The sequence below is a fragment of the Pseudomonas sp. NPDC087615 genome, assembly GCF_044743445.1.
GTDB lineage: Bacteria > Pseudomonadota > Gammaproteobacteria > Pseudomonadales > Pseudomonadaceae > Aquipseudomonas > Aquipseudomonas baetica_A.
Genome location: NZ_JBIUWM010000045.1, coordinates 1 through 49,430, shown reverse-complemented (window position 1 = coordinate 49,430; position 49,430 = coordinate 1). Strand labels below are relative to the sequence as shown.

The 49,430-nt window shown below is 59.6% G+C and carries 48 protein-coding genes and 1 pseudogene; 31 read left to right on the top strand and 18 right to left on the bottom strand.

Going from position 1 to position 49,430, the window contains the following annotated elements; all coding sequences use genetic code 11:
- Positions 1-889 (top strand): annotated as a pseudogene (locus tag ACIOU6_RS20710) (hypothetical protein); the annotation flags it as partial.
- Positions 890-1,184: 295 nt separating this feature from the next.
- Here ACIOU6_RS20710 and ACIOU6_RS20705 read toward each other — a convergent pair.
- Positions 1,185-1,490, bottom strand: coding sequence for a DUF2288 domain-containing protein (locus tag ACIOU6_RS20705; RefSeq protein WP_221731423.1), 306 nt, complete (start codon positions 1,488-1,490; stop codon positions 1,185-1,187).
- 352 nt (positions 1,491-1,842) lie between these two features.
- Here ACIOU6_RS20705 and ACIOU6_RS20700 point away from each other — a divergent pair, with 352 nt between their 5' ends.
- The 5 genes from ACIOU6_RS20700 (at position 1,843) to ACIOU6_RS20680 (ending at position 6,843) form a co-directional block, all read left to right on the top strand.
- Positions 1,843-2,970 carry a branched-chain amino acid ABC transporter substrate-binding protein gene (locus tag ACIOU6_RS20700; RefSeq protein WP_221731424.1) on the top strand — a complete coding sequence of 376 codons (1,128 nt, stop codon included), beginning with the start codon at positions 1,843-1,845 and terminating at the stop codon, positions 2,968-2,970.
- A 230-nt stretch (positions 2,971-3,200) separates the two neighbouring features.
- Positions 3,201-4,124: a high-affinity branched-chain amino acid ABC transporter permease LivH gene (livH, locus tag ACIOU6_RS20695; RefSeq protein WP_221731425.1), complete on the top strand. Its 924-nt coding sequence runs from the start codon at positions 3,201-3,203 to the stop codon at positions 4,122-4,124.
- The gene (locus tag ACIOU6_RS20690) at positions 4,121-5,377 is read left to right on the top strand and encodes a high-affinity branched-chain amino acid ABC transporter permease LivM (protein WP_221731426.1); all 1,257 of its coding nucleotides are present in this window, start codon (positions 4,121-4,123) and stop codon (positions 5,375-5,377) included. The genes livH and ACIOU6_RS20690 overlap by 4 nt, the downstream gene beginning before the upstream one ends.
- Positions 5,374-6,141 (top strand): high-affinity branched-chain amino acid ABC transporter ATP-binding protein LivG, encoded by a 768-nt coding sequence (gene livG, locus ACIOU6_RS20685; protein ID WP_221731427.1) that lies wholly within the window; start codon positions 5,374-5,376, stop codon positions 6,139-6,141. The genes ACIOU6_RS20690 and livG overlap by 4 nt, the downstream gene beginning before the upstream one ends.
- Positions 6,142-6,843: an ABC transporter ATP-binding protein gene (locus ACIOU6_RS20680; RefSeq protein WP_008082262.1), complete on the top strand. Its 702-nt coding sequence runs from the start codon at positions 6,142-6,144 to the stop codon at positions 6,841-6,843. It abuts the gene before it with no gap.
- 179 nt (positions 6,844-7,022) lie between these two features.
- Here ACIOU6_RS20680 and ACIOU6_RS20675 read toward each other — a convergent pair whose 3' ends face one another.
- A complete protein-coding gene (locus ACIOU6_RS20675) occupies positions 7,023-8,261 on the bottom strand; it encodes a DUF2599 domain-containing protein (RefSeq protein WP_401138758.1) in 1,239 nt (412 codons plus the stop codon).
- A 34-nt stretch (positions 8,262-8,295) separates the two neighbouring features.
- Positions 8,296-9,999: a DUF2599 domain-containing protein gene (locus ACIOU6_RS20670; RefSeq protein ID WP_221731429.1), complete on the bottom strand. Its 1,704-nt coding sequence runs from the start codon at positions 9,997-9,999 to the stop codon at positions 8,296-8,298.
- Positions 10,000-10,224: 225 nt separating this feature from the next.
- Here ACIOU6_RS20670 and ACIOU6_RS20665 point away from each other — a divergent pair, with 225 nt between their 5' ends.
- From ACIOU6_RS20665 to ACIOU6_RS20650, 4 genes are read left to right on the top strand one after another with little or no spacing between them, the layout of a single operon-like run.
- Entirely contained in the window at positions 10,225-10,527 is a 303-nt protein-coding gene (locus ACIOU6_RS20665; RefSeq protein ID WP_401138757.1) for a DUF2282 domain-containing protein, read from the top strand.
- A gap of 25 nt (positions 10,528-10,552) precedes the next feature.
- The gene (locus tag ACIOU6_RS20660; RefSeq protein WP_401138756.1) at positions 10,553-11,440 is read left to right on the top strand and encodes a DUF692 domain-containing protein; all 888 of its coding nucleotides are present in this window, start codon (positions 10,553-10,555) and stop codon (positions 11,438-11,440) included.
- Positions 11,437-12,198: a DUF2063 domain-containing protein gene (locus ACIOU6_RS20655; protein WP_401138755.1), complete on the top strand. Its 762-nt coding sequence runs from the start codon at positions 11,437-11,439 to the stop codon at positions 12,196-12,198. The genes ACIOU6_RS20660 and ACIOU6_RS20655 overlap by 4 nt, the downstream gene beginning before the upstream one ends.
- Entirely contained in the window at positions 12,195-12,668 is a 474-nt protein-coding gene (locus ACIOU6_RS20650; RefSeq protein ID WP_221731433.1) for a DoxX family protein, read from the top strand. Before ACIOU6_RS20655 ends, ACIOU6_RS20650 begins: the two co-directional genes overlap by 4 nt.
- Here the strand turns inward: ACIOU6_RS20650 and ACIOU6_RS20645 are convergent.
- Positions 12,659-13,573: a LysR family transcriptional regulator gene (locus tag ACIOU6_RS20645; RefSeq protein WP_401138754.1), complete on the bottom strand. Its 915-nt coding sequence runs from the start codon at positions 13,571-13,573 to the stop codon at positions 12,659-12,661. The genes ACIOU6_RS20650 and ACIOU6_RS20645 overlap by 10 nt on opposite strands.
- Before the next feature lie 104 nt (positions 13,574-13,677).
- Here ACIOU6_RS20645 and ACIOU6_RS20640 point away from each other — a divergent pair, with 104 nt between their 5' ends.
- The 3 genes from ACIOU6_RS20640 (at position 13,678) to ACIOU6_RS20630 (ending at position 16,701) form a co-directional block, all read left to right on the top strand.
- Positions 13,678-14,277, top strand: coding sequence for a short chain dehydrogenase (locus ACIOU6_RS20640; protein ID WP_221731434.1), 600 nt, complete (start codon positions 13,678-13,680; stop codon positions 14,275-14,277).
- A 59-nt stretch (positions 14,278-14,336) separates the two neighbouring features.
- Positions 14,337-14,990, top strand: coding sequence for a COG3650 family protein (locus tag ACIOU6_RS20635; RefSeq protein ID WP_221731435.1), 654 nt, complete (start codon positions 14,337-14,339; stop codon positions 14,988-14,990).
- Between the two features lie 97 nt (positions 14,991-15,087).
- Positions 15,088-16,701, top strand: a complete 1,614-nt coding sequence (locus ACIOU6_RS20630) for an NAD(P)/FAD-dependent oxidoreductase (RefSeq protein ID WP_221731436.1) — start codon at positions 15,088-15,090, stop codon at positions 16,699-16,701.
- Between the two features lie 118 nt (positions 16,702-16,819).
- Here ACIOU6_RS20630 and ACIOU6_RS20625 read toward each other — a convergent pair whose 3' ends face one another.
- Positions 16,820-17,914, bottom strand: a complete 1,095-nt coding sequence (locus ACIOU6_RS20625) for a PLP-dependent cysteine synthase family protein (protein ID WP_221731437.1) — start codon at positions 17,912-17,914, stop codon at positions 16,820-16,822.
- A 251-nt stretch (positions 17,915-18,165) separates the two neighbouring features.
- On the opposite strand from ACIOU6_RS20625, the gene nhaA reads away from it, so the two are divergent.
- The 3 genes from nhaA (at position 18,166) to ACIOU6_RS20610 (ending at position 20,150) form a co-directional block, all read left to right on the top strand.
- Complete coding sequence (nhaA, locus tag ACIOU6_RS20620; RefSeq protein WP_401138753.1) at positions 18,166-19,356, top strand: Na+/H+ antiporter NhaA; 1,191 nt, start codon at positions 18,166-18,168, stop codon at positions 19,354-19,356.
- 156 nt (positions 19,357-19,512) lie between these two features.
- Positions 19,513-19,884 carry a hypothetical protein gene (locus ACIOU6_RS20615; RefSeq protein WP_401138752.1) on the top strand — a complete coding sequence of 124 codons (372 nt, stop codon included), beginning with the start codon at positions 19,513-19,515 and terminating at the stop codon, positions 19,882-19,884.
- Positions 19,885-19,901: 17 nt separating this feature from the next.
- Positions 19,902-20,150, top strand: coding sequence for a pyocin S6 family toxin immunity protein (locus ACIOU6_RS20610; protein WP_401138751.1), 249 nt, complete (start codon positions 19,902-19,904; stop codon positions 20,148-20,150).
- An 87-nt stretch (positions 20,151-20,237) separates the two neighbouring features.
- Here ACIOU6_RS20610 and ACIOU6_RS20605 read toward each other — a convergent pair whose 3' ends face one another.
- The 6 genes from ACIOU6_RS20605 to dinG all read right to left on the bottom strand — a co-directional run bounded on the left by ACIOU6_RS20605 (position 20,238) and on the right by dinG (position 28,866).
- Complete coding sequence (locus ACIOU6_RS20605) at positions 20,238-20,702, bottom strand: glycine zipper 2TM domain-containing protein (protein WP_024776354.1); 465 nt, start codon at positions 20,700-20,702, stop codon at positions 20,238-20,240.
- A gap of 227 nt (positions 20,703-20,929) precedes the next feature.
- Positions 20,930-21,577: a pyridoxamine 5'-phosphate oxidase gene (gene pdxH / locus ACIOU6_RS20600; protein WP_221731439.1), complete on the bottom strand. Its 648-nt coding sequence runs from the start codon at positions 21,575-21,577 to the stop codon at positions 20,930-20,932.
- Positions 21,578-21,601: 24 nt separating this feature from the next.
- Positions 21,602-22,687 (bottom strand): OmpA family protein, encoded by a 1,086-nt coding sequence (locus tag ACIOU6_RS20595; protein ID WP_221731440.1) that lies wholly within the window; start codon positions 22,685-22,687, stop codon positions 21,602-21,604.
- Positions 22,688-22,800: 113 nt separating this feature from the next.
- Positions 22,801-23,946: a serine hydrolase domain-containing protein gene (locus ACIOU6_RS20590; RefSeq protein ID WP_401138750.1), complete on the bottom strand. Its 1,146-nt coding sequence runs from the start codon at positions 23,944-23,946 to the stop codon at positions 22,801-22,803.
- Between the two features lie 202 nt (positions 23,947-24,148).
- A complete protein-coding gene (locus ACIOU6_RS20585; protein ID WP_401138749.1) occupies positions 24,149-26,626 on the bottom strand; it encodes a beta-agarase in 2,478 nt (825 codons plus the stop codon).
- Positions 26,627-26,721: 95 nt separating this feature from the next.
- On the bottom strand, positions 26,722-28,866 hold the full coding sequence (dinG, locus tag ACIOU6_RS20580) for an ATP-dependent DNA helicase DinG (protein ID WP_221731443.1): 2,145 nt from the start codon (positions 28,864-28,866) through the stop codon (positions 26,722-26,724).
- 100 nt (positions 28,867-28,966) lie between these two features.
- Between dinG and ACIOU6_RS20575 the strand changes: the two genes are divergently transcribed.
- Positions 28,967-29,431, top strand: a complete 465-nt coding sequence (locus ACIOU6_RS20575) for a CopD family protein (protein WP_401138748.1) — start codon at positions 28,967-28,969, stop codon at positions 29,429-29,431.
- A gap of 79 nt (positions 29,432-29,510) precedes the next feature.
- On the opposite strand, the gene ACIOU6_RS20570 is transcribed toward ACIOU6_RS20575, so the two are convergent.
- The 4 genes from ACIOU6_RS20570 to ACIOU6_RS20555 form a co-directional block, all read right to left on the bottom strand.
- Positions 29,511-30,269 carry a collagen-like protein gene (locus tag ACIOU6_RS20570; protein WP_221731445.1) on the bottom strand — a complete coding sequence of 253 codons (759 nt, stop codon included), beginning with the start codon at positions 30,267-30,269 and terminating at the stop codon, positions 29,511-29,513.
- Positions 30,262-30,543 (bottom strand): DUF1145 domain-containing protein, encoded by a 282-nt coding sequence (locus ACIOU6_RS20565; protein WP_221731446.1) that lies wholly within the window; start codon positions 30,541-30,543, stop codon positions 30,262-30,264. The genes ACIOU6_RS20570 and ACIOU6_RS20565 overlap by 8 nt, the downstream gene beginning before the upstream one ends.
- A gap of 163 nt (positions 30,544-30,706) precedes the next feature.
- Positions 30,707-31,429 carry an OmpA family protein gene (locus tag ACIOU6_RS20560; protein ID WP_339430629.1) on the bottom strand — a complete coding sequence of 241 codons (723 nt, stop codon included), beginning with the start codon at positions 31,427-31,429 and terminating at the stop codon, positions 30,707-30,709.
- Between the two features lie 89 nt (positions 31,430-31,518).
- A complete protein-coding gene (locus ACIOU6_RS20555; RefSeq protein WP_221731448.1) occupies positions 31,519-32,214 on the bottom strand; it encodes an OmpA family protein in 696 nt (231 codons plus the stop codon).
- A 199-nt stretch (positions 32,215-32,413) separates the two neighbouring features.
- On the opposite strand from ACIOU6_RS20555, the gene ACIOU6_RS20550 reads away from it, so the two are divergent.
- From ACIOU6_RS20550 to ACIOU6_RS20535, 4 genes are read left to right on the top strand one after another with little or no spacing between them, the layout of a single operon-like run.
- On the top strand, positions 32,414-32,911 hold the full coding sequence (locus ACIOU6_RS20550) for a DUF6231 family protein (RefSeq protein WP_401138747.1): 498 nt from the start codon (positions 32,414-32,416) through the stop codon (positions 32,909-32,911).
- A gap of 2 nt (positions 32,912-32,913) precedes the next feature.
- Positions 32,914-33,390, top strand: coding sequence for a YchJ family protein (locus ACIOU6_RS20545; RefSeq protein WP_401138746.1), 477 nt, complete (start codon positions 32,914-32,916; stop codon positions 33,388-33,390).
- Positions 33,391-33,432: 42 nt separating this feature from the next.
- Positions 33,433-33,927 carry an LEA type 2 family protein gene (locus ACIOU6_RS20540; RefSeq protein ID WP_401138745.1) on the top strand — a complete coding sequence of 165 codons (495 nt, stop codon included), beginning with the start codon at positions 33,433-33,435 and terminating at the stop codon, positions 33,925-33,927.
- Entirely contained in the window at positions 33,924-34,127 is a 204-nt protein-coding gene (locus ACIOU6_RS20535) for an SEC-C metal-binding domain-containing protein (protein ID WP_003198420.1), read from the top strand. The genes ACIOU6_RS20540 and ACIOU6_RS20535 overlap by 4 nt, the downstream gene beginning before the upstream one ends.
- A 139-nt stretch (positions 34,128-34,266) precedes the next feature.
- Here ACIOU6_RS20535 and ACIOU6_RS20530 read toward each other — a convergent pair whose 3' ends face one another.
- Positions 34,267-34,824, bottom strand: a complete 558-nt coding sequence (locus ACIOU6_RS20530) for a cysteine hydrolase family protein (RefSeq protein ID WP_401138759.1) — start codon at positions 34,822-34,824, stop codon at positions 34,267-34,269.
- A gap of 211 nt (positions 34,825-35,035) precedes the next feature.
- Between ACIOU6_RS20530 and ACIOU6_RS20525 the strand changes: the two genes are divergently transcribed.
- The 10 genes from ACIOU6_RS20525 (at position 35,036) to pdeM (ending at position 48,138) form a co-directional block, all read left to right on the top strand.
- Positions 35,036-37,483 carry a penicillin acylase family protein gene (locus tag ACIOU6_RS20525; protein ID WP_401138744.1) on the top strand — a complete coding sequence of 816 codons (2,448 nt, stop codon included), beginning with the start codon at positions 35,036-35,038 and terminating at the stop codon, positions 37,481-37,483.
- A 186-nt stretch (positions 37,484-37,669) separates the two neighbouring features.
- Positions 37,670-38,704, top strand: a complete 1,035-nt coding sequence (locus tag ACIOU6_RS20520) for a ligase-associated DNA damage response exonuclease (protein ID WP_221731454.1) — start codon at positions 37,670-37,672, stop codon at positions 38,702-38,704.
- Complete coding sequence (locus tag ACIOU6_RS20515; protein ID WP_401138743.1) at positions 38,701-40,389, top strand: ATP-dependent DNA ligase; 1,689 nt, start codon at positions 38,701-38,703, stop codon at positions 40,387-40,389. Before ACIOU6_RS20520 ends, ACIOU6_RS20515 begins: the two co-directional genes overlap by 4 nt.
- A 229-nt stretch (positions 40,390-40,618) precedes the next feature.
- The gene (locus ACIOU6_RS20510; protein WP_221731456.1) at positions 40,619-41,401 is read left to right on the top strand and encodes a transporter substrate-binding domain-containing protein; all 783 of its coding nucleotides are present in this window, start codon (positions 40,619-40,621) and stop codon (positions 41,399-41,401) included.
- A gap of 57 nt (positions 41,402-41,458) precedes the next feature.
- The gene (locus ACIOU6_RS20505) at positions 41,459-42,187 is read left to right on the top strand and encodes an ABC transporter permease (RefSeq protein WP_221731457.1); all 729 of its coding nucleotides are present in this window, start codon (positions 41,459-41,461) and stop codon (positions 42,185-42,187) included.
- Positions 42,184-42,894 (top strand): ABC transporter permease, encoded by a 711-nt coding sequence (locus ACIOU6_RS20500; protein ID WP_221731458.1) that lies wholly within the window; start codon positions 42,184-42,186, stop codon positions 42,892-42,894. The genes ACIOU6_RS20505 and ACIOU6_RS20500 overlap by 4 nt, the downstream gene beginning before the upstream one ends.
- 12 nt (positions 42,895-42,906) lie before the next feature.
- On the top strand, positions 42,907-44,025 hold the full coding sequence (locus ACIOU6_RS20495) for a succinylglutamate desuccinylase/aspartoacylase family protein (protein WP_221731459.1): 1,119 nt from the start codon (positions 42,907-42,909) through the stop codon (positions 44,023-44,025).
- A gap of 13 nt (positions 44,026-44,038) precedes the next feature.
- Complete coding sequence (locus ACIOU6_RS20490; protein ID WP_221731460.1) at positions 44,039-44,803, top strand: ABC transporter ATP-binding protein; 765 nt, start codon at positions 44,039-44,041, stop codon at positions 44,801-44,803.
- A 192-nt stretch (positions 44,804-44,995) separates the two neighbouring features.
- Entirely contained in the window at positions 44,996-47,482 is a 2,487-nt protein-coding gene (locus tag ACIOU6_RS20485) for a ligase-associated DNA damage response DEXH box helicase (RefSeq protein ID WP_401138742.1), read from the top strand.
- Positions 47,482-48,138 (top strand): ligase-associated DNA damage response endonuclease PdeM, encoded by a 657-nt coding sequence (gene pdeM / locus ACIOU6_RS20480; protein WP_401138741.1) that lies wholly within the window; start codon positions 47,482-47,484, stop codon positions 48,136-48,138. Before ACIOU6_RS20485 ends, pdeM begins: the two co-directional genes overlap by 1 nt.
- A 40-nt stretch (positions 48,139-48,178) precedes the next feature.
- Here the strand turns inward: pdeM and ACIOU6_RS20475 are convergent, their stop codons facing one another.
- Positions 48,179-48,388: a hypothetical protein gene (locus ACIOU6_RS20475; protein WP_221731463.1), complete on the bottom strand. Its 210-nt coding sequence runs from the start codon at positions 48,386-48,388 to the stop codon at positions 48,179-48,181.
- Between the two features lie 106 nt (positions 48,389-48,494).
- Positions 48,495-49,061, bottom strand: a complete 567-nt coding sequence (dcd, locus tag ACIOU6_RS20470; RefSeq protein WP_085724551.1) for a dCTP deaminase — start codon at positions 49,059-49,061, stop codon at positions 48,495-48,497.
- Between the last annotated feature and the right edge of the window lie 369 nt (positions 49,062-49,430).

Sequence of the window (49,430 nt, the reverse complement as noted above, 5' to 3'; positions counted from 1 at the left end):
CGACGCCAACGACCTGTTCATGAGTCTGGCCGGCCCGGTGGCGATTGCCTACGCCGAATCGGTGGTGCCGGAAACGCCGCCGCCGAGCAGCGACAAGTTCAAGGTGTTCGACAAAGAGCCACAGCGCCTGAACATCGATGATCTGTTCTTCCGCTCGATCGACCTGCCGCACTTCAACAAAGTGACCCAGGCCATCGAAGGCATCAGCCTGCTGCCGATCGAATCCAAGCGCTATCGCGCCTCGCTGGAGCAGTACAAGAATTCCGGCTACGACGCTGCCGCGCTGCACGACCTGCACTTCTTCAAGAACTGCTCGTCGGTGGTCTCGATCGTTTCGCTGCCAAAAGACTACAAGCTGTCGTACATGGACCTGAACCGGTTGAAGACCCACCTCAACAGCCTGTTCCCCAACACCACGCTCAAGCGCTACGCACTGGTGATCGGTGCCTCGGCCAACTTGTCGCTGACCACCCTCATCGCCAAGAGCCCGTGCCTGTCGGATGACTTCCTGACGCTGATCGTGGCGTTCATCAAGCGCTGCTTTGCGAAGAACCCGTACCGTTTCGACGAGACGCTGGACAATTCGATCCTCGACTTCATCATCCATGAGGACTTCGACGAAGACCGTATCGATGAACTGCTCAACGAGTTCGAGAACCCGGCAAAGATCCTCGACACCAACTGGTACGCAATCAAACCGATGTACGAGAAGAAGTATCGCGAGTTGATCAACGACAAAGAGAAGTTTGTCTCGATCAATGACATTCGCCTGTCGCGTGATTGTGTGAAGAAGGCGATCAAGTACCTGCGCGAGATCTATCGTCACCGGATTGGCAAGACCAAGGTTATTTCGCTGAATAACCATACCGGCAAGTCGTTCACGGTCTGATCCAGAACCGAGTCGCCCCTTTCGCGAGCAAGCCCGCTCCCACATTTGGAATGCATTCCCCTGTGGGAGCGGGCTTGCTCGCGAAGAGGCCCTCAAGTTCACTGAAGATCTCAACCTTTCCAACATCCAGAAACAATTAAGCAGCCGTTAGGCTGCTTACTAAACTGTTCCCGTTACGTTTACGTCACCGTGAAGCCACCCTCGCTTGTGGCCTTTCTTCACGGCAACGTGCCATCACGCTACTCGGCTACACACTTTTCGTTGAGGGTGTCACGCACTACAAAGGCGCAACCCTTCAGACCTGCGCCCTTTCCTGGACCATAATCCATGGACGAACGACCACTGCCCACATCTGCGGATCGCGTTCAAATAGATCCAGTGCCCGCGTTTCAGACAGCTTGGCGACCTTGTCTTCGGCCAGCCAGGCAGCCACTTTGGCACCATCGTCCGAGGCCACGGCCTCGGCAGCGGCGATCAAATCAAGGCTTGGGTCGACCCACAATAGGGCACCCTTGGCAAAGAACGGCTCCAACTCTTTCCAGGTGATAGATGCGGTTTCACCAAGCAGCTTGGCATAGAGGGTGCTAGGTTCTTGATTCATGGGAACTGTCCGGAAAAGAAATCGACGCGAATAATAACGTCGGTGGTCCGCCAGCAAAACCCGGTTGCAAATAGCTGCACCGAACGAAAAGAGCAGGAACGCCAAGGAATGCTGCTGATTGGGATATATGCCCACGAACGCCCCGCCGCAATTCTGTCTTTTTCATTCAAAAATGCGACACCTCCAGGTTTTGTCCCTCGGCGCCTGCTTCCCAGGCTTACAACCGGCGCTCTACACTGTACCGGTACAGTTGCCGGGGGCATTTCCGGAGGGTATCGCAAAGATATCTGACCCGGTTCTGCTGCTACGGCGCCAGAACTCAAAAAAATTACAACAGTAAGAGTGGAGCACTATGACAAAGGCTACTAAGCAGATTTCCAAACTGTTTGCCGCTATGGTTCTGGCCGGTGTTGCCAGCCATTCGTTCGCAGCTGACACCATCAAAATCGGTATCGCCGGTCCAAAAACCGGTCCAGTAGCCCAATACGGCGACATGCAGTTCAGTGGCGCGAAAATGGCCATCGAACAAATCAACGCCAAGGGCGGCGTCGACGGCAAGAAGCTCGAAGCCGTTGAATACGACGATGCCTGCGATCCGAAACAAGCGGTAGCGGTCGCGAACAAGGTCGTCAACGACGGCGTTAAATTCGTGGTCGGTCACCTGTGCTCCAGCTCCACTCAGCCTGCTTCGGACATCTACGAAGACGAAGGCGTGATCATGATCACCCCGGCTGCCACCAGCCCGGAAATCACCGCCCGTGGTTACAAAATGATCTTCCGCACCATCGGCCTGGACAGCGCCCAAGGCCCTGCCGCCGGTAACTACATCGCCAAGTTCGTCAAGCCGAAAGTCGTCGCTGTTCTGCACGATAAACAGCAATACGGTGAAGGCATTGCCACTGCCGTTAAATCCACGCTTGAGAAAGACGGCGTGAAAGTGGCCGTGTTCGAAGGCATCAACGCCGGCGACAAGGACTTCTCCTCGATCATCGCCAAGCTCAAGCAAGCCAACGTCGACTTCGTTTACTACGGCGGCTATCACCCAGAGCTGGGTCTGATCCTGCGTCAGTCCGCTGAAAAAGGCCTGAAAGCCAAGTTCATGGGCCCAGAAGGCGTGGGTAACGACTCCATTTCGCAGATCGCCAAAGACGCTTCCGAAGGTCTGCTGGTAACCCTGCCGAAATCCTTCGACCAGGATCCGGCCAACATCGCCTTGGCTGATGCCTTCAAGGCGAAGAAAGAAGACCCGAGCGGTCCTTTCGTGTTCCCGTCCTACTCGGCTGTTGAAGTGATTGCCGGCGGTATCGCTGCCGCCAAGAGCGAAGACACTGCCAAAGTGGCTGAAGCCATCCACGCTGGCACCTTCAAAACCCCGACTGGCGAGCTGAGCTTTGACGCCAAGGGCGACCTGAAGGACTTCAAATTTGTGGTTTACGAGTGGCACTTCGGCAAACCAAAAACTGAAGCTTCGCCTCAGTAAGGCCCTGCCTGACTGACTGCCAATAAAGCCCACGGCGTGCCGTGGGCTTTGTTTTACGAATGTATGGGCCGCGCTGGCGTGATCCGCCAGTCTCCCCACCTGAAAATCTCAAAACCGTCATCAGCGGTTCGCTGGCAAAACCCGGATTCGAAGTGGATAAAGATCCACGGGGCCGGGCGGGAAAATGACTCCACCAGTGAAATGCGTATCAGGTTTTTAGGAGCGTTGTAATGCCTGACCTCTATCACTTCTTCCAGCAACTGGTTAATGGTCTGACCATTGGCAGCACGTATGCCCTGATTGCCATCGGCTATACGATGGTCTACGGCATCATTGGAATGATCAACTTCGCCCACGGCGAGGTGTACATGATCGGTTCCTACGTGGCGTTCATCGCCATCGCCGGGCTGGCCATGATGGGAATCGACAACGTACCGCTGTTGATGACCGCCGCTTTCATCGCGAGCATCGTCGTGACAAGTTCCTACGGTTACAGCATCGAACGGATCGCCTACCGCCCCCTGCGCGGCAGCAACCGTCTGATCCCGCTGATTTCCGCCATCGGTATGTCGATCTTCCTGCAGAACACGGTTCTGCTGGCGCAAGACTCCAAGGACAAATCCATCCCCAACCTGATTCCGGGCAACATTACTTTCGGGCCAGGTGGCGCACATGAAGTGCTGATTTCCTACATGCAAATCGTGGTGTTCGTGGTGACCCTCATCGCCATGCTCGGCCTGACGCTGTTCATCTCCCGGTCTCGCCTGGGTCGCGCCTGCCGCGCCTGTGCCGAAGACATCAAGATGGCCAACCTGCTCGGCATCAACACCAACAACATCATCGCCCTGACCTTCGTCATTGGTGCTGCGCTGGCGGCCATCGCGGCCGTGCTGCTGAGCATGCAATACGGCGTGATCAACCCGAACGCCGGTTTCCTCGTTGGCCTCAAAGCCTTCACCGCTGCGGTACTGGGCGGCATCGGCAGCATTCCCGGCGCCATGCTCGGCGGGCTGGTGCTTGGGGTGGCGGAAGCCTTTGGTGCCGATATCTTCGGCGACCAGTACAAGGACGTCGTGGCTTTCGGCTTGTTGGTTCTGGTGCTGTTGTTCCGTCCGACCGGCATTCTGGGCCGTCCGGAGGTTGAGAAAGTATGACTAGGAATCTTAAACAGGCGCTGTTCAGCGCTTTGCTGGTGTGGGCTGTGGCCTACCCGGTACTCGGTCTGAAACTGACCATCGTCGGCATCAACCTTGAAGTGCATAACACCAGCCCGGCCATTCTGGCGACCATCGCCATTTGCTCGGTGCTGATGTTCCTGCGTGTGCTGTTCAACCAGCAGATCAGCAAAGCGTGGAAGTCCTCGCCCGGCATGCCGCTGATCCCGGCCAAGGCCAGCAACTTCCTGACACTGCCGACCACCCAACGCTACATCATCATCGCGCTGATCCTTGGCGCGCTGGTCTGGCCGTTCTTCGGCTCCCGTGGCGCGGTGGACATCGCAACGCTGATCCTGATCTACGTGATGCTCGGCCTTGGCCTGAACATCGTGGTCGGTCTGGCCGGTCTGCTCGACCTGGGTTACGTCGGCTTCTATGCCGTCGGCGCCTACAGCTACGCGCTGCTGTCGCACTACTACGGGCTGAGCTTCTGGATCTGCCTGCCGATTGCCGGCCTGATGGCGGCGACGTTCGGCTTCCTGCTGGGCTTCCCGGTATTGCGTCTGCGCGGTGACTATCTGGCGATCGTGACCCTCGGCTTCGGCGAGATCATCCGTCTGTTCCTGCGTAACCTGACCGACATCACCGGTGGCCCGAACGGCATCAGCAATATCGAGAAGCCAACGTTCTTCGGCCTGACCTTCGAACGCAAGGCAGCAGAAGGCATGCAGACCTTCCACGAGTATTTCGGCCTGCAGTACAACTCGATCAACAAGGTGATTTTCCTGTACCTGGTTGCGTTGCTGCTGGCACTGGCCGCGCTGTTCGTCATCAACCGCTTGCTGCGCATGCCGATCGGTCGTGCATGGGAAGCGCTGCGTGAAGACGAAATCGCCTGCCGCGCGCTGGGTCTGAACCCGACCGTGATCAAGCTTTCGGCGTTTACTCTGGGGGCCGCGTTCGCCGGTTTCGCCGGCAGCTTCTTCGCCGCCCGTCAGGGCTTGGTAACACCGGAATCGTTCACCTTCATCGAGTCGGCGATCATCCTCGCCATCGTGGTGCTGGGTGGCATGGGCTCGCAACTGGGCGTGATTCTCGCGGCCGTGGTGATGATCCTGTTGCCGGAAATGATGCGTGAGTTCAGCGAGTACCGCATGTTGATGTTCGGTGCCCTGATGGTGTTGATGATGATCTGGCGTCCACAAGGTCTGCTGCCGATGCAACGCCCACACATGGAGCTGAGCAAATGAGCCGCGAGATCCTTAAAGTCGAAAATCTGAGCATGCGCTTCGGCGGCTTGCTGGCGGTCAACGGCGTGGCGCTGAGCGTGAAAGAAAAACAGGTGGTTGCACTGATCGGGCCGAACGGCGCGGGCAAAACCACGGTGTTCAACTGCCTGACCGGTTTCTATCAGCCTACCGGCGGCAGCATCCTGCTCGACGGCGAACCGATTCAAGGCCTGCCGGGTCACAAGATCGCTCTCAAAGGCGTGGTACGCACCTTCCAGAACGTGCGGCTGTTCAAAGACATGACGGCGGTCGAGAACCTGTTGATCGCCCAGCACCGTCACCTGAACACCAACTTCCTGTCCGGCCTGTTCAAGACCCCGGCGTTCCGCAAAAGCGAACGCGAGGCGATGGAGTTTGCCGAGTACTGGCTGGAAAAGGTCAACCTTAAAGAGTTCGCCAACCGTACCGCTGGCACCCTGGCTTACGGTCAGCAACGTCGCCTGGAAATCGCCCGTTGCATGATGACCCGTCCACGGATCCTCATGCTCGACGAACCGGCTGCTGGCCTGAACCCGAAGGAAACCGAAGACCTCAAGGCGCTGATCAGCGTGCTGCGTGAAGAGCACAACGTGACCGTGCTGCTGATCGAGCACGACATGAAACTGGTCATGAGCATTTCCGACCATATCGTGGTGATCAACCAGGGCACACCTCTGGCTGACGGCACGCCGGAACAGATCCGCGACAATCCTGAAGTGATCAAAGCCTACCTGGGGGAAGCGTAAATGCTGCAGTTCGAAAACGTTTCCACCTTCTACGGCAAGATCCAGGCCCTGCACAGCGTCAACGTCGAAGTCCGTCAGGGCGAGATCGTGACCCTGATCGGCGCCAACGGTGCAGGAAAGTCCACGCTGCTGATGACGCTGTGCGGCTCGCCGCAAGCCCACAGCGGCAGCATCCGCTACATGGGTGAGGAACTGGTCGGCCAGGACTCGTCGCAGATCATGCGCAAAAGCATCGCTGTGGTACCGGAAGGTCGTCGGGTGTTCGCCCGTCTGACCGTTGAAGAAAACCTGTCCATGGGCGGCTTCTTCACCGACAAGGGCGACTATCAGGAACAGATGGACAAGGTTCTCGGCCTTTTCCCACGACTGAAAGAACGCTTCAATCAGCGCGGCGGCACCATGTCCGGCGGCGAACAGCAAATGCTCGCCATCGGCCGTGCGCTGATGAGCAAGCCCAAACTGCTGCTGCTCGACGAGCCGTCGCTGGGCCTAGCACCGATCATCATCCAGCAGATTTTCGACATCATCGAAATGCTGCGCAAGGACGGTGTGACGGTGTTCCTGGTCGAGCAGAACGCCAACCAGGCGCTGAAAATCGCTGATCGCGCGTACGTTCTGGAGAACGGCCGCGTGGTGATGCAAGGCACCGGTGAAGCGCTGCTGACCGACCCGAAAGTACGCGAGGCGTATCTGGGCGGTTGAGGCTTTTCGTGAAACAGGAAAACGGCCTTCGGGCCGTTTTTTTGTGCACGCTACAAACCTTCAACCCACCGAAAACCCTTTGTGCGGGCTTGCTCGCGAAAGCGGTGGATCAGCCAACACAAGTGTTGAACGTAAAATTGCCTTCGCGAGCAAGCCCGCCCCCACAAAATCAAAAGCCGTTAATAAGGGTTGCAGTGTTGGGCTACGGCAGTGGCCTGATCGACGTAAGGACGTGCCGGTTCAAGGTTCCACTCGGGTTTGTTGCGCACAGGCTTGCCCTCATAGGTCGCCGCGAGGTGGCAAACCATCTGCCGCCGCAGCGACCCGCCGTTGACGCTGTACTGCCGCCATTGCTGATCGTCTTTGTGTTTGTTGTACAACTCGGCAAACATCCGGTCGGTCTGATCATCCTTGATCGCGCGGCCGCACGCGGTCGGCACGACTTGCAGTGACCAGGTGTTCGGTCCCAGTTTCGGGTCGGGACGTTGCACCCAAGCGCTCGACTCGATGTATTTTTCGCAGAACTTCGGCGCTGCTGGCGTTGCAGTCTGGATGCACGAGAAGCTGGCCTTGCCGACCGGGGTTCTCGGGAAATCGATCTTGATGATGTTGCGATCCTTGCCGGTCTTGGCCTTGTAGTCGCGCTGGTTGGCCATGGCATCGTTCAAGCCGCGCTGGTCACTGTAGAAAAACGCCAGAATCGGCAGTTCGTCAGTTTTCGGGTTGCCCAGGCGCAACTCCGTCTGCGTCTGAAACTCACGGCTGTTGATGACTTTGCGTGCGCCCATGAAGTTGCGAAAGGCGTCGACCCTATCCTTGCTGCTCATTGGATTGCGCATGTTGAAACCGCACTGCAACTGGTCCTGCTGTCGATTGTTGTTGTACTGGGTGAAGTGCGCCACCCAGGCATTCGGCGTCGAAATCGGCGGTTTCATGGCCTGGCAGACCGCCTCGGTCGGGGCGGTGTTTTTGTTGTCACCACAGCCGCGGTCGTTGCGAAAATCAGTCCAGGCGTCGTTGGGAAACGCGCAATAGACATGCACCGGCGCTTCGGGGTCGCGTACCAGATCCCTCGGCGTAATGAGGTAGCCGTTCTGCGTGCTCATGCCGGGGTCTTCATAACTGATGCCGTCGGCACGCATATAAGAGGCGGCGAATGTGCCCAGCTCCAGCGCTTTCGGGCTGGGATTCCACACATCCCACTTCTGCCCCTTGGCCGGATCGGCACGGTGCGTGCCGCGCACCAACAATCCCGAACAGTCCGAGGCGGGATCCTGACCGCAGCTGTCGACGGTTTTGTTGTACAAAGTTTCGACCTTTTTCAGGGTCTCGTTGCATGACTCGGCATTGGCCCATGTCGCCTGCACCAGCAGCGGTAACAAGAGCAATGGCGCGATTGTGTTCAAACGTTTTTGCATGGCTTGCATCTCCTTGATTAGCCAACACACACCTTCAACGCGGGACCGGGTTACAACCCGCCGCCCGGGTTTCGCTGTCCGATAACGCGGGCCTGAACGGCTCGAGATTCCATGGCGTCTTGTTGCGGTAATTGACCAGCACGCAGTTCAATTGCTGACGCATGCTGCCGGCGGACGTTTCGTTGTCGCGCCAGTTGCTGTCCGTGCCCTTGAGAGCGAACAACTGGTCGTACAAAGCGCCGATCTGCTCGCTGGGCAGCGCGCGCCCCACCGCCGTCGGCACGATGCTCAGGCTCCATTCATCCTGGCGGGTGCCAGGGTCGTAACGTTTGATCCAGTCGGCAGAAGCGATGTATTGCGCAGCCGTGGGCGCCACCGGATTGCAGCCGGCTTTCGCTGATTGCTGCGGGCTGACATTGGGACGGAACGGTTCAAGGTTCCATTCTGTTTTGGCCGGATAGTTCTGGATCAGGCAGCTCAGTTGTCCACGCATGCTGCCCGCCGATTTTTCGTTGTCGCGCCACTGGCTGTCGGCGCCACGCAACGCGAACAGCTCCTTGTACAAAGCCTCTTGATCACTGGCCTGAATCGCCTTGCCTTGAGCGGTGGGAGTGACCTTGAGCGACCATTCGTTTTTCTTGCTGCCGGGATCGTAACGCTCGATCCACGTCGCTGCGGCGATGTACTTGGGGGCAGGGGCACCCGCCACCACCATTTCGTCGATCGCCTGATCCGCCGCCACGTAGCTGAAGCGCTCCGCTGCCGGCTTAGTGAAGTCCAGCCGCAGGATCGGCACGCTGTAGCCTTGGGCCTGAAGTTTCTTTTGAAAATTGCGCGCACTGTTCAGGCCATTCTCGGGTTTCGGCGGCGCCTGATCACCGCGAGTGGCGAAGTTTTGCGTGCTGTTGACGTTGTAGATGAAGGCATCGATGTACTTCATGTTTTCGCTGCCGTCGCTGGTCGCCGTGGCATTTTTCAACATGAACTCGTTGACCTGGCCACTGAAGGAAAAAGGATCCCTGTTGGTGGTACTGGGCCGGGACTCGTGTACCCGGATCATCGCGTGCCAGTCGCTGGTTTTCTCCGCGTTCCAGGAACACTGGCCGTACTGGATCGGCCCTTTCATCAGCCCGGTGTATTTCTGTGTCCATTGCTCGGCAGTGGTGACGCCCGCTTCTGCACAGGTACCGTAGGCCAACGCGGCATTGCGGTTGTTCATCACGCCTTGCGCGGCACGCGGTGGTTCGCGGCTGTCGAAGAAACCGCAGCCGTACCATTTGCGCTCAGGCCCGGTACCGCCATCGAAGGCGTAGATGCAGGTGAAACCCTGCTCCTTGACCGGCAAGTTCAAAGCCGCAGCATCGGTTGGCGTACGCAGGACCAAACCGGCCGGGTGAATGAGGATTCGCGTGCTCAGATCTTTGCGGATCCATGAGTAGGACGTTGCGCCGATCTTGATCGCGTAAGGGCTGTAGTCCCAAGGGTTGAACGGCCCGTCATTGACCATGCGCAAGGTCACGCCACTGCAGTAATAGAGACCGCGTGCGGCGGCGGTATCGGGTTCCTGGCAGGCGTCCTTGAGGGTGTTGTAGTTGTGGTTGATGCGCCTGAGCGTGTCCAGCGGATCGGAGACTGTCTGGGCTGCAACCGTCGAGAACATCAAGGGCAACGTGCAGGCCAAAGCCAGGGATGAAGTTCTGCGCCATAGCACAGCTGAAAGCGAGCGATCCTTTGTCATGAGATACCGTCCTGGTAAATAGGCCCGCTTCGATGGGCCTCCAAAATGACTATAGAACACATCTCGATACGCGATCCCCGGAAGGGGCTGGCGCTGCGACAGCTTCTACAGGGGTCTTTGAAAAAAATTTGCGGTGGGTTGTAACGCATTGCCATGAGCTTTCTCTAGAGGGGTATGCAAGCGCAAACCGCTTGTAAAAACCCTGAACAAGACTGGAGAAACATCATGACTGCTACCACTCGCACCCTGTCCGCCACTGCCCTGGTTCTGGCCCTCGGTTCTGCCCTGAGCATCGCCGCCGTCTCCACCGCCCACGCTGCCGATGACATGGAAAAATGCTTCGGCGTAGCCATGAAAGGTCATAACGATTGTGCCGCAGGTGCAGGCACCAGTTGCGCCGGCACTTCTAAAATGGACTATCAGGCCAACGCCTGGAAACTCGTTCCTAAAGGCACCTGCGCCACCACCGAAAGCAAAACCTCGCCGACCGGTTTCGGTCAGATGGAAGCTTTCAACGCCAAGTCCTGATACCCGGTCTGCCTGAGTGACGATCATGTTCACATCTCCCGAACCTGCCCTCCCCTGCACTCAGGCAGCCCACACCGGGCTCCCGCCCCGTGCCGGGCTGGGGCTCAAGACCGGGCACTTTCGTGAAGTGCTCGGTTCCTTGCCGGATATCGGTTTCTTCGAAGTCCATGCCGAAAACTACATGGTGGCCGGCGGCCCGTTTCACCATTTTCTCGGTTTGATTCGCCAGCAGTATCCGCTGTCACTGCACGGTGTCGGGCTGTCCATTGGCGCCGAAGGCGCACTGGACGACCAACATCTGCAAAGGCTGGCCGCGCTGATCGAGCGTTATCAACCACAATCGTTTTCCGAACATCTGGCCTGGTCGAGCCACGGCCCGGCGTTCCTCAATGACCTATTGCCGCTGGCGTATGACATGCCGACGCTGAACCGCGTCTGCAACCATATCGATCAGGTGCAGAACACCCTCAAACGCCCCATGTTGCTGGAGAACCCGGCGACCTATCTGGCGTTTCAGCGCTCAACCATCGACGAACCCGACTTCATCGCTGAAGTCATCCGCCGCAGCGGCTGCGGTCTGTTGCTGGACGTCAACAACATCTATGTGTCGTGTGTGAACCATCAGCGTGATCCGCTGACCTATCTCGATGCCCTGCCGCTGCACGTGGTTGGCGAGATTCATCTGGCCGGTTTCGCCGAAGATTGCGACAGCCTCGGCGACCGTTTGCTGATCGATGATCACGGCGCACCGATTGATCAAGCCGTCTGGGGTTTGTACCGGCAAGTGCTGGAGCGTATCGGCCCAGTGGCTACGTTGATCGAACGTGACAATCAGGTGCCGGCGTTCGATGTTTTGCTGGCCGAGGCGCAGCAGGCCGAGAACCTTTTGACGCACGCCGGGAGTCAGCCATGAGCACTCAAGCGGCGTTCAGCGCTGCGCTACTTGACCTACAGTTACCTTGCCCTGAGGGCCTGTGCAGCGCCAACGGCGCCGATCCGGCGAGTCGTTTTTCGGTATATCGCAACAATGTGCAAAGTTCATTGATCAACGCACTGGCTGACAGCTACCCGGTGGTTGCGCAATTGGTCGGTGAGGAGTTTTTCCGTGCCATGGCGGCCATTTTCATACAGCGCCAGCCGCCTGACAGTCCGCTGATGAGCCGCTATGGCGCAGGTCTGGCGGACTTCATCGCCACGTTTGGCCCGGCCACGAGCGTGCCCTATCTGGCCGATGTCGCACGGCTTGAACGCTTGCGCACCCTCGCCTATCACGCCGCCGACGCAGCCCCGTTGCAACATGATCAGATCAGCACCGCTCTCGCCAACCCGCAAGGTCTGGGCGAGCTGTGTTTCCAACTACATCCGTCACTGCACCTGTTCGATTCAGCCTATGCCGTGGTCGCGATCTGGGCCGCGCATCAACACGACGGGACGCTCGAAGGCATCAACATCAGCCAGGGACAACACGCCTTGGTGCTGCGCAACGGTCTCGACGTTGAAGTCTTTGCCCTTGAACACGGCGCCAGGGTGTTTATCGGCAATCTGATCGACGGCCACCCCCTACTGGCAGCCGTGGAAAACAGCCCCGCGTTCGACCTCAGCCAAATTCTGGCGCTGCTGATCGCCCACAACGCCATTAGCCATTTGCACAACAACAAGGAGTGCCCATGAACAACCTCATCGCTGCCGCCATCAGGCTGCTGGAAAAAATCCCCCACAGCCTGATTGCCTTCATTGCTCGCTTTTCGATTGCCGCGGTGTTCTGGAAATCAGGGCAGACCAAGGTCGAGGGGCTGGCCATCGACTTGATCGATGGCACCTTTGAACTTGGCTGGCCACGGCTGGCCGACTCGACGATCCCGTTGTTCAAGAGCGAATACCACGTACCGCTGCTGTCGCCGGAAATCGCCGCGCACATGGCCGCGTTCGCCGAGCACTTCTTTCCGATTCTGATTCTGATCGGCTTCGCCACTCGGTTTTCGGCGCTGGCGCTGCTGGGCATGACCCTGACCATTCAGCTCTTTGTGTACCCGGATGCCTACCCGACTCACGGTACCTGGGCGGCGGTGTTGCTGTATCTGATGGCGACCGGGCCGGGAAAAATCTCGATTGATCACCTGATTGCCAAGCGTTATCGCTGAAGCCGATCCAGCGCCTCGCCGCTGCGTTTGAACCAGTCGATCAGATAATCGGCGAGCACTTGTGTGCGCTTTGGCAGCCCCCCCTGATACGGATGCACCAGGTACATCGGCATACGGCGGGTCTGATAGTCGCGCAGAAGCCAGCGCAATCGCCCGTCAGCCAATTCCGTTTGCAGCAGGTACGAAGGCAAACGGGCGATCCCGGCACCAGTGAGCGCGGCCTTCTTGAGCAAGTTGTAATGGTTGCTGGCGAACGGCCCCGACACCCGTACCCGCAGCAACTCGTGATGCTGATGATAGAGCCACTCCTCGCGCCCGCTGTAGTGGCTGTTGAGCAAACACCGATGCTCAGCGAGTGCCTGCGGCTTCGTCGGCTCGCCGAAACGTTCGAGGTAGGCGGGGCTGGCACAGGTCATTTCCTGCCAGGCCAGCAACGGTTTGGCCACCAGTCGTTCGTCATTGGCCACGTCGCTACGGACCGCCAGATCGAAACCGTCCCGGGACAAATCTCGATAGCTGTTGTTTAGCTCAAGCTCAATCTGCACTTCGGGATATTTGTGCGAGAACTCCAACAGAAGCCCCTCAAAAAAGGTTTCTCCCAGCGACACCGGAACGGTCATGCGCACCGGGCCGGCCATGTCATCCTTCAAGCGCGCCAATGCCTGACGCGCTCTTTCGACCTGGACGACTAACGCTTGGGCTTGCGGCAACAACGCCGCACCCGCCGCCGTCAGGCTCAAACGCCGAGTCGTGCGTTGCAGCAGCACTACGCAAAACTGCGCTTCCAACTGACTGATGCGCTTGGACAACTGCCCCTTGCTGCAGCCCAGTTGCTGCGCTGCGAGAGTGAAACTACCGGCCTCGATCAACACGGCAAACGCGGCCAGATCATCCATTTCGCTCATGGATTGTTTCCATTTGAAAACCAAAGGTTGCCCATTAGCACGCTTATCCGCAGAAAAAACCACTCTAGACTGAAACCTCGTTCAATTACTTGAGGCACAGTTCGATGAAAATTCTGTTGATAGGCGCTGGCGGCACCATCGGCTCAGCCGTAGACAAAGAACTCTCTCAGCGCCACGAAGTCATTCGTATCGGTCGAAATAGCGGTGATTTGCAAGTGGATATCAGCGACAGCGCGTCGATCCGCAACCTGTTCGAACAGACCGGAAAGTTCGATGCACTGGTCTGTGCTGCGGGCAATGTGACCTTTGCCCCGTTGGGTGAGATGACTGAAGACAGCTTCGCACTCGGCCTCAAGGACAAACTGATGGGCCAGGTCAACCTGCTACTGATCGGCCGTGAATTTGCCAATGACGGCGCTTCGTTCACCTTCACCACCGGCGTACTCAGCCACGATCCGATCCGCAGTGGCGCCTCGGCCGCACTGGTCAACGGCGCGCTGGACAGCTTCGTGCGTGCGGCGGCTATCGAATTGCCACGCGGTCTGCGCGTGAACTCGATCAGCCCGACCGTGTTGCTCGAAGCCATGGGCAGCTACGCCCCGTATTTCCGTGGTTACAAGCCGGTTCCCGCGGCGGATGTGGCGTTGGCCTACGCAAAAAGTGTCGAAGGCCTGCAAACCGGTCAGACGTTTCGCGTGGGCTAAACCCTTGTGATGAACGGTAAGCCTGCGTAACGTGGCGGCACTTGTCTGGAGAGCCGAAGATGCGTGTTGCCCGTTCGTTAGTCCTTGTTACCCTGCTGCCGTTGTTTGCCGCCTGCCAGTTGCTTGATGGCCCGCGACAAAGTGCATCCCATGTCGGGCAGACGCGGATGCAGGGGCAACTGACTGCTGCCGACGGCAAACTGGTGTTCCAGTCGTGCCAGGATCAGCGCCAGTTCGTGGTCAACGACATTGGCGGCACCAGCATCCTGCAAGAGGCCGCAACCCTCGCCGACGAGCAAGGCAAGCTGTTCGCCGACGTACGCGGGAAAATTGCCGGCGACCGCCTCGACCTGGCCCAGCTCTATCGCGTCGAGCGTTCCGGCACAGCTTGTGATGATCCGAATTTCAAACTGCTGATCCTGCGCGCCGCCGGCCACGGCCCGGAATGGAACGTCAAGGTCAGCGGTCGAGGCATGGTCATCGACCGCGAAGGTCAACCGCCACTCGCCGTGCCTTATGTTGAGGAGCAATTGGGCGACGGCCGCTTCAATCTCAGCAGCGAAGCCAACAATCAACGCATCGAATTGTGGGTCGCGCCACAACGCTGCGTCGACAGCCATACAGGCAGCGTGCAACACATGAGTGCCGAGTTGCGTATCGATGGCAAAGTACAGCGAGGCTGCGGGTATTTCGGCGGATCGCGCAACGACTGAGCGTTTTTGCCTCACCGGATCCGGCCTTTGCGGCTTATAATCGCGGCCTTCAAACGCCCTGGCGCAGTTGTGCGCCCCGCGAACCCGGATCCTCGCCATGTTACGAATCACTGAACTCAAGCTGCCAATCGATCATCCCGAAGAAGACCTGCGCGTCGCCATCGTGCAACGTCTGGGCATCGCCAGCGATGACTTGCTCGATTTCACCTTGTTCAAGCGCAGCTACGACGCGCGCAAAAAGTCCTCCGAACTGTGCTTCATCTACACCATCGACCTCAACGTACGCGACGAGGCCAAGGTGCTGGGCAGGTTCGCCGATGACCGTAACGTCAACGTGGCGCCGGATGTCAGCTACAAGTTCGTCGGCCAGGCGCCGAGCGATCTGAGTCAACGCCCAATCGTGGTCGGCTTCGGCCCGTGCGGCATATTCGCCGGCCTGCTGCTGGCGCAAATGGGCTTCAAGCCGATCATCCTCGAGCGCGGCACCGAAGTCCGCCAGCGCACCAAGGACACCTGGGGCCTGTGGCGTAAAAGCGTGCTCAACCCCGAGTCCAACGTGCAGTTCGGCGAAGGCGGCGCGGGCACGTTCTCCGACGGCAAGCTGTACAGCCAGATCAAGGACCCGAAGTTCCTTGGCCGTAAAGTGCTGCACGAGTTCGTCAAGGCCGGCGCACCGGAAGAAATCCTCTACGTCAGCAAACCGCACATCGGCACGTTCCGTCTGACCGGTATGGTCGAGACCATGCGTGAAGAGATACGCGCCCTGGGGGGTGAGGTGCGCTTCCAGGAGCGCGTCAACGATGTCCTGATCGAAGACGGCCAAGTGGTCGGCGTCGAACTGGGCAGCGGCGAAACCTTGCATTCCAGGCACGTGGTTCTGGCTCTGGGCCACAGCGCCCGTGACACCTTCCGTATGCTCCACGGCCGCGGCGTGTTCATGGAAGCCAAGCCGTTTTCGGTGGGTTTCCGTATCGAACACCCGCAGTCGCTGATCGACCGTGCGCGACTGGGCAAATACGCCGGCCACCCAAAACTCGGCGCCGCCGATTACAAACTGGTGCACCACGCCAAGAACGGTCGTTCGGTCTACAGCTTCTGCATGTGCCCGGGCGGCACCGTGGTAGCGGCGACTTCCGAGCCGAACCGTGTGGTCACCAACGGCATGAGCCAATACTCGCGTAACGAGCGCAACGCCAACTCCGGCATCGTCGTCGGCATCACCCCGGAAGTCGATTATCCGGGCGGACCGCTAGCCGGGATCGAACTGCAGGAACGCCTGGAATCTCACGCGTTCATTCTCGGCGGCAGCGACTACAAGGCCCCGGCGCAATTGGTGGGTGACTTCATCAATGGCACACCTTCGACCGAACTGGGTGAAGTTGAACCGTCCTATAAACCGGGCGTAGCGCTCGGCGATCTGGCGCTGGCTTTGCCGGAATTCGCCATTGAAGCGATTCGTGAAGCGTTGCCGGCGTTCGAGAAACAGATTCGCGGTTATTCGCTGCACGATGCGGTGCTGACCGGGATTGAAACCCGTACATCGTCGCCGTTGCGCATTACCCGCAACGAGTCGTTGCAGAGCATGAACGTCAAAGGCCTGTTCCCGGCCGGTGAAGGCGCGGGTTACGCGGGCGGGATTCTGTCGGCGGGTGTGGATGGCATTCGCATCGCCGAAGCTGTGGCTCGCGACATTCTCGGCCTGCAAGCTTGATCACTTAAACCTGTGGGAGCGGGCTTGCTCGCGAAGGCGGTGTGTCAGTCGACGACAATGGTGACTGACCCGACGCTTTCGCGAGCAGCCCGCTCCCACATTGGTTGCTGCGTTTTATTCAGATATTGGCGCGCAACACTGAAGCTGGCAGCGCCTCACCGCGCTCGGCTGTCGCCGCCACCGCTGCAATCAACCCCTCCAACTCATAACCCTGCGCCTTGAGCCAGTCCTGATCGTAATAAGTGTCGGCATAGCGCTCGCCGCCGTCGCACAGAATCGCAACGATCGACCCCGACTCACCCGCTGCTTTCATCTGCTGCGCCGCCATCAGCGCACCGATCAGGTTGGTGCCGCTTGACCCACCGACATGCCGGCCCAGACGCTGCGCCATATAATGCATGGCCGCCAGCGACAAGGCGTCCGGCACTTTGACCATCGCATCGATCACCTTGGGCAAGAACGAGGCTTCCACCCGAGGCCGGCCAATGCCTTCAATCCGCGAACCACAATCCAGACGCAGACTCGCATCACCGCTCTTGTAGTAATCGAAGAAAACCGAACGTTCGGCGTCGGCGCACAACACGCGGGTGCAGTGCTGGCGATAGCGCACGTAGCGGCCAAGGGTTGCTGTCGTGCCGCCAGTGCCGGGGCTGGAAATCAGCCAACTCGGTTCGGGGTGCTTCTCGTAGCGCATTTGCTGAAAAATCGACTCGGCGATGTTGTTGTTCGCTCGCCAGTCGGTGGCGCGCTCGGCATAGGTGAACTGGTCGATGAAGTGGCCACCGTGCTCACGGGCCAAACGTTCGGATTCAGCGTAAATCTGCGTCGGATCTTTCACCAGGTGGCTCTGGCCGCCATAGAAAGCGATCTGGGCAATCTTCTCCTTGGAGGTGGTCGCAGGCATCACCGCGATAAACGGCAAGCCCAGCATCCGTGCGAAATACGCCTCGGAAATCGCCGTCGACCCACTGGATGCCTCGATCACCGGGGCGCCGGGCTTGAGCCAGCCATTGCACAACGCGTAGAGAAACAGCGAACGCGCCAGCCGATGCTTGAGGCTGCCGGTGGGATGGCTGGACTCATCCTTGAAGTACAACTCAATGTCCGCAAAACCCGGCAGCGGCAAGGGGATCAGGTGGGTGTCGGCGCTGCGCTGGAAGTCCGCTTCAATGATTCGGATGGCTTCGCGGGCCCACTGTCGGTTGTCGCTCATGGTGAGGGTTCTCGTTGAATCTGGCAGGAAATCAGCCTCGTCAAAAGGCTCAACCGTTAGTTTAGGAAAAAACCTGCATCAGGCACAGGTACAGCTGAGTTTCAATATGTCTGGCAACTGCTAGGCTCAGCAGGGCCAGCGGTAAACCACTCTGTAACGACATATAACAAAAAAGAATATAACTTTTGTTTTAACAACCAACACTACGGGTTAGGGTGTTCCACCTTTTGACTATTCGATGGAGAGCGACCTTGCCTCTGCGTAGCACTTTCACGCGTTTCTTTCAGTTGGAAGCTGCCAGCGGTCTGTTATTGATCGCCGCGGCCATTCTGGCTCTGATTATCAACAACTCGCCACTGTCGTGGCTGTATACCGGGCTGCTCGATACGCCGGTGGTGGCGCAGATCGGTGCGTTGAAAATCGCCAAACCCATGTTGCTGTGGATCAACGACGGTCTGATGGCAATGTTCTTCCTGCTGATCGGTCTGGAAGTGAAGCGCGAAGTGCTTGACGGCCAGTTGTCGAAACCCTCGCAGATTGTCCTGCCCGGTGCCGCGGCGATCGGCGGCATGGTCGTGCCAGCGCTGATCTACTGGTTCCTTAACCGTGACAACCCGCCGGCCCTCGACGGTTGGGCGATTCCAACCGCCACCGATATCGCCTTCGCCCTCGGCGTGCTGGCCCTGCTCGGCAAGCGCGTGCCGGTGTCGCTGAAACTGTTCCTGATGACCCTGGCAATCATCGATGACCTCGGTGCCATCGTGATTATTGCGATCTTCTACTCCGGCGAACTCTCGACCCTGTCACTGGGTCTGGCGGCAGCGTGCATTGCCGCGCTGGTGGCGATGAACCGCCTTGGGGTGGTCAAGCTCGGGCCGTACATGATCATCGGCCTGATCCTCTGGGTTTGCGTACTCAAGAGCGGCGTCCACGCAACGCTGGCCGGCGTGACGTTGGCCTTCTGCATTCCGCTACGGACAAAAAACGCCGAGCCTTCGCCGCTGTTGACCCTAGAACACGCACTGCACCCGTGGGTGGCCTACGGCATCCTGCCGCTGTTCGCCTTCGCCAACGCCGGCTTGTCGCTGAGCGGCGTCACCGTCGAAAGCTTCACCCACCACGTACCGATGGGTATCGCTGTGGGCCTGCTGCTGGGCAAGACCGTTGGCGTGTTCGGCCTGACCTGGCTGGCAGTCAAGATCGGCATCGCCACCCTGCCCCAAGGCGCGAATTGGGGTCAGGTGCTGGGCGTGGCGATTCTCTGCGGCATCGGCTTCACCATGAGCCTGTTCGTCGGCTCGCTGGCCTTTGAGCCAGGTGTCAGCGATTACGCCGGGATGGACCGGATGGGCATTCTGACCGGCTCGATTCTGGCGGCATTGATCGGGTATGCGGTGACGGCGGCGGCGAGCCGTCGAAACAACACTTTGCCTACTACATAGAACACTTGTGGTGAGGGGATATCCCCTCACCACAAATCAACTTTCTAGCCATTCTCCCGCGACATAGCAAAAAAACCCCTCGTCTTTAAAGACGCGTCCTACAGCCACAAATTTCCTGCTTCGTTAACGTCGCGCCCCCCTTCCGTGGGACTGTCGATGGATGAACGAAAGGACGATCAGTGGCTCGCAACAAGGACATTCCCCCGGGTTCCCAACCCACCACAAGGCGACGGGCATTACGTCACCTACCGCTATATGTCGGCCAGTGAACTGGCTGCGCACGATGCCAGACAAAACGCTTACGACGCCATGCTGGCGCGGCAGGAAGCTTTCGAGCGCAACGGTGAAGTGGCTGCGACAAAACCCGAAATTCCGCGTGCGGGCAGCGTTTTTGCCAAATCCTGCAAGTTGCCGGACGCGATCATCGACTACGCCAACCCTTCGGGAGTGGTGCCGACCGATAGTCTGAAGGATTACGGCGACCTGATCCTGCTCGGTGCCCGCGAAAGACGCACCACGGCCAAGTGACAATTGAGTATTCGAGAATGATTTTTTTAGCTCTTTCCGGGTTTTTCCCTGAACCGAATCCAGACAACTCACTGCAATATGACAAAAATGTGCCGCACACTTCAGAGCAGGCGGTTCTTAACGTCATGGGGTGGGAGTCTCTGAAAGATGTACCGATGGATGAACATGATCTAACGGAAACTCAAGCCAGAGAAATCATGCAACTCGTCAACACGCCCTCCAGGGACGATTTGACTTACTGCATCGGGCTCTGTCGCGAGGACTAACAAACCTGACTCAGAAAAGCTGAAAAGCACCAAAAAAAACCCCGACCAGTCACCTGATCGGGGTTTTCTTTTACCGCTCGCTCGCGCTTAGTGCGAAACGCGGCTGGTCCCGCCAACGGTGGAGATGCGCACGCGCTCGCCAACGCGGAACACTTCATTCTCCTGAACCTGCTGCACATAGGCACGCATGCTGCCGTCGTCTTCGCGTACGGTGATTTCCACACCTTGGGTACGGGTCAGGCCTTCTTCAGTCGCCGAACCGATCAGACCACCCGCCACCGCGCCGATGACCGCTGCGACGATGCTGCCGCGACCGCCACCGATGGCGCTGCCGCCAACGCCGCCGACCACTGCGCCAGCAGCGCCGCCGATCGGGGTTTTGGTGCCTTCGATTTTCACCGGGCGCAGGGATTCGATGGTGCCCATGCGAATCGTCTGCACGCGACGCGCTTCGTCACGGGAGTAGGAGTCACCGGTCAGGCTCGATTGGCAGCCGGTAAGCAACATCGCCATCGTGGAAAAGGAAGCAACCAGCAGAACAGACTTACGCATAGCATCAACTCCAAAGGACAGGTATTCATTAAACTCCGCAGCTTGACGCCTGTCACGGCGCCGCCCGGATAAAGTTGTTTTCATTCAGGCGCGGTACAGGCGCCCTGCGAACTCACCCAACAGTAGCGCCAATTTCCATTTCCTGCGCCGCTGACCCAAGGATTTTCTAGATTATTGCCCAAGTGGCTTGAGGCCGCTAAGGCAGGCTATCCGGCTCGATAGACTGCTTAAGGTGCCAGACGTTCAAGAATCCAGTCGGCGCCCTGCCAACGGTAGTTGAGGCGATCGTGCAGACGGCTCGGACGACCCTGCCAGAATTCGATGCGCTCGGGCAACAAACGGTAGCCGCCCCAGTGTTCCGGGCAGTCTGGCTGGGTGTCGCTGAAGCGCTGCTCGGTAGACTTGAGCAGATCTTCCAGCTCGCCACGCCCGTTGATCACCCGGCTCTGCGGCGACGCCCAGGCACCGAGGCGGCTGCCCAGCGGACGCACCTGATAATACGCATCGGACTCCTCAGGCGTGACCTTCACCACCCGCCCTTCGATACGCACCTGGCGCTCAAGGGACGGCCAGAAGAAGGTCATGGCGGCAAACGGATTGGCCGCCAGATGCTGGCCCTTGGCACTGTCGTAGTTGGTGAAGAAGGTGAAACCCTGCTCATCCAAGCCCTTGAGCAGCAGAATGCGGCAATGCGGACGCCCGTGCGCATCAACCGTGGCCAGGGTCATGGCGTTGGCTTCCACCGGCGCCTGCTCGGTTTTCACCGCGTCAGCGAACCACTGGTGAAACAGCGCAAACGGCTCGCCCGGGGCTTGAGCCTCGGTCAAACCATCCCGAGTGTAATCACGACGCATATCAGCCAGAGCCTGGGTCATGGCGCATTCCTTTTCGTTAGCGGATCACTTCTTGGTGGCATCGGTCGCGGCGACTTTCTTGTCGGTCGCGGCGGCTTTGGCTGGAGCAGTTTTCTTCGCTGGAGCCTTGGCAGGGGCTTTTTTCGCCGGTGCCTTGGCAGCAGCTTTCTTGACCGGCGCCTTTTTAGTGGCCGGTGCCGCTGCTTTCTTCGCGGCTGGCGCCGGGGTCACCGGTTTGGCCGCTGGCTTGACGTCTTGCTTAGCGACCAGGGTCACTGGCCTCGGCGCCGGCATGTTGTATTTGCTCAGCAGTGCAACCATGGTGTTCTGCGGAGTAACCAGCAGTTCCACGCGACGGTTCAGGGCACGGCCTTCAACACTGTCATTGGCCGCACGCGGCGCTTCGGAGCCCATGCCGCGCAGCATCAGGCGATCACGTTGCAAGCCGCTGAGACGGAAAATCGCCGCAATGGCCTGGGCACGCTCCTGACTCAGTTTAACGTTGGCGGGCGCGGCGCCACTGGAGTCGCTGTGCCCCAGAACCAGCACGGCGGTTTTCGGATCAGCTTCGAGGATTTTCGCCACGCGGGTGAACGGGCCGAGGGTGACCGGCAGCAGCATGGCCGGACGATCCGGGTTGAACGAGCCTTCGACCGGCGCCGTTACGACCAGCACGTTGTCGCGACGTTCGAGTTGCAGATTGCTGTCCTTGACCGCTTCGCGCAGGCGTGGCTCGTAATCGTCGAGCCAAGCCTGGGTGACTTTCGGATCAGGCATCGGCACGATTTTGGCCGTGTTCTGATCCTTGCCACCGAACGGCCACCACCATTTGCCGCCCGCCTCGGCGTCAGCCTTGGCCACGGCGGCGGGTTTGGTTTCGGTTTTTACTTCAGTCTTGGTCGCCGAATCATCGGAACCGAACGGCCAGTACCAAGGGTTGCTACTCTCAGCTTTGGCAACCGGGGCAGTGGCGGCAGGCTTCAACGGGGCCGGGGCCGGCTCTTTGGCCGCCACCTTGTCGGAAGATCCGAACGGCCACCAATGGCTGCCGTCCGCATCGTTTTTCGGGGTCTGTGCGCAACCGGTGATCGCAACACACAGGGCCAGGGCGAGCGTCTTTTTAGATGACATTGAAAATCCACAAAATGAAGTAATGAAAAATCAGAGCACTATCGCCCGGATAAACAGTCGCTTTGAATCGAAAATCGTGTCGAGGTTCCAGTCCAGGAACCTCTATTGACGCTTTACAGACAAGTGGCGAGCACCCGCGCGAGCTTTTGCGCGCGTGGATCCATCAAGACGTATGGCCCAAGGGTATTTGTCACAAAACCAAACGCGACATCATGCTCAGGGTCAGCAAAACCGATGGAGCCGCCCGCCCCCGGATGACCGAACGCCCGTGGGCCGAGGCCGTAGGTGGCATTGGGCACGTCCGGTTGATCGAGCATGCAGCCAAGGCCGAAACGGGTCCGGGTCAGCAGAGTCTTGTCTTCGCCGAGACTGTGTTCACGGGTCAGCTCTTCAAGCATGTCGCTTTCGAGCAGGCTGCCGTCGAGCAGTCCGGCGTAGAAACCGGCGAGACTGCGCGCATTGCCGTGGCCGTTGGCCGCCGGTTGCTGCATGCGTCGCCATTGCGGCTTATTGGTGCTGGTGAGCACCGACGGCGGATTGGTGAAGGCGCGGGTGGTCATGGCGGTGGGTTCGCGCAGGGTCACTTGCAGCAGACGTTGCGCGGCCGCATCGCCGGCATTGCCCTTGCCCCGAGCGATGTGCGCCACGCGGTGGAATTCTTCATCGGCCAGGCCAACGTGGAAATCCAGGCCCAGTGGCTTGGCGACACGGGCGACAATAGATTCACCGGGGCCGCGACCATCAGCACGACGCAGCAATTCGCCGATCAGCCAGCCGTAAGTGATCGCGGCGTACCCGTGACCGGTGCCCGGCGTCCACCACGGTGCTTCGGCCGCCAGGGCGTCGACCATGGTTTGCCAGTCGTAAAGGGCTTCGGGCGCCAACAACTCGCGCAGGGCCGGCAGACCGGCCTGATGGCAGAGCAAGTGGCGCAGGGTGACGGATTCTTTGCCGGCGGCGGCGAACTGCGGCCAATAGCGGGCCACCGGAACATCGAGCTGCAACTTGCCTTCAGCGACCAGTTGCAGTGCTGTGACAGCGGTGAAGGTTTTGGTGCAGGAGAACAGGTTGGCGATGGTATCGCTGTGCCAGGCCTCAGCGCCGTCCTTATCGGCGGTACCGGACCAAAGATCGAGAACAGTTTCTCCGCCGACCTGAATGCACAACGCTGCGCCGCGTTCCCGGGGATCGTCGAACAGTGCGGCGAAAGCTTCGCGCACGGCTTCGAATTGAAGCTCGTAATGTCCCTGAATCTGCACCCGCAACTCCCCCGCGAAAACGCTCTACAAAGTGGCCCGCATTGTTCCAGCCCTTGAGGGATTTGGAAACAGCTATGGGCTGGACGGTTGATGCTGTGGTGCAACAACCGAGGCCTTCGCGAGCAAGCTCGCTCCCACAAGGATTACGAATAACCTGTGGGAGCGGGCTTGCTCGCGAAGAGCGCTAACGCGAATGTAAATCCTAGTGACCGTTGCCGGAATGCCCACCCGCATGGCCTACGCCACGCCCCGGCCCTTTGCCGGCTTCAGCTTTTCGCCCACCTTCAGCCACATGACCCGCGGCGGCGGCGGCTTTTTCAGCCTCTTTGCCCAACTGATCAATCGCCTGCAAGTTACTTTTGCGCACCGTCTCGACGAAATCCTGATAGGGCAGATCCGTCACGCCTACCAAGCCAAAGTGGCCGTTCTCGCCATCGAGCAAGCGTCCGGTCACCGGTTGATCCAGATACTGGAACCAGTGCACGCCCACAATCGAGGGTTCGCTCAACGCCTGTTTGAGGAAGTTGGTGTAAGCCGGGCCGCGGTCTTCTTCCTTGGCCAATTGCGTCACACCGCCCCAGAACGGGCCGCGATCGGTGGAGCCAAAGTTGAATTCGGTGATCAGCACCGGTTTGTCCAAGGCGCCCAGGGCGGCGAAGTCATAACCGTCCTGCGGCTTGAGGGTGTACATGTTGAAGCTCAGCACATCGCAATACTGCGCGCAGGACGCCACGGCCTCTGGGGTGCTGATGGCGAAGCGGCCGCCGAGCAGCAACTGGTTCGGCGCGTGCCATTTCAGCGAGTCGGAAATGGTCTTGAAATAGGTGTCGGCGAACACTTTCTGGAAGTATTTGAAGTCGGCCTCGATTTCCGGGTGTTCCGCGCTCGGCAACGGCGGCTCGAAGCCCGGGTCTTCCATCAATTCCCACGCGGGCAGATCAATGCCCCACGCCTTCGATAGCCCAGCCTGATTGCGGTACTTGTCGCGCAACTGCTTGAGGAACGCACGTTTGGCCGGCACGTCAGTGGTCATTTTCAAGGTGCCGTAAGCCAGCGCATAGCGGGATTTCGGATCGTCGCCAGGGCCGGCCCACGCCAACTCGTTGTCGGCGTAGTAGCCGATCAGCCATGGATCGTCGCGGTGATCGCGGGCAGCGATGGCCACGGCGCGCTCGGTAGCCATGGCAAAGCGCGGGTCGAACGGGTCCGGCATACCGCCCCACCAGTCACTGCCGGTGCTGATGCTGGTGTAATCGCCGACGATCGACAGCGGCAAGGTGTAAGGCACGCGAGCGGCATCGCCAAGCGGCGGCGCGCTCCAGTTGCCGACGGTGTTGAAACCCCAGGCTTGCAGGCGATCTAAGGTGTGGCTCACCCACTTCTGCTCATCGACCGAAGCGGTGCAAGGCACAGCAGCGGGCGGATTGGATGACGCCGACTTGGCTGCTTCAGCAACGCCAGCCTTGGGCTGCTCAGACGTAGCGAGCGGTTCTGCAGCGTTTGCTGCGCTTTGCTCAGCCGCACCCGCCTTGGCCGCCTCGGCGACCCCAGCCTTGGTGGCGCTGGCCGGCTTGCACGGTTCGCCATACAGACGCTGCAGGTTGGCACCATAGAAGTCGTACCAACGCCCGCTGGCATAGCTGCGGCCCTGATCGGCGCCATTGCCGCCACGGTTGTCGCCCTCGCCAAAATGCCCGGCCAACGGTTCGTCAGGTTTGGGCAAGGCTTCAAACATGTTCTCGCGACCGGCAACGTAAGTCTGGTTGACCTCCGGGCTGACGGTGTTGACGCCAAGGGAATAGAACGGATGCCCTTCAGGCGTCACCAGATACCAGCGGCCGTCACGCTTTTCCGTGCGAAAGAAGCCGCTGGCCTTGAACGCCGGGCCTTTGTTCCAGCCGCCGAACGTGTCCAGCGATGATTTTTCGCGCTCGGCCAGCCAGGTTTTCAGCTGTTGCTGTTCTTTACCGGCGGCGGCTTTGAGCTGTTCATCATTACTGACCTTTTCCGGCCATTTGCTGCGGGTCGACTGCCCGTAAGCGTCGACCAGATTGCTGTACACCGCTCGCATGACCGCATCGCCGTCCTCCACGCCGAAACGCTCGAGCAACAGGCTCTGGGCAACTTTCGGCTGATCCATCGAGAGGCTCACCGACACCACTTGGCTGCGATCAATTTCGCCGCTGCTGCTGGCCAGCAATATTCGCTGACCCTCGACCAGCATCGGCATCGGCGGCCCGGCTTTCATGCCCTGACTGAGCGGTGAAGTGGCGACCAGCGGCACCAACAGGGTTTGTGCCGGGCCGGCCGGCAAATCGACGCGGCTGGTCAGCGTCTGCCCATTGTTGCTCTGGATCTGCACATAAACCGTCACGGCCCAGTTCATCGCGCTCTGCAAACGCAGGGTCATCATGCCCGATTGCGACCAGTCCCAAGCGCCGGTTTGTGGCGTCAGACGCAAGGTCGGGCGGGCCACCGGGTTGAACGTCACACGACGCAGCACTTCACCTTCAGCCGTTTGCTCGGCATTGGCTTGCGGCAGGTCAGCGTTTTCGGTCGCGACTTTCACCACGTCAGCGGGACGGACAAAATTGAACAGGGTCTGCTGACCAGCAGGCGCCGCCAGCAACGGGGCAGCAAAGAGCAAGGCAAACACGGCAGGCAACGAACGGCGGATCATAAGAACGGAGTTCTCCCTAGCGACCAACAAAGGCCAATGGAAACGCGATGGCAGAGAGATAGACAACGCGGCGGGCAAAACGGCCCACCGATGTCTCAGGATATTTCACGACGGAAAGGCGGCAACGCATTGAGGATCGCCTTGCCGTAACGCTGGGTCACCAGTCGCCGATCCAGCAAGGTGATGGTGCCGCGATCTTCTTCGGTACGCAGCAGACGGCCACAGGCCTGAACCAGCTTGAGCGAAGCGTCGGGCACGGAGATTTCCATGAACGGATTGCCGCCCCGGGCCTCGATCCACTCCGACAATGCAGCTTCCACAGGATCGTCCGGCACCGAGAACGGGATCTTGGCGATCACGACGTGTTCGCAGTAAGCCCCGGGTAAATCGACACCCTCCGCAAAACTGGCCAGACCGAACAACACGCTGGAGTCACCACCATCGACCCGCGCTTTGTGCTTGTTCAGGGTTTCCTGTTTCGACAGGTTGCCTTGAATGAACACTTGCTTGCGCCAGTCGCGGTCGAGGCCGTCGAACACGTCCTGCATCTGCTTGCGCGAGGAGAACAGCACCAGCGTACCGCGCGAGCCTTCGACCAGATCAGGCAAATCACGGATGATTGCGGCGGTATGGGCAGCGGCGTCGCGTGGGTCGGCTTTCAGATCCGGCACCCGCAGCACGCCAGCGTCGGCGTGATGGAACGGGCTCGGCACCACGGCGGTGACGGCTTTTTTCGGCAGGCCGGCGCGCATGCGGAAGCGGTCGAAAGTGCCAAGCGCGGTCAGTGTTGCCGAGGTCACCAGGCAACCATAAGCCACGTTCCACAGGCTGCGGCGCAAGGTTTCCGCCGCCAGGATCGGGCTGGCGTTGACCTCGATGTCGAACAGCGAACCGCTTTCAGCCAGTGTCAGCCAACGCGCCATTGGCGGGCTGTCTTCCGGATCTTCGGCGGTGAACGCCGTCCACAGTTCCCAGTTGCCCGATGCACGGGACAACAGGCTGCCGAACAGCGGATACCACTCTTCGGCCTGATTGCTGGCGATGCCTATGTTGACCTCGCCATCCATGCCTTCCTTGAGCAGGTCGGTAAGGCGGGTGAACAGATCATTGAGACGGGAATAGCCCTTTTTCAGCTCGATGCCCATTTCGCGCATGTGCTCGGGAATCACCCCGCCGACGAAACGATGACGCGGGCGCTCACGGCCCTCGACATCCTCACCGGGTTTGAAATCGGCAATCTGCTCGCAGGCGCTGAACATGAACTGCTGCTGAGCCTTGATCTCCCGCGCCAGCTCCGGCACCTGTTCGATCAACTTGCCAAGATCGCCCGGCAGCGGATGCTGAGCCAGCAGTTTGGTGAGGTTCTTGGCAGTGGTTTCCAGCCAGTCGGCGGTAGAGCGCAGACGTGTGTAGTGAGCGAAATGGCCGATCGCCTTGTCTGGCAGGTGATGGCCTTCGTCGAACACATAGAGGGTGTCGCGCGGGTCGGGCAGCACCGCACCGCCGCCCAAGGCCAGGTCGGCCAGCACCATGTCGTGGTTGGTGACAATCACGTCGACCTTGCCCATGCCTTCGCGGGCCTTGTAGAAGGCGCACTGGCCGAAGTTCGGGCAATGACGGTTGGTGCACTGGCTGTGATCGGTGGTCAGGCGCGCCCAATCGGCGTCTTCCAGGGCATTGGGCCAACTGTCGCGGTCGCCGTCCCATTTATTGCCGGCGAGTTTCTCGATCATGCTGGTGAACAGCTTCTGACTGGCCTCATCGACCTCGATCTTGAAGCCTTCTTCTTCGAAAAGCTGGGCGGTGGCCGTCTGTGCGTGACCTTCCTGCAGCAGCATGTCGAGCTTGGACAGGCACATGTAGCGGCCACGGCCCTTCGCCAACGCGAAGCTGAAGTTCAGCCCGCTGTTGCGCATCAGGTCGGGCAAATCCTTATAGACGATCTGCTCTTGCAGGGCCACGGTCGCCGTGGCGATCACCAGACGTTTGCCGGCCAGTTTGGCCGTAGGGATCGCTGCCAGGCTGTAGGCCACGGTTTTGCCGGTACCGGTGCCGGCTTCCACCGCGACAATCGCGGGGTCGCCACTGCGCCGGCCTTCGTCGTCGGTGTCGATATCCCCGAGAACCTTGGCGATTTCAGCGATCATCAGGCGCTGGCCGTAACGCGGTTTGAGGCTTTTGGCCTCTAGAAAACGCGAGTAGGCGCCCTGGATCGTGGTTTTGAGTTCAGTGCTGATCATGGATTGTCGGGCGCAAAAAAACGCTGGATAAATTTTCAGTGGTTTCAGATGGCGGCTATCATACCCCGCTAATTAATCCCGCGCAGAACGGAGTGCCCCAATGACACCTTTTAGCCTCGTTTATCCGCTGCATGTCCTGTCCGCTCTGGTGTGGGTCGGCGGTATGTTTTTCGCCTGGATGATCTTGCGTCCTGCGGCTGTGAAGGCTCTGGACGGGCCAAATCGGCTGACGCTGTGGGTGGAAGTGTTTCAAGGTTTTTTCCGCTGGGTCTGGGTCGCGGTGATCGTGTTGCCGATCAGCGGCGTGGGCATGTTGCATCTTCAGCAGGTCGGGTTTGAGACCGCACCGAAATATGTGCAGGTGATGATCGGGTTGTATGTGGTGATGACGGCGCTGTTTATCCGGATTCAGGGCTTGATGCTGCCTGAGTTGCGCAAAGCGGTTGAGGCCAAGGACTGGCCGGCAGGTGCGGCGGTGCTGGGGCGAATTCGCCGGGTGGTGGGGATTAATCTGCTGGTCGGGTTGGTGCTGGTGGCCGTTGCGGCGGCGCGACCTATGCTTTGATCGGTACCCATCATTTGCGCTGGATACTGTTGTGGCGAGGGTGCTTGCGCCCTCGCCACATCACTGCTGGGGTTGATCTTTAGAGGCGCTGAACAGTCACCGAGCCAGCGGCTCCAACAGGCCCAGCCTGGCCATCCGCCCCGGCCTTGCCACTCTTGCCGCCATCGGCGCGATACACCAGACAGCCCTTGGACTTGCCGCCTTTGCCGGCCTTGCCGCCAACGCCCGCTGGCCCACCAGCACCGCCTGCGACGTTGACTTTGATCAGTTCGGTCGGGAATTCACGCGGCACTTGCAGGCGCACCAACCCACCCGGTGCACCCGGCTGACCGTCGCTGCCATCGCTACCGTCGGCACCGTGTCCGGCCTGACCCCAGGTGCAGCCCGGATCTTCACCGTTGCCGCCATCAAGACCGACAAAACCTGGTGTCCCACGGCCGCCACGAGCGTCGACCAACAGTTGCGGCGCATCCAGTGCCTTGAATTGCAGATTCAGATTGCGCCCCGCACGCGCAGCTTTTTCGTAAGTCCCCGGCGCACCGCGTGCAGTGATCTGGCTGCCATCACTCAGTTCAGCGCGAACGACTTTCATGTCCAAAGCCTGTTCACCCGGGACGATAGCGATACGTGCGTCATGACCGAGGCGCAATTCACCCACGCTGAGTTCAGTCACATTCGGTGGAATCAGCAGCGTGCCGTAATCGGCCACTTCTAGTTTGTCCAACTGCAAGGTACTGGCAGTGTTGGGCAGACGCATCAGGGAGTTGGCTTCGACGCTGACCACTTGGGCACAGGCCAAAGGACTGATGAATGCAGCGAGCAGGCAGAGTTTACGCATGGGAAGAAGCCTCCGGAGCGGCCGGGGCCGGGATGGTTTGCAGGTGAAAGATGCCGAACAGCAGGATGCGGCCACGGTCGCGCCAAGGGTGCGGGCGCCCCTTGAGGCTGCGGTTGCACAGCAGCACTTCAAGCACATGGATCAGCAACAGCAGACCGCCGGCCAGATTGACCAGCAGGTGCAACGGATGTACGAACGGCATGAGCTGATTAACCAGCACCACGCAGCAGAACAGCAGGGTCAATAACCGCCCCAGCCCCCAAAACACTTTCATACGCTCCCCCGTATTGCGAATTATTCTTTGCACGCACAGTAACGGCTTCTGCGGGGGATAAGCCAGAGGGTTAAATGAAAAAAACTCGCTTGGCCGCCAAATGGCTGCCGGGTCGACGAAGATCGTCGCCCGACAGCTCTAGCTAGAGGACTTCAGCGACATGCTAACGATTGATGTGCAACTCCACTCGACGGTTTTTCGCGCGACCCTCGTCGGTGGCGTTATCGGCCACAGGCTCGCTCTCGCCACGCCCCTCACTGGTGAGTTTGTTCGGGGCCAGGCCCTGACTCAGCAGGTACGCCGCCACACTGCTGGCGCGTCGTTCCGACAATGCCTGGTTGTAGGCATCCGAACCTTTGCTGTCGGTATGACCGATCACCTTGATGCTCACCACATCAGCATTGCGCAGTTTATCCATCAGCGTATCGAGCTGGGATTTGGCCGCTGGAGTCAGATCGGACTTGTCGAAATCGAACAGTACATCGCCAGCATCGCTCAGGGTGATGACTTCAGTCTGAGGCGCAGGCTCCGGTACTTTTTCAGTCACCGGATATTGCGGCAGTGGGCAACCCCGGTGATCGACCGGCGTATTGGCCGGTGTATCGGGGCAACGGTCGCGGCGATCGAACACGCCATCGCCGTCTTCATCGCCATCCTGGGCATAACAGATCAATCCGCCGGTCAGGATCCCCAGCGCTGCGCCGCCACCGGCCCAGCCACCACTTTCGATGGCGCCTAGACCGCCACCGACCAGCCCGCCAATAAGGCTGCAGATCGGCCAAGTACGTTGATTGAGGGGGGCAGTGCCATCGCTGTGAGTAGCGCAACCGGTAAGCAAGCTGCCCAGCAGCAGTACCGGCAAGACGGACCTTGAGAAAACAGTCATTTTGAAAGCTCCTGTGTCACCGGCCCATACCGGTTACACAGGAGTAAAGACCCGCATCCGCGACTGCACAAGCCGAGGATGCGAGAGGTCTAGCGGACGATTTTGATTTCGGTACGGCGGTTTTGCGCGCGGCCGTCAGCGGTTTTGTTGTCGGCTACAGGTTGCATCTCACCCATACCGGACACCGAAACGAAGCTGGCACGCGGCACACCTTGCTGGATCAGGTATTCCACCACCGAGTGCGCACGACGGTCCGACAACTTCTGGTTGTAGGCATCGCTGCCCACGCTGTCGGTGTGACCGGTCACAGTCAGTTGCGCTGTAGAGGACTCCTGCTTCAGACGTGTGGCGACCTTGTCGAGCACTTGTTTATCAGAGCCCGTGAGCGTGGCTTTGTCGAACTGGAAGTGAACATCGCGAATGACGATGGTTTCCTCCTTGACCACTACAGCTTCTTCGACCATAGGCATCGGTGCAGGTGGAGGGCAGCCGTCAGCATCGACCTGCACGCCTTTAGGCGTGCCCGGGCACTTGTCGCGACTGTCCGGCACACCATCGCCGTCCTCATCGCCATCACCATGAACCCAGCAATAGGCCGCCGCCATGCCTCCGACGATCAGTGCACCACCTCCCGCCCACGAGGAACTCTCGGTGGCACCAAGACCGGCACCGACGACGCCACCGACCGCCGCACAGGTCGGCCAGTCGGTTTTCTGCAAACCTGCACAACCAGTCAACACACTGGTTAACAGAATCAAGGGTAACGCTGTCCGAACTATGCTCATCTGGTTTTCTCCTGAGGGATCGGCTTAGAACCGATTCAGGGAGTAAAGACCGGAGTTTTAATCTCCGCCAGCAATAGGCCATGGCTGTTTGCGACCGAGTTCACAGGACTTTGGCGCATTGGCCGCAAACCGGCGGCACACCACGCTTTGCCGCCGCCGTCAGGCAGGCTAGTCTTGGCGGTCTGATTGAGGAGCCTCGATGAACGTCGCCATTTCTTCCCGCACGCCGCAGCAGGCGTTGGCCGCTTTGCTGGATCGCTACGCCCCGGCGCGCTTGCTGCTGATCGGCGCCAGCGAGTTTCCGGCGCTGGCCGCTTTCAAACAAGCGCACCCGGACTGCTGCGTCGCCCACGCCGAACCCGGCACCTTGCCTGCCGAACTGGCGGCACAGCGCTTCGACCTGGCACTGGTGGTCGATTGCCTGGAACATTTGCCCAAGCGTGACGGCCTGAATCTTCTGGGCGGGATTCGCAACCTCAACGCCAGCCGCATCGCGGTACTGGCGGATCTGTCGGCCAGTGGCTGGCAGGAGACTGATTTCTATTCACTGGCACTGCAAGCCAGTGAGCGCTTCCAGCGTGACAATCAAGTGTTGACCCTGTTCACCTACGACCTGCTTGACTACAAACAAGTCCCCGATTGGCTTAATTCTCGGTTCTGGGCCAATCCGGAAAACTTCGGGAAATACTGGTGGTAACAATGAGTACAGCTATTTGCCCTTGCGGCAGCGGCAATCTACTGGATGCCTGCTGCGGTCACTATCACGCCGGCCTCCCGGCGCCGTGCGCCGAAGCCTTGATGCGCTCGCGTTACAGCGCCTATGTGCTGGGGCTGATCGACTATCTGGTGGCGACCACCCTGCCCGCCCAGCAATCGGGCCTTGATCGTCAGTCGATCAGCACCTGGAGCGCACAAAGCACCTGGCTGGGTCTCGACGTCGAAAACTCGGAAGTCTTCGGCGGCCAGCCGGAACATGCCTTCGTCACCTTCACCGCACGCTGGCACGACAGCCAGGGCGAACACAGTCACCGCGAGCGCTCCTCGTTTGTGCAGAACGCCGGGCGCTGGTACTTCATCGACCCGACCGTGCAATTGAAGCTGGGCCGTAATGACAGTTGCCCATGCGCCAGCGGGCAAAAGTTTAAAAAGTGCTGCGCGGGGTATTTCGGCGCGTAAATCCGCCGGCGGCTAGACTGAGGTGAAAGGGAGTTTTACGCGATGCTCAGTCAATGGCGCACATTTCAGGTTTTTTCTCTGATGCTGATCCTGAACCTGGGCGGTTGCGCCTCGTGGTTCAGTGATGTCAGCGTCGACCCCGCCGTGCATCTGGTCAAAGTCGAAGTGGTGCGCGCCAAGTTGCTTGAGCAGAAATTCATCCTGCACTTTCGCATCGACAACCCCAACAGCAGTGACTTGACCGTGCGCGGCCTGGAATACCGCATCCATTTGGCTGACATGCTGCTGACCGAGGGTGCGTATGAACGCTGGATCACTGTCGGGCCCAAACGCAGCGCTTTCTACAAAGTGCCGATTCGCACCAACTTGTGGCCACAAGTCAAAGAGGTGGTGAAAATGCTGAAAAGGCCGAACCAGCAGATTCCTTATCGATTGCAGGGCGACATGGAAACCGGCTTATTCATCGCCCACTACGTGCACCTTGAGCGTAATGGCGTGATAATCCCCGCCGATTTAATTCCGGAGCAACACCGATGACTCAGCAACCTCATGTCCATGGCCCTGACTGCAACCACGACCATGACCATCACCACGATCACGACCATGGCCATGTCCACGGCCCGAACTGCGGCCACGCCCACCAGGAACCGGTGCGCAACGCCCTGAAAGACGTCGGACGCAACGACCCTTGCCCATGCGGCAACGGCAAGAAATTCAAGAAGTGCCACGGCGCTTGATGCCTCAGGCGCAGATCTTCTTTGCCTGAAATTCGCCATCGCGAGCAGGCTCACGCCTACAGGTTAATCAACGTCAGTCGCCATTTTTGTTTGCATCGCGATCCTTGTGGGAGCGGGCTTGCCAGCTCCCACAGGTCTCTCAGGCGATGGCCAGAATCCGGCCTGAGCTGACCACCGTCGCATACTCCCCATCCATATTCCCCAGCGACATCCCGTGTACCTCCTGGGCTGAACGCGGCGTACCGAAATAATCGACCTTGTCGAAGGTGAAACACGCATCCTCCGCGACCCACGCCTCGAACCCCAGATTGCCCGCCGAGCGCGCAGTCGATTCCACCGAATTGTTGGTCGCCACACCCACGATGATCAATTGTCCGATCCGCGCTTCACGCAACCGCGCCTCAAGCCCCGTGCCACAAAATGCATCCGGGACCTGTTTCTGAATCAGCCACTCGCCATCCTGCGGCACAAACCTTGCCTGAAACTCCACTCCGGACTGCTCGGGCCAGAACACTGATTCCGGCGAGCGCGACAAGTGCTGCACATGAATCACCGGTCGCCCACTGCTACGCCAAATGCCCAACAAATCAAGGATTCGCGCTTCAGCGTCAGGATTATTGCGCCGCCCCAAGCGCGGATGCAGGATGCCTTTTTGCTGGTCGATGATGATCAGTGCGGCGTTGGCCTGAAGTTCCATGGCGATTTTTCTCACGCGGTTCATAGAATAATGCGCACTTGAGCATCCCCCCCTTCCTCAAAGCAAGCTATTGAACGCCACGGGATGACCTGATGCCGGGGTTTGCCGTCCGCCATAAATCTCGAAATAACCCCCGCCCCCGCTTGCGCGGCATCCTCCTGCTCACTAACGTAGCGCCTTTACTGACGCTACCCCCCGCAGGAGCTTTGCCATGGCCTCGCCAGCCCTTACACATTTTCTTCCCCGGTTCGGCGTTGCCGCAGCAGTGGCCAGTGTTTTGGGCCTGTCCGGTTGCCAGACCTGGAACGCTCAGGACAGCCTCCCGCCCACCTCCGGCGTGCAACCGCTCAAGGGTCTGGCGCAGAACGTTTCGGTGCGGCGCAATGCCATGGGCATGCCGTTGATCGAAAGCAACAGTTTCCACGACGCGCTGTTCAGCCTCGGCTATGTGCATGCCAGCGATCGCATCAACCAAATGGTCACGCTGCGTCTGTTGGCTCAGGGCCGTCTGGCGGAAATGTCCGGCGCCTCGATGCTGGATGCCGACCGCTACATGCGCGCCGTCAACCTGAAGAAAAGTGCCGGCGAGTTGTATAAAGCCTCGTCGCCACGGCTCAAGCGCTTCTTCGAAGTCTATGCCCGGGGCGTCAACGCCTACCTGTTCCGCTACGCCGACAAATTGCCGGGGGATCTCGCCTCCAGCGGTTACAAGCCTGAATACTGGAAACCGGAAGATTCGGCGCTGATTTTTGCGCTGCTGAATTTCAGCCAGTCGGCCAACCTGCCGCAAGAGATCTCGTCGCTGGTCCTGGCGCAAACCGTGACCAGCGACAAACTTGCCTGGCTGACCCCCTCCGCACCGGACGAGAACCTGCCGCTGGCTGAAGCCGACAAGCTCAAAGGGCTCAAGCTCAACGGGCAAATACCGGGACTGACCGAACTGAGTAACACCAGCCAGCAGCTATCGGCACTGAACCTGCTCGGCGCCACCTCTTCGAACAACTGGGCAATGGCCCCGCAACGCAGCCGCAGCGGCAAAAGCCTGCTGGCCAGCGACAGCCATGGGCCGCTGGCTGCGCCGTCGTTGTGGACCTTTGTACAAATCCGCGCGCCGAAATATCAGGCCGCGGGCGTCACCGTCGCCGGTTTGCCGATGGTCCTCGGTGGCTTCAACGGCAAAGTGGCGTGGAGCCTGAGCAGCGTGCTCGGCGACAACCAAGACCTGTTTCTGGAAAAGATCCGTCGTCAGGGCAGTAGCCTGACCTATGAGGTCAACGGCAAATGGCAGCCGCTGGGCGTGCGCAACGAAACCTACTTCGTCAAAGGCCAGCGGCCGATTCGCGAAGCGGTGTACGAAACCCGTCACGGCGCCTTGCTCAATAGCGCCCAGGCGGCACAAGGCAACGGTTTTGGCCTGGCCTTGCAGACGCCGAGTTTTACCGACGACAAATCCCTGGACGCGTTTTTTGACCTGAGCCGTGCGCAAAATGTTGAGCGCGCCTCGGACGCGAGCCGGGAAATCCGCGCGATCGCGCTGAATCTGGTGTTCGCCGACGCCAGCAACATCGGCTGGCAAGTCACCGGGCGTTTCCCCAACCGTCGTGAAGGCGAAGGCCTGCTGCCATCGCCGGGCTGGGAAGGCCGTTACGATTGGGACGGTTACGCCGACCCCATGCTACATCCCTACGATCAGGATCCGGCGCAGGGCTGGCTTGGCACCGCCAACCAACGTGTCATCCCCCACGGTTACGGCATGCAGTTGTCCAACTCCTGGGCCGCGCCGGAGCGTGGCGAACGCTTGGCCGAACTGGCCGGCAGCGGCAAACACGACAGTCGCAGCGTGATTGCGATGCAATACGACCAGACCACCACGTTCGCCGCCAAACTGAAAAAGGTGTTCGAAGCACCGGGTATGAAACAACCGCTGAAACAAGCCATCGACGCCTTGCCGCCAATCGAACGCGGCAAGGCCCGTGAAGCCTTTAGCCGGCTGATGGCGTTCGACGGCAAGCTCAGCCCGACGTCCGCCGACGCGGCGATCTACGAACTGTTCCTGCAAGAAAGCATGAAACAGATCTTCCTCGACGAACTCGGTCCCGAGTCCAGCCCGGCGTGGAAAGCGTTTATTGCCAATGGAAACTTATCCTACGCAGCCCAAGCGGATCATCTGCTGGGACGCGAGGACAGTCCGTTCTGGGATGACATCCGCACGGCGCAGAAAGAGGATAAAGCGGTGATTCTCGCCCGCAGCCTGGCCGCAGCGATTACCGCCGGCGACAGTCAGTTGGGTGGCGATCACAAGGCTTGGCAGTGGGGCAAATTGCACAGCTACGCGTGGAAGAATGCCAATGGCCAGACCATTCGTGGGCCGCTGGCGGCGGGCGGCGATCACACGACGTTGAACACGGCGGCGTTTACCTGGGGTCAGGACTTCAGCACCACCCGTGCGCCGTCGATGCGGTTTATCGTCGACTTCGGCCAGGCCGAACCGCTGATGGGGCAAAACGGTACGGGCCAGTCGGGCAATCCGGTCAGCCCGAATTACCTCAACGGGATTGATGCATGGCTCAAGGGCCAGTACATCGGTTTGCCGATGCAACCGCAGAACTTTGAGCGGGTTTACGGCAAGACGCGCTTGACCCTCACGCCCGGCAAATAAAACGCCGTCCCCTGTGGGAGTGGGCTTGCTCGCGAAAGCACTGTGTCAGTACGAAATATCTCGACTGACACGACACCCTCGCGAGCAAGCCCACAATGGCTTTGTGCCCCACGCACTAAAAAATCCATAGAACTTCTGACCACGCCCAAACCTCATAGCTAACAAGCCCTCCATTCTGGTAACGACATGGATCTTGTTATTGCCCGCCCTGAAGGTTTGTACTGCCCCGCCGGGGATTTTTACATCGACCCGTGGCGGCCGGTCGAACGCTCGGTGATCACCCATGCCCATGGCGATCACGCTCGCACCGGCAACCAGCATTACCTGGCCAGCAGCGCCAGCGAAGGCATCCTGCGCGCCCGCCTCGGCCAGGACATCCACCTGCAAACCCTCGAATACGGTCAGCGTCTGACCCACCACGGCGTCACCCTGAGCTTTCATCCTGCCGGCCACGTACTCGGCTCGGCTCAAATACGCCTGGAATACGGCGGCGAAGTCTGGGTCGCGTCGGGCGATTACAAGATCGAGCCGGACGGTACCTGCCAGCCGTTCGAACCGGTGCGCTGCCACACGTTCATCACCGAATCGACCTTCGGCCTGCCGATCTACCGCTGGCAACCGCAGGCGCAGGTGTTCAGCGAGATCAATCAATGGTGGTCGGCCAACATCGCCGCCGGCAAAGCCAGCGTGTTGTTTTGTTACTCATTCGGCAAAGCCCAACGGATTCTCCATGGCATCGATGAAACACTCGGCCCGATCCTCAGCCACGGCGCTGTGGAGCCACTGAACCGGGTTTACCGCGACGCTGGCGTGTACCTGCCGCCGACGATCTATGCCGGTGACCTGAAAAAGAACGACCCGATCATGCGTCAGGCCTTGGTCATTGCTCCGCCCTCGGCCGGTGGCAGCAGTTGGATGCGGCGTTTCGGTGAATTCAGCGACGGTTTCGCCAGCGGCTGGATGCGTCTGCGCGGCACCCGCCGACGGCGCGGGGTCGATCGCGGTTTCGTGCTGTCCGATCACGCCGACTGGCCCGGCCTGCTCTGGGCGATCAATCAGACCGGCGCCGAACGGGTGATGGTTACCCACGGCTCGATTGGCGTCCTGGTGCGCCATCTGCGTGAACAAGGTCTGGATGCTCAAGGCTTCAACACCGAATACGGCGATGACGAAGAAGAAAACATCACCGCCGAACCGACCATTGCCGAGACGTCTGCATGAAAGCCTTCGCCGAGTTGTACGCCCAACTCGACGCAACCACGTCGAGCAACGCCAAACTGGCGGCGATGCAAGCCTACTTCGCCCAGGCAACACCGCAAGATGCGGCGTGGGCGGTGTACTTTCTGTCCGGCGGACGCCCTCGGCAACTGGTCCCGGTGCGCATTCTGCGTGAACGCGCGGTCGGGGTGTCCGGCCTGGAACCCTGGCTGTTCGAGGAAAGCTATCAATCGGTAGGCGATCTGGCGGAAACCATTTCGCTGGTGCTTCCAGAAAATCCACACAGCTCCGATGCCGGACTCGCTGAATGGATCGAGGACAAATTGCTGCCGCTGCGCGGTGAAACCCCGGACTACCTGTCCCGGCAACTGCCGGCGCTGTGGGGGCAACTGGATCGACCGAGCCTGATGTTGTGCATCAAGTTGATCACCGGCAGTTTGCGCGTCGGCGTGTCGAAATTATTGGTGACACGGGCGTTGGCCTCAATGGCCGGCCTGGACAGCAAGCGCATAGCGCAACGACTGGTCGGTTACACCGACCAGTCCAACCGACCGAACGCCGCCAGCTATCTGAAATTGATCGCGCCAGAATCTGCCGATGAACATGCTCAGCGCGGCGGTCAGCCGTACCCGTTTTTCCTTGCTCATGCTTTGTCGCAACCGGTTGAAGCGTTTGAGGGGCAGATCGGGCCTGCCAGTCATTGGCAAGTGGAATGGAAGTGGGACGGCATTCGTGCGCAAGTGATCAAGCGTGACAGCCGCTTGTGGGTCTGGTCGCGGGGCGAAGAGTTGGTGACTGAGCGCTTTCCCGAACTTGATGCGCTGGTACACGGCCTGCCCGATGGCACGGTGATCGATGGCGAAATCGTGGTATGGAAAAGCACCCATCCGAGCACTGAAGACGCCTTCGATCCGCAATCGCCAGAGCCGCCAGCGGTGCAACCGTTCGCCCTGCTGCAACAGCGGATCGGCCGCAAAACCCTTGACCGGAAAATTCTCCAAGAGGTGCCGGTGGTGGTGCTTGCCTACGACCTTTTGGAATGGCAGGGCGAAGACTGGCGCAACCAGCCGCAAGCCAAGCGCCGCGCCCAATTGGAAGAGGTCATTGCGCGCTGCAACAGCCCGGTGTTGCTGGCCTCGCCGGTGTTGACCGGCACCGATTGGTCTGACCTCGCCCGCCAGCGCGAAGCCTCCCGCCGATTAGGCGTCGAGGGCATGATGCTCAAGGCACGCGACGGCTTGTATGGCGTCGGTCGCACCAAGGACATGGGCGTTTGGTGGAAGTGGAAGGTCGATCCGTTCAGTGTCGATGCGGTGTTGATCTATGCGCAGCGCGGTCATGGGCGGCGCGCCAGCCTCTACAGCGATTACACCTTTGCCGTGTGGGACGGGCCGCCGGAGTCGAGTCAACGGGCGTTAGTGCCGTTCGCCAAGGCCTATTCCGGGCTGACCGACGCAGAAATGCGCGAAGTCGACAGCATCGTACGCAAGACCACCGTGGAGAAATTCGGCCCGGTCAGCAGCGTCAAACCGAGTCTGGTATTTGAACTGGGTTTCGAAGGGATCGCCCTGTCACGCCGGCATAAAAGCGGGATTGCGGTGCGGTTCCCAAGGATGCTGCGCTGGCGCCAGGACAAAACCGTAGAAGAAGCGGACAGTCTGGCAACGCTGCAAGACTTGCTGGCCTGACTGGATCAGTACCACGCCGCGCGTCGACGCCATTTGAACCGATTTGGTGCAAGGTATTTACGGCGCCCGTTTCTGTGCACCAATCACTCTCTCCTCTCCCTTCCCCAACCTTTTAAAACACTTGTTCGGGACTGTGGTTCGGAAATTGCTACTTTTAATGGGTCGTACGCGTTCCAGTAACAATAATTCTGCGCCACAAGCGCTCATATTGGTTCTTAGGGATTGAATAATGAAAAAAGCATTGCTGACCCTTTCTGCACTGGCGTTGTGCATGGCCGCCGGCTCCGCGCTGGCCAAGGAATACAAAGAGTTGCGCTTTGGCGTTGACCCTTCGTACGCACCGTTTGAGTCGAAAGCGGCCGACGGCAGCCTGGTGGGCTTCGACATCGACCTGGGCAACGCGATCTGCGCCGAACTGAAGGTCAAGTGCAAGTGGGTCGAAAGTGACTTCGACGGCATGATTCCGGGCCTCAAGGCCAATAAATTCGACGGTGTGATCTCGTCGATGACCGTGACCCCGGCCCGTGAAAAAGTCATCGACTTCTCCAGCGAACTGTTCTCCGGTCCGACCGCTTATGTGTTCAAGAAAGGTTCTGGCGTCACAGCAGACGTTGCGTCCCTGAAGGGCAAAACCGTGGGCTACGAGCAAGGCACCATTCAGGAAGCCTATGCCAAAGCCGTTCTGGACAAGGCAGGCGTGAAAACCCAGGCCTATCAGAACCAGGATCAGGTGTATTCCGACCTGACGTCCGGCCGTCTCGACGCCGGCATCCAGGACATGCTGCAAGCCGAACTGGGCTTTTTGAAGTCGCCACAGGGCGCCGATTATGACGTCAGCAAGCCAGTGGACAGCGAATTGCTGCCAGCCAAAACCGCTGTCGGTATTAAGAAAGGTAACACTGCGCTGAAGGCACTTTTGGATAAAGGTATCAAAGCGTTACACGATGATGGCACCTACGCCACCATCCAGAAGAAACACTTTGGCGATCTGAATCTGTACAGCGGCAAATAACACCCCGGCGCCCATCACTCGATGGGCGCCTTTTCCACCCGCTCAGGTTGCTGATTTATGTTTGAAACCCTCCTACAAAATCTGGGGCTCTCTGCCTTCAGCCTCAAAGGCTTCGGTCCTTTGCTGTTGGAAGGCACCTGGATGACCATCAAATTATCGGCGATGTCGCTGCTGGTGGCCGTGTTGCTCGGCCTGATCGGCGCCAGTGCCAAGCTGTCAAAAGTCAAACTGGTGCGTCTGCCCGCCCAGATCTACACCACGCTGATTCGCGGGGTGCCCGACCTGGTGCTGATGCTGCTGATTTTCTATAGCCTGCAAACCTGGCTGACGTTGCTCACCGATTATCTGGAATGGGACTACATCGAGATTGACCCGTTCAGCGCCGGGGTCCTGACCCTGGGCTTCATTTATGGCGCGTATTTCACTGAGACCTTCCGTGGCGCAATCCTCGCGGTGCCACGCGGCCAGGTTGAAGCAGCCACCGCCTATGGCCTCAAACGCGGCCAGCGTTTTCGCCTGGTGGTGTTCCCGCAGATGATGCGCTTCGCCCTCCCCGGGATCGGCAACAACTGGATGGTGATGCTCAAGGCCACCGCGCTGGTGTCGATCATCGGCTTGGCCGATTTGGTCAAAGCCGCGCAGGACGCCGGCAAAAGCACCTATCAACTGTTCTACTTTCTGGTACTCGCCGCGTTGATCTATCTGCTGATCACCAGCGCCTCGAACTTCATCCTGCGCTGGCTCGAACGCCGGTATGCCGCCGGCTCCCGGGAGGCCGTACGATGATCGAACTTCTACAGCAATACTGGAAACCCTTCCTTTATACCGACGGCAACAACATCACCGGGCTGGCGATGACGATGTGGCTGCTCAGCGCCTCGATCTTCATCGGATTCTTCGCATCCATTCCGCTGTCGATCGCTCGGGTCTCCACGCACTTCTACATCCGCTGGCCAGTGCAGTTCTACACCTACCTGTTCCGGGGCACGCCGCTGTATATCCAGTTGCTGATTTGCTACACCGGCATCTACAGCCTGGCCGCCGTACGCGCGCAGCCCATTCTCGACAGCTTCTTTCGCGATGCGATGAACTGCACGATTCTAGCCTTTGCCCTGAACACTTGTGCCTACACCACGGAGATTTTCGCCGGGGCGATTCGCAGCATGAACCACGGCGAAGTCGAAGCGGCCAAAGCTTACGGTCTGACAGGGTGGAAGCTGTATGCCTACGTGATCATGCCCTCGGCGCTACGCCGCTCGTTGCCTTATTACAGCAACGAAGTGATCCTGATGCTGCACTCGACCACCGTGGCCTTCACCGCGACCGTCCCTGACATTTTGAAAGTGGCCCGGGACGCCAACTCGGCGACCTTCCTGACGTTTCAGTCGTTCGGCATCGCCGCGCTGATCTACCTGACCATTACTTTCGCGCTGGTCGGCCTGTTCCGCCTCGCCGAACGCCGATGGCTGGCCTTCCTCGGGCCGACCCACTAGGACTTAGCTCAAATGCGCCACCAGATACATGACTTGCTGGCCCCGCTGCCGGGGACCGCACGACAGATTCACAGTTTTCACTTCGGCCCGGAGCAGGCCAAAGGCAAGGTCTACATCCAGTCTTCGCTGCACGCCGACGAACTGCCTGGGATGCTCGTGGCCTGGCACCTCAAGCAGCGCCTGAAGGAGCTCGAAGCCGCCGGGCGCCTGCGCAGCGAAATCGTGCTGGTGCCGGTGGCCAACCCGGTTGGCCTCGAACAAGTGCTGATGGACGTGCCGCTGGGCCGCTACGAACTGGAGAGCGGGCAGAACTTCAACCGCTGGTTCGTCGACCTGAGCGAAGAAATCGGCAACGACATCGAGGCCAGGCTGAGCGACGACCCGCAGCGCAACCTCGAGCTGATCCGCGCCAGCCTGCGCAGCGCCCTCGCCCGCCAGACCGCCAGCACGCAACTGCAATCCCAGCGCCTGATCCTGCAACGACTGGCTTGCGATGCGGACATGGTGCTCGACCTGCATTGCGACTTCGAATCGGTGGTTCACCTCTACACCACGCCCGAAGCGTGGCCGCAGGTCGAGCCTCTGGCGCGTTACATCGAATCCCAGGCCAGTCTGTTGGCCACCGATTCCGGCGGTCAGTCGTTCGATGAATGCTTCACCCTGCTCTGGTGGCAACTCAAAGAACGTTTCGGCGAACACTTCGAGATTCCGCTGGGCAGTTTCTCGGTGACTGTGGAGTTGCGCGGCCAGGGCGATGTCAATCACCCGATGGCCAGCCGCGACTGCCAGGCGCTGCTCGATTATCTGGTGCAGTTCGATGCGATCGTTGGCGAAACCAAGCCGCAGCCGCCACTGCCGTTCCCCGCCACGCCACTGGCCGGGGTGGAACCAGTGACCACGCCAGTCGGCGGCCTGTTGGTGTATTGCGCCACCGCAGGGCAATACCTGGAGGCCGGCCAGCAGATCGCCGAAATCATTGACCCGATCAACGACCGGATCACCCCCATTCATTGCACCACTGCCGGCCTGATGTACGCCCGCTCACTGCGGCGCATGGCCACCGCCGGCATGGTGATCGCCCACGTCGCGGGCGCCGAAGCCTATCGCAGCGGCTACCTACTTTCGCCTTGAGGATGTCTGTCCCATGTACAAACTGACCGTTGAAAACCTGCACAAAAGCTATGGCGACCATCAGGTGCTCAAAGGTGTTTCGCTCAAGGCCAAGACTGGCGACGTGATCAGCCTGATCGGCGCCAGCGGCTCGGGCAAAAGTACCTTTTTGCGCTGTATCAATTTTCTCGAACAACCCAATCAAGTCGCGATGAGTCTCGACGACCAAGCGATTCGCATGGTCACCGACCACCATGGCATGCATGTGGCTGATGCCGATGAACTGCAACGCCTGCGCACGCGCCTGGCGATGGTGTTCCAGCATTTCAACCTGTGGAGCCACATGACCGTGCTGGAAAACATCACCATGGCCCCGCGCCGGGTGCTGGGCTGCAGCAAACAGGAAGCCGAAGACCGTGCCCGACGTTATCTGGACAAGGTCGGCCTGCCAGCGCGGGTGGCGGATCAGTACCCGGCGTTTCTGTCGGGCGGCCAGCAACAGCGTGTGGCGATTGCCCGCGCGCTGGCGATGGAGCCGGAAGTCATGCTGTTCGATGAACCGACTTCGGCGCTGGATCCGGAGTTGGTGGGCGAGGTACTGAAGGTGATTCAGGGGCTGGCTGAAGAAGGCCGGACCATGATCATGGTGACCCACGAAATGAGCTTCGCCCGCAAAGTCTCCAGTCAGGTCCTGTTTTTGCACCAAGGACTGGTCGAAGAGGAAGGCGCGCCTGAAGACGTGCTGGGCAATCCGAAAAGCGAGCGCCTCCAACAATTCCTCAGCGGCAACCTCAAATAACCTGCACACATAAAACCGGTGGGAGCGAGCCTGCTCGCGAAAGCGAACTGTCAGTCAACGATGATGTTGAATGTGACGACGTCTTCGCGAGCCGGCTCGCTGCCACAAGGGTATTCATCTACTGACGAAATTAAACTTGTTAGCGGGCACCGCGGTCACTGGAATAACCCCTCCAGAGTGCGCGCAGCCCGCATGGCGAAATCCCCCGACCTCGCAAAAACCTGGTTCAGCGCCCGAAACTGGAAGCCCTTCGCGTTCCAGAAACAGGTGTGGGCCGCTGTCAAAAACGGCGAATCCGGTTTGCTCCATGCCAGCACCGGCGCCGGTAAAACCTATGCCGTGTGGTTTGCGGCACTCAATCGTTTCGCCAGATCCGCGCCAACCGTCGAAACATCGCGCAAACGCAAACCGCTGGCCGAACCGCTGACCGTGCTGTGGATCACGCCGATGCGCGCCCTCGCCGCCGACACCGCGCGCGCCTTGCAAATGCCTGTCGATGATTTACACATTCCCTGGAGCATCGGCCTGCGCACAGGCGACACCGCCAGCAGCGAACGTGCCCGTCAGAGTCGACGCCTGCCCACCACGCTGATCACCACGCCGGAGAGTCTGACGCTGCTGCTCGCCCGCGCTGACGCACAAACTGCGCTCTCAACCCTGCGTATGGTGGTTGTCGATGAATGGCACGAACTACTCGGTAACAAACGCGGCGTGCAATTGCAATTGGCCCTCGCCCGCCTGCGCCACTGGCAAGCCGACCTGATCGTCTGGGGCGTCTCCGCCACGCTGGGTAATCAATCCCACGCAGGACAAGTGCTGATCCCACAGCGCGGTGGCGTGAGTATTCAGGGCCAGGGCGAAAAATCCCTGACAGTCGACACCCTCCTCCCCCCGACCATCGAACGTTTTCCATGGGCGGGGCATATCGGTCTGAAGATGCTGCCGCAGGTGGTCGCCGAACTCGATGCCTGCGCCAGCAGCCTGGTGTTCACCAACACCCGGGCGCAGTCGGAAATCTGGTATCAGGCGTTGCTTGAGGCGCGCCCGGACTGGGCCGGGTTGATCGCTTTGCACCATAGTTCGCTGTCCCGCGACACACGCGATTGGGTTGAGCAGGCGCTGAAGGACGGGCAACTCAAAGCCGTGGTGTGTACGTCAAGCCTGGATCTGGGCGTGGACTTCCTGCCGGTAGAGCGCGTGCTGCAAATCGGCTCAGCCAAGGGCGTGGCACGTCTGATGCAGCGCGCCGGGCGATCTGGCCACGCACCGGGGCGCACTTCACGGGTAACGCTGGTGCCGACGCACAGCCTTGAACTGATCGAGGCCGCCGCCGCTCGCGATGCCGTGGAACAAAGACAAATTGAACCGCGATGGTCGCCGCATCAACCGCTGGATGTGCTGGTGCAGCATGTGGTCAGCATGGCACTGGGGGGCGGATTTATACCCGAAGCGTTGTACGAAGAAGTCCGTGGCGCTTGGGCTTATCGCGACCTCACACCCGTCGAATGGGCCTGGGCGCTGGCTTTCGTACGCCATGGAGGCATGTCTCTGACGGCTTATCCGGATTACCGCCGGGTCGAACCGGATGAGCATGGCGTCTGGCGCGTGCCCGATGCGCGACTGGCGCGGCGGCACCGCATGAGCATCGGCACCATCGTCAGCGACGCGAGCATTCAGTTGAAGTTCTGGAGCAAGGGCGGCGGTGGCAAGCCATTGGGCAGCGTCGAAGAAGGCTTCATTGCCCGCCTTAAACCGGGTGATGGTTTTCTGTTCGCCGGACGCTTGCTGGAACTGGTGCGCGTGGAAAACATGACCGCTTACGTCAAACGCAGCGCCGCTAAAAAAGCCGCCGTACCACGCTGGAACGGCGGACGCATGCCGCTTTCCAGTGAACTGGCGCAAGCGGTGGTGACGCGCTTGAGCGCCGCCGCGCAAGGTGAGTTTGCCGGCCCGGAGATGCAGGCACTGCGCCCCCTGCTGGAAACGCAGGCGCGCGCCTCTGGCTTGCCCACGACCCGCCATCTGCTGACCGAAGCGCTGAAATCCCGTGAAGGCTGGCACCTGTTTCTCTACCCGTTCGCCGGAAGACAAGTGCATCTGGGGCTTGCAAGCCTGCTCGCCTGGCGCGTCAGTCAGCGTCAGCCGCTGACATTCTCGATTGCCGTCAATGACTACGGGCTGGAATTGCTCAGCGCTACGCCGATCGATTGGGCAGAACACCTGAACGTCGAGTTATTCAATTGCGATCATCTGTTAGCCGACGTTCTGGCCAGTCTCAACGCCGGAGAACTGGCCTTGCGGCGCTTTCGGGAAATCGCCCGGATCGCCGGACTGGTGTTCGCCGGTTATCCAGGCGCACCGAAAAGTACCCGCCAAGTGCAAGCCTCCAGCGGATTATTCTTCGAAGTGTTCAAACAATATGACGCCGACAACCTGCTGCTGGCGCAAGCCGGGGAAGAAGTCCTACGTGAGGAACTGGATATTCGCAGGCTGGAACAGACGCTGGAGCGCCTCCAAGGAATGAAACTGGACATGCACCGGATTAAACGCCCTACGCCCCTGGGGTTTCCCCTATTGGTGGAACGTATGCGCGAGCGCATGAGTTCGGAAAAACTCGCTGACCGTATCAGACGGATGGTCGGCGACCTGGAGCAATCTACCGACACGGGCAAACGCTGATGAGTACGCTCTACCCTGTGCATCTGGCCGGTGAAGAACTCTGGCTATTGCCGGAAAAAGCCCTGTATTGGCCGGCACAACAGGCGCTGCTCATCGCCGATGTCCATTTTGGCAAGGCTGCCGCCTATCGCAGCCTCGGGCAGCCCGTTCCGCAGGGCACGACGGCGAGCAATATCGCGATGCTCGATCGACTGCTGAGCCAGCATCCCTGTCGGCAACTCATTTTTCTGGGTGATTTCCTTCATGGTCCGGGCTCTCATTCGCCCGGCACATTGAACGCGCTGGCGCAATGGCGAGCACGCCACGCTGATCTGCCGATGACGCTGATCCGTGGCAATCACGACAAACGTGCGGGCGATCCACCAGCGGCGCTTAACATCAGAGTGGTTGCAGAACCGATGCTACTCGGGCCGTTTGCCTTGCAGCATGAACCGATTCCTCATCACGAAAGACATGTGCTGGCCGGTCATGTGCACCCGGTTTATCGGCTACATGGCAAGGGCCGGCAGAGTTTGCGTTTGGCGTGTTTCAGCGTGGGCGAACGCGTCAGTTTGATGCCGGCGTTCGGCGCGTTCACCGGCGGTTATCCGATCAAACGAGATGACAACTGCAGGATATTTGTCATCGGCGATAACGAAATATGGCCCGTCAGTTGAAGCCTTCGTGGACTTCAAATGACTGGCCACCGCATGTGAGTCAGGCAACTGGCGCCGGAGGTGGCTCGTCGGGAAGCGTCGGCTCACCCGGCTCGGTCGGTTGTTCGTTGGGGGTATCAGGATCGGGCTGACCGGGAATTCCGCCCGCCATGCTCAGAGTCGGGTGTGCCAACAAGGACCAGGCTAAAACGCCAACCTGATTGGGCTCAAGCCTTGCCAGTTCGGCAGTGATATGCGGATCGATCTTCATGGAACACTCCTCAGCGAAGGCCCGTTTTGCCAGAAACAAAAACGGGCAGTACACCCCATAGAGTGTCTGCCCGCCAAAGAATTCCCGACATCCGCCGGATGGACGATCAGGTACGCGGCAGAGTGACGCCACGCTGGCCCTGATACTTGCCGCCGCGGTCCTTATAGGACACTTCACATTCCTCGTCGGACTCAAGGAACAGCATCTGCGCCACGCCTTCGTTGGCGTAGATTTTTGCCGGCAGGTTAGTGGTGTTGGAAAACTCCAACGTCACGTGGCCCTCCCACTCCGGCTCAAGCGGCGTGACGTTGACGATGATGCCGCAGCGCGCGTAGGTGCTTTTACCCAAGCAGATGGTCAATACGTTGCGCGGAATGCGGAAGTATTCGACCGTGCTGGCCAGGGCGAAGGAGTTCGGTGGAATGATGCAGACATCGCTGTGGATATCGACGAAGCTGCCAGCGTCGAAGTTTTTCGGGTCGACGATGGCGGAATTGATGTTGGTGAACACCTTGAAGTGGCTGGTGCAACGCACATCGTAGCCGTAGCTCGACACACCGTAGGAGATCACCCGGCTGTCGTCGCTGCCGCGCATCTGGCGTTCGACGAACGGTTCGATCATGCCGTGTTCCTGCGCCATGCGGCGAATCCACTTGTCCGATTTGATGCTCATGGCGGGTGTCCTGAATAGCGAGGTGGAAAAATTCTGTCCGGCATCTTACCGGGCGCGCCGCCGGGTTCAAAGTGCGCGCTGCAATTCTCGCCGAACACGCTGAAAATAAGGGTTCTGGCGACGAACTGTCGCACCGCCGATCCTTAAAACAGAGAAACCTTCGCAAGAAGCATTGGCACGTTCGGCAAAAAGGGTTAAGGTGGCGCCACTGTGCTGCTTGTGTCACTGAGAATCTCTACACGATATGTTGAATTTCGATCCAACCATCTACAAGAATTTTTCCTGCTCTTTGCACTCAGTCTCGGCCAGGGTTCTTCCTGCGTCGCAGTTATCTTTGTTCAAGGAGCAGGAAAAATTCTTGTAGATGGT

Excerpts from the sequence above, each read along its gene's own strand:
- ACIOU6_RS20680 (WP_008082262.1), top strand. The coding sequence starts at position 6,142 with ATGCTGCAGTTCGAAAACGTTTCCACCTTCTACGGCAAGATCCAGGCC.
- ACIOU6_RS20540 (WP_401138745.1), top strand. The coding sequence starts at position 33,433 with ATGCTCAGTCAATGGCGCACATTTCAGGTTTTTTCTCTGATGCTGATC.
- ACIOU6_RS20665 (WP_401138757.1), top strand. The coding sequence starts at position 10,225 with ATGACTGCTACCACTCGCACCCTGTCCGCCACTGCCCTGGTTCTGGCC.
- ACIOU6_RS20705 (WP_221731423.1), bottom strand. The coding sequence starts at position 1,490 with ATGAATCAAGAACCTAGCACCCTCTATGCCAAGCTGCTTGGTGAAACC.
- ACIOU6_RS20500 (WP_221731458.1), top strand. The coding sequence starts at position 42,184 with ATGATCGAACTTCTACAGCAATACTGGAAACCCTTCCTTTATACCGAC.
- ACIOU6_RS20560 (WP_339430629.1), bottom strand. The coding sequence starts at position 31,429 with ATGACTGTTTTCTCAAGGTCCGTCTTGCCGGTACTGCTGCTGGGCAGC.
- ACIOU6_RS20585 (WP_401138749.1), bottom strand. The coding sequence starts at position 26,626 with ATGATCCGCCGTTCGTTGCCTGCCGTGTTTGCCTTGCTCTTTGCTGCC.
- ACIOU6_RS20630 (WP_221731436.1), top strand. The coding sequence starts at position 15,088 with ATGTTACGAATCACTGAACTCAAGCTGCCAATCGATCATCCCGAAGAA.
- dinG (WP_221731443.1), bottom strand. The coding sequence starts at position 28,866 with ATGATCAGCACTGAACTCAAAACCACGATCCAGGGCGCCTACTCGCGT.
- dcd (WP_085724551.1), bottom strand. The coding sequence starts at position 49,061 with ATGAGCATCAAATCGGACAAGTGGATTCGCCGCATGGCGCAGGAACAC.
- ACIOU6_RS20625 (WP_221731437.1), bottom strand. The coding sequence starts at position 17,914 with ATGAGCGACAACCGACAGTGGGCCCGCGAAGCCATCCGAATCATTGAA.
- ACIOU6_RS20535 (WP_003198420.1), top strand. The coding sequence starts at position 33,924 with ATGACTCAGCAACCTCATGTCCATGGCCCTGACTGCAACCACGACCAT.
- livG (WP_221731427.1), top strand. The coding sequence starts at position 5,374 with ATGAGCCGCGAGATCCTTAAAGTCGAAAATCTGAGCATGCGCTTCGGC.
- ACIOU6_RS20565 (WP_221731446.1), bottom strand. The coding sequence starts at position 30,543 with ATGAAAGTGTTTTGGGGGCTGGGGCGGTTATTGACCCTGCTGTTCTGC.
- ACIOU6_RS20670 (WP_221731429.1), bottom strand. The coding sequence starts at position 9,999 with ATGACAAAGGATCGCTCGCTTTCAGCTGTGCTATGGCGCAGAACTTCA.
- ACIOU6_RS20520 (WP_221731454.1), top strand. The coding sequence starts at position 37,670 with ATGGATCTTGTTATTGCCCGCCCTGAAGGTTTGTACTGCCCCGCCGGG.
- ACIOU6_RS20490 (WP_221731460.1), top strand. The coding sequence starts at position 44,039 with ATGTACAAACTGACCGTTGAAAACCTGCACAAAAGCTATGGCGACCAT.
- ACIOU6_RS20675 (WP_401138758.1), bottom strand. The coding sequence starts at position 8,261 with ATGCAAAAACGTTTGAACACAATCGCGCCATTGCTCTTGTTACCGCTG.
- ACIOU6_RS20510 (WP_221731456.1), top strand. The coding sequence starts at position 40,619 with ATGAAAAAAGCATTGCTGACCCTTTCTGCACTGGCGTTGTGCATGGCC.
- ACIOU6_RS20690 (WP_221731426.1), top strand. The coding sequence starts at position 4,121 with ATGACTAGGAATCTTAAACAGGCGCTGTTCAGCGCTTTGCTGGTGTGG.
- ACIOU6_RS20610 (WP_401138751.1), top strand. The coding sequence starts at position 19,902 with ATGATTTTTTTAGCTCTTTCCGGGTTTTTCCCTGAACCGAATCCAGAC.
- ACIOU6_RS20700 (WP_221731424.1), top strand. The coding sequence starts at position 1,843 with ATGACAAAGGCTACTAAGCAGATTTCCAAACTGTTTGCCGCTATGGTT.
- ACIOU6_RS20530 (WP_401138759.1), bottom strand. The coding sequence starts at position 34,824 with ATGGAACTTCAGGCCAACGCCGCACTGATCATCATCGACCAGCAAAAA.
- ACIOU6_RS20555 (WP_221731448.1), bottom strand. The coding sequence starts at position 32,214 with ATGAGCATAGTTCGGACAGCGTTACCCTTGATTCTGTTAACCAGTGTG.
- pdxH (WP_221731439.1), bottom strand. The coding sequence starts at position 21,577 with ATGACCCAGGCTCTGGCTGATATGCGTCGTGATTACACTCGGGATGGT.
- ACIOU6_RS20595 (WP_221731440.1), bottom strand. The coding sequence starts at position 22,687 with ATGTCATCTAAAAAGACGCTCGCCCTGGCCCTGTGTGTTGCGATCACC.
- pdeM (WP_401138741.1), top strand. The coding sequence starts at position 47,482 with ATGAGTACGCTCTACCCTGTGCATCTGGCCGGTGAAGAACTCTGGCTA.
- ACIOU6_RS20475 (WP_221731463.1), bottom strand. The coding sequence starts at position 48,388 with ATGAAGATCGATCCGCATATCACTGCCGAACTGGCAAGGCTTGAGCCC.
- ACIOU6_RS20660 (WP_401138756.1), top strand. The coding sequence starts at position 10,553 with ATGTTCACATCTCCCGAACCTGCCCTCCCCTGCACTCAGGCAGCCCAC.
- ACIOU6_RS20645 (WP_401138754.1), bottom strand. The coding sequence starts at position 13,573 with ATGAGCGAAATGGATGATCTGGCCGCGTTTGCCGTGTTGATCGAGGCC.
- ACIOU6_RS20525 (WP_401138744.1), top strand. The coding sequence starts at position 35,036 with ATGGCCTCGCCAGCCCTTACACATTTTCTTCCCCGGTTCGGCGTTGCC.
- ACIOU6_RS20575 (WP_401138748.1), top strand. The coding sequence starts at position 28,967 with ATGACACCTTTTAGCCTCGTTTATCCGCTGCATGTCCTGTCCGCTCTG.
- ACIOU6_RS20545 (WP_401138746.1), top strand. The coding sequence starts at position 32,914 with ATGAGTACAGCTATTTGCCCTTGCGGCAGCGGCAATCTACTGGATGCC.
- ACIOU6_RS20635 (WP_221731435.1), top strand. The coding sequence starts at position 14,337 with ATGCGTGTTGCCCGTTCGTTAGTCCTTGTTACCCTGCTGCCGTTGTTT.
- ACIOU6_RS20655 (WP_401138755.1), top strand. The coding sequence starts at position 11,437 with ATGAGCACTCAAGCGGCGTTCAGCGCTGCGCTACTTGACCTACAGTTA.
- ACIOU6_RS20615 (WP_401138752.1), top strand. The coding sequence starts at position 19,513 with ATGGATGAACGAAAGGACGATCAGTGGCTCGCAACAAGGACATTCCCC.
- livH (WP_221731425.1), top strand. The coding sequence starts at position 3,201 with ATGCCTGACCTCTATCACTTCTTCCAGCAACTGGTTAATGGTCTGACC.
- ACIOU6_RS20505 (WP_221731457.1), top strand. The coding sequence starts at position 41,459 with ATGTTTGAAACCCTCCTACAAAATCTGGGGCTCTCTGCCTTCAGCCTC.
- ACIOU6_RS20485 (WP_401138742.1), top strand. The coding sequence starts at position 44,996 with ATGGCGAAATCCCCCGACCTCGCAAAAACCTGGTTCAGCGCCCGAAAC.
- ACIOU6_RS20605 (WP_024776354.1), bottom strand. The coding sequence starts at position 20,702 with ATGCGTAAGTCTGTTCTGCTGGTTGCTTCCTTTTCCACGATGGCGATG.
- ACIOU6_RS20570 (WP_221731445.1), bottom strand. The coding sequence starts at position 30,269 with ATGCGTAAACTCTGCCTGCTCGCTGCATTCATCAGTCCTTTGGCCTGT.
- ACIOU6_RS20640 (WP_221731434.1), top strand. The coding sequence starts at position 13,678 with ATGAAAATTCTGTTGATAGGCGCTGGCGGCACCATCGGCTCAGCCGTA.
- ACIOU6_RS20515 (WP_401138743.1), top strand. The coding sequence starts at position 38,701 with ATGAAAGCCTTCGCCGAGTTGTACGCCCAACTCGACGCAACCACGTCG.
- ACIOU6_RS20550 (WP_401138747.1), top strand. The coding sequence starts at position 32,414 with ATGAACGTCGCCATTTCTTCCCGCACGCCGCAGCAGGCGTTGGCCGCT.
- ACIOU6_RS20650 (WP_221731433.1), top strand. The coding sequence starts at position 12,195 with ATGAACAACCTCATCGCTGCCGCCATCAGGCTGCTGGAAAAAATCCCC.
- ACIOU6_RS20495 (WP_221731459.1), top strand. The coding sequence starts at position 42,907 with ATGCGCCACCAGATACATGACTTGCTGGCCCCGCTGCCGGGGACCGCA.